The organism is Streptomyces griseiscabiei (assembly GCF_020010925.1).
Lineage (GTDB): Bacteria > Actinomycetota > Actinomycetes > Streptomycetales > Streptomycetaceae > Streptomyces > Streptomyces griseiscabiei.
Window position 1 is genome coordinate 2353313 of the sequence record NZ_JAGJBZ010000002.1, and the last position, 57671, is coordinate 2410983.

The 57671-nt window shown below is 69.1% G+C and carries 45 protein-coding genes and 7 pseudogenes (2 of these 52 running past the window's edge); 34 read left to right on the top strand and 18 right to left on the bottom strand.

Translation table 11 applies throughout. The annotated features are described in order from the left end of the window. The 3 genes from J8M51_RS27555 to J8M51_RS27565 form a co-directional block, all read left to right on the top strand. Positions 1-467, top strand: partial view of an SDR family oxidoreductase gene (locus J8M51_RS27555; RefSeq protein ID WP_086757747.1) — the 3' portion only. Its footprint begins 385 nt before the window's first position; 467 of the gene's 852 nt are visible here — the last part of the coding sequence; its start codon lies beyond the left edge, outside the window; it ends in the stop codon at positions 465-467. Between the two features lie 81 nt (positions 468-548). Then, a complete protein-coding gene (locus tag J8M51_RS27560; protein WP_086757748.1) occupies positions 549-2381 on the top strand; it encodes a flavin-containing monooxygenase in 1833 nt (610 codons plus the stop codon). A 26-nt stretch (positions 2382-2407) separates the two neighbouring features. Beyond that, entirely contained in the window at positions 2408-4099 is a 1692-nt protein-coding gene (locus J8M51_RS27565) for an SMP-30/gluconolactonase/LRE family protein (RefSeq protein WP_086757751.1), read from the top strand. Here the strand turns inward: J8M51_RS27565 and J8M51_RS27570 are convergent. Further along, positions 4084-4962 (bottom strand): LysR family transcriptional regulator, encoded by an 879-nt coding sequence (locus J8M51_RS27570; protein ID WP_086757750.1) that lies wholly within the window; start codon positions 4960-4962, stop codon positions 4084-4086. The genes J8M51_RS27565 and J8M51_RS27570 overlap by 16 nt on opposite strands. Before the next feature lie 68 nt (positions 4963-5030). On the opposite strand from J8M51_RS27570, the gene J8M51_RS27575 reads away from it, so the two are divergent. The 7 genes from J8M51_RS27575 to J8M51_RS27605 all read left to right on the top strand — a co-directional run bounded on the left by J8M51_RS27575 (position 5031) and on the right by J8M51_RS27605 (position 10857). Beyond that, positions 5031-5942: an EamA family transporter gene (locus J8M51_RS27575; protein ID WP_398856974.1), complete on the top strand. Its 912-nt coding sequence runs from the start codon at positions 5031-5033 to the stop codon at positions 5940-5942. A gap of 92 nt (positions 5943-6034) precedes the next feature. Further along, positions 6035-6700, top strand: coding sequence for a GntR family transcriptional regulator (locus tag J8M51_RS27580; protein WP_086753442.1), 666 nt, complete (start codon positions 6035-6037; stop codon positions 6698-6700). Between the two features lie 47 nt (positions 6701-6747). Next, a complete protein-coding gene (locus J8M51_RS27585) occupies positions 6748-7527 on the top strand; it encodes a PIG-L deacetylase family protein (RefSeq protein ID WP_086753444.1) in 780 nt (259 codons plus the stop codon). Next, on the top strand, positions 7527-8237 hold the full coding sequence (locus J8M51_RS27590; RefSeq protein WP_086753446.1) for a 4-carboxy-4-hydroxy-2-oxoadipate aldolase/oxaloacetate decarboxylase: 711 nt from the start codon (positions 7527-7529) through the stop codon (positions 8235-8237). Before J8M51_RS27585 ends, J8M51_RS27590 begins: the two co-directional genes overlap by 1 nt. Continuing rightward, positions 8234-9322 carry a 4-oxalomesaconate tautomerase gene (locus tag J8M51_RS27595; RefSeq protein ID WP_264761013.1) on the top strand — a complete coding sequence of 363 codons (1089 nt, stop codon included), beginning with the start codon at positions 8234-8236 and terminating at the stop codon, positions 9320-9322. The genes J8M51_RS27590 and J8M51_RS27595 overlap by 4 nt, the downstream gene beginning before the upstream one ends. Positions 9323-9350: 28 nt before the next feature. Further along, the gene (locus tag J8M51_RS27600; RefSeq protein ID WP_086753448.1) at positions 9351-10316 is read left to right on the top strand and encodes a catechol 2,3-dioxygenase; all 966 of its coding nucleotides are present in this window, start codon (positions 9351-9353) and stop codon (positions 10314-10316) included. Between the two features lie 40 nt (positions 10317-10356). After that, positions 10357-10857 carry a MarR family winged helix-turn-helix transcriptional regulator gene (locus tag J8M51_RS27605; RefSeq protein WP_179202929.1) on the top strand — a complete coding sequence of 167 codons (501 nt, stop codon included), beginning with the start codon at positions 10357-10359 and terminating at the stop codon, positions 10855-10857. A gap of 68 nt (positions 10858-10925) precedes the next feature. Here the strand turns inward: J8M51_RS27605 and J8M51_RS27610 are convergent, their stop codons facing one another. Next, positions 10926-12023: an NAD(P)/FAD-dependent oxidoreductase gene (locus J8M51_RS27610; protein ID WP_086753452.1), complete on the bottom strand. Its 1098-nt coding sequence runs from the start codon at positions 12021-12023 to the stop codon at positions 10926-10928. A 146-nt stretch (positions 12024-12169) separates the two neighbouring features. On the opposite strand from J8M51_RS27610, the gene J8M51_RS27615 reads away from it, so the two are divergent. Then, entirely contained in the window at positions 12170-12658 is a 489-nt protein-coding gene (locus J8M51_RS27615) for a phosphatase domain-containing protein (protein ID WP_267299549.1), read from the top strand. Positions 12659-12679: 21 nt separating this feature from the next. Here J8M51_RS27615 and J8M51_RS27620 read toward each other — a convergent pair whose 3' ends face one another. Beyond that, complete coding sequence (locus tag J8M51_RS27620; protein ID WP_216590089.1) at positions 12680-12898, bottom strand: dodecin; 219 nt, start codon at positions 12896-12898, stop codon at positions 12680-12682. A 233-nt stretch (positions 12899-13131) separates the two neighbouring features. Beyond that, positions 13132-13461: pseudogene (locus J8M51_RS27625) on the bottom strand (L-histidine N(alpha)-methyltransferase); the annotation flags it as partial. Positions 13462-15502: 2041 nt separating this feature from the next. Between J8M51_RS27625 and J8M51_RS27630 the strand changes: the two are divergent. The 5 genes and pseudogenes from J8M51_RS27630 to J8M51_RS27650 all read left to right on the top strand — a co-directional run. Beyond that, positions 15503-15772 carry a helix-turn-helix transcriptional regulator gene (locus J8M51_RS27630; protein ID WP_086755547.1) on the top strand — a complete coding sequence of 90 codons (270 nt, stop codon included), beginning with the start codon at positions 15503-15505 and terminating at the stop codon, positions 15770-15772. A gap of 152 nt (positions 15773-15924) precedes the next feature. Beyond that, positions 15925-16806 carry a DUF6083 domain-containing protein gene (locus tag J8M51_RS27635; RefSeq protein WP_086755555.1) on the top strand — a complete coding sequence of 294 codons (882 nt, stop codon included), beginning with the start codon at positions 15925-15927 and terminating at the stop codon, positions 16804-16806. 544 nt (positions 16807-17350) lie between these two features. Next, entirely contained in the window at positions 17351-18814 is a 1464-nt protein-coding gene (locus tag J8M51_RS27640) for a UvrD-helicase domain-containing protein (RefSeq protein WP_086755554.1), read from the top strand. 35 nt (positions 18815-18849) lie between these two features. Beyond that, positions 18850-19041, top strand: a pseudogene (locus J8M51_RS27645) (IS110 family transposase); the annotation flags it as partial. Positions 19042-19151: 110 nt separating this feature from the next. After that, positions 19152-19460: pseudogene (locus J8M51_RS27650) on the top strand (NAD(P)H-binding protein); the annotation flags it as partial. Here the strand turns inward: J8M51_RS27650 and J8M51_RS27655 are convergent. The 6 genes and pseudogenes from J8M51_RS27655 to J8M51_RS27680 all read right to left on the bottom strand — a co-directional run. Further along, positions 19433-19906: pseudogene (locus J8M51_RS27655) on the bottom strand (transposase); the annotation flags it as partial. The pseudogenes J8M51_RS27650 and J8M51_RS27655 overlap by 28 nt on opposite strands. 527 nt (positions 19907-20433) lie before the next feature. Then, positions 20434-20940, bottom strand: coding sequence for a hypothetical protein (locus J8M51_RS27660; protein ID WP_256964549.1), 507 nt, complete (start codon positions 20938-20940; stop codon positions 20434-20436). Between the two features lie 471 nt (positions 20941-21411). Beyond that, the gene (locus J8M51_RS27665; protein WP_086755544.1) at positions 21412-22443 is read right to left on the bottom strand and encodes a hypothetical protein; all 1032 of its coding nucleotides are present in this window, start codon (positions 22441-22443) and stop codon (positions 21412-21414) included. Between the two features lie 74 nt (positions 22444-22517). Beyond that, positions 22518-23996: a ThiF family adenylyltransferase gene (locus tag J8M51_RS27670; protein WP_179203077.1), complete on the bottom strand. Its 1479-nt coding sequence runs from the start codon at positions 23994-23996 to the stop codon at positions 22518-22520. Continuing rightward, positions 23993-24364: a hypothetical protein gene (locus tag J8M51_RS27675; protein WP_179203076.1), complete on the bottom strand. Its 372-nt coding sequence runs from the start codon at positions 24362-24364 to the stop codon at positions 23993-23995. Before J8M51_RS27675 ends, J8M51_RS27670 begins: the two co-directional genes overlap by 4 nt. After that, complete coding sequence (locus J8M51_RS27680) at positions 24361-24612, bottom strand: hypothetical protein (RefSeq protein ID WP_179203075.1); 252 nt, start codon at positions 24610-24612, stop codon at positions 24361-24363. The genes J8M51_RS27675 and J8M51_RS27680 overlap by 4 nt, the downstream gene beginning before the upstream one ends. Positions 24613-24795: 183 nt before the next feature. Between J8M51_RS27680 and J8M51_RS27685 the strand changes: the two genes are divergently transcribed. Both J8M51_RS27685 and J8M51_RS27690 read left to right on the top strand, forming a co-directional pair. Then, positions 24796-25191, top strand: coding sequence for a hypothetical protein (locus J8M51_RS27685; RefSeq protein ID WP_179203074.1), 396 nt, complete (start codon positions 24796-24798; stop codon positions 25189-25191). After that, a complete protein-coding gene (locus J8M51_RS27690; RefSeq protein ID WP_086755552.1) occupies positions 25191-26306 on the top strand; it encodes an ImmA/IrrE family metallo-endopeptidase in 1116 nt (371 codons plus the stop codon). Before J8M51_RS27685 ends, J8M51_RS27690 begins: the two co-directional genes overlap by 1 nt. Here J8M51_RS27690 and J8M51_RS27695 read toward each other — a convergent pair. Then, the gene (locus J8M51_RS27695) at positions 26255-26842 is read right to left on the bottom strand and encodes a hypothetical protein (RefSeq protein WP_143673165.1); all 588 of its coding nucleotides are present in this window, start codon (positions 26840-26842) and stop codon (positions 26255-26257) included. The genes J8M51_RS27690 and J8M51_RS27695 overlap by 52 nt on opposite strands. A gap of 878 nt (positions 26843-27720) precedes the next feature. On the opposite strand from J8M51_RS27695, the gene J8M51_RS27700 reads away from it, so the two are divergent. Together J8M51_RS27700 and J8M51_RS27705 are read left to right on the top strand one after the other, a co-directional pair. After that, complete coding sequence (locus J8M51_RS27700) at positions 27721-30948, top strand: S8 family serine peptidase (protein WP_256964545.1); 3228 nt, start codon at positions 27721-27723, stop codon at positions 30946-30948. A 608-nt stretch (positions 30949-31556) separates the two neighbouring features. Beyond that, positions 31557-31748: pseudogene (locus J8M51_RS27705) on the top strand (IS110 family transposase); the annotation flags it as partial. 330 nt (positions 31749-32078) lie between these two features. Here J8M51_RS27705 and J8M51_RS27710 read toward each other — a convergent pair. Further along, positions 32079-32690: a TetR/AcrR family transcriptional regulator gene (locus tag J8M51_RS27710; protein ID WP_086755541.1), complete on the bottom strand. Its 612-nt coding sequence runs from the start codon at positions 32688-32690 to the stop codon at positions 32079-32081. 69 nt (positions 32691-32759) lie between these two features. On the opposite strand from J8M51_RS27710, the gene J8M51_RS27715 reads away from it, so the two are divergent. The 4 genes and pseudogenes from J8M51_RS27715 (at position 32760) to J8M51_RS27730 (ending at position 35650) form a co-directional block, all read left to right on the top strand. Next, positions 32760-33590, top strand: coding sequence for an SDR family oxidoreductase (locus J8M51_RS27715; RefSeq protein WP_086755540.1), 831 nt, complete (start codon positions 32760-32762; stop codon positions 33588-33590). Between the two features lie 114 nt (positions 33591-33704). Beyond that, positions 33705-34673, top strand: coding sequence for an alpha/beta hydrolase (locus J8M51_RS27720; RefSeq protein ID WP_086755539.1), 969 nt, complete (start codon positions 33705-33707; stop codon positions 34671-34673). Positions 34674-34760: 87 nt separating this feature from the next. Continuing rightward, positions 34761-35110, top strand: a pseudogene (locus tag J8M51_RS27725) (aldo/keto reductase); the annotation flags it as partial. A gap of 165 nt (positions 35111-35275) precedes the next feature. Beyond that, a complete protein-coding gene (locus J8M51_RS27730) occupies positions 35276-35650 on the top strand; it encodes a PaaI family thioesterase (RefSeq protein ID WP_398857417.1) in 375 nt (124 codons plus the stop codon). Positions 35651-35693: 43 nt separating this feature from the next. Here J8M51_RS27730 and J8M51_RS27735 read toward each other — a convergent pair whose 3' ends face one another. Continuing rightward, positions 35694-36269: a DUF2398 family protein gene (locus J8M51_RS27735; protein WP_256964542.1), complete on the bottom strand. Its 576-nt coding sequence runs from the start codon at positions 36267-36269 to the stop codon at positions 35694-35696. Here J8M51_RS27735 and J8M51_RS27740 point away from each other — a divergent pair. Together J8M51_RS27740 and J8M51_RS27745 are read left to right on the top strand one after the other, a co-directional pair. Then, a complete protein-coding gene (locus J8M51_RS27740) occupies positions 36268-36543 on the top strand; it encodes a hypothetical protein (RefSeq protein ID WP_256964539.1) in 276 nt (91 codons plus the stop codon). The genes J8M51_RS27735 and J8M51_RS27740 overlap by 2 nt on opposite strands. 346 nt (positions 36544-36889) lie before the next feature. After that, positions 36890-37033: pseudogene (locus J8M51_RS27745) on the top strand (catechol 2,3-dioxygenase); the annotation flags it as partial. A 98-nt stretch (positions 37034-37131) separates the two neighbouring features. Here J8M51_RS27745 and J8M51_RS27750 read toward each other — a convergent pair. Continuing rightward, positions 37132-38079 carry an alpha/beta hydrolase fold domain-containing protein gene (locus J8M51_RS27750; protein ID WP_086755538.1) on the bottom strand — a complete coding sequence of 316 codons (948 nt, stop codon included), beginning with the start codon at positions 38077-38079 and terminating at the stop codon, positions 37132-37134. A 768-nt stretch (positions 38080-38847) separates the two neighbouring features. On the opposite strand from J8M51_RS27750, the gene J8M51_RS27755 reads away from it, so the two are divergent. Next, on the top strand, positions 38848-40176 hold the full coding sequence (locus J8M51_RS27755) for an MFS transporter (RefSeq protein ID WP_179203072.1): 1329 nt from the start codon (positions 38848-38850) through the stop codon (positions 40174-40176). Between the two features lie 43 nt (positions 40177-40219). Then, positions 40220-42742: a family 78 glycoside hydrolase catalytic domain gene (locus tag J8M51_RS27760; RefSeq protein ID WP_086755536.1), complete on the top strand. Its 2523-nt coding sequence runs from the start codon at positions 40220-40222 to the stop codon at positions 42740-42742. Positions 42743-42797: 55 nt separating this feature from the next. On the opposite strand, the gene J8M51_RS27765 is transcribed toward J8M51_RS27760, so the two are convergent. The 3 genes from J8M51_RS27765 to J8M51_RS27775 form a co-directional block, all read right to left on the bottom strand. Further along, a complete protein-coding gene (locus J8M51_RS27765) occupies positions 42798-43391 on the bottom strand; it encodes a TetR/AcrR family transcriptional regulator (RefSeq protein WP_086755535.1) in 594 nt (197 codons plus the stop codon). 174 nt (positions 43392-43565) lie between these two features. Next, positions 43566-43988 carry an HAD family hydrolase gene (locus J8M51_RS27770; RefSeq protein WP_143673164.1) on the bottom strand — a complete coding sequence of 141 codons (423 nt, stop codon included), beginning with the start codon at positions 43986-43988 and terminating at the stop codon, positions 43566-43568. Positions 43989-44363: 375 nt separating this feature from the next. Further along, entirely contained in the window at positions 44364-45737 is a 1374-nt protein-coding gene (locus tag J8M51_RS27775; protein WP_406707536.1) for a metallophosphoesterase, read from the bottom strand. A gap of 402 nt (positions 45738-46139) precedes the next feature. Between J8M51_RS27775 and J8M51_RS27780 the strand changes: the two genes are divergently transcribed. Then, a complete protein-coding gene (locus tag J8M51_RS27780) occupies positions 46140-47120 on the top strand; it encodes an aldo/keto reductase (RefSeq protein ID WP_086755549.1) in 981 nt (326 codons plus the stop codon). 1094 nt (positions 47121-48214) lie between these two features. On the opposite strand, the gene J8M51_RS27785 is transcribed toward J8M51_RS27780, so the two are convergent. Beyond that, complete coding sequence (locus tag J8M51_RS27785) at positions 48215-50860, bottom strand: carbohydrate-binding protein (protein WP_086755532.1); 2646 nt, start codon at positions 50858-50860, stop codon at positions 48215-48217. Between the two features lie 749 nt (positions 50861-51609). Here J8M51_RS27785 and J8M51_RS27790 point away from each other — a divergent pair. The 5 genes from J8M51_RS27790 to J8M51_RS27810 form a co-directional block, all read left to right on the top strand. After that, complete coding sequence (locus tag J8M51_RS27790) at positions 51610-52650, top strand: LacI family DNA-binding transcriptional regulator (RefSeq protein ID WP_086755531.1); 1041 nt, start codon at positions 51610-51612, stop codon at positions 52648-52650. 142 nt (positions 52651-52792) lie between these two features. Next, entirely contained in the window at positions 52793-54040 is a 1248-nt protein-coding gene (locus J8M51_RS27795) for a sugar ABC transporter substrate-binding protein (protein ID WP_086755530.1), read from the top strand. A 29-nt stretch (positions 54041-54069) separates the two neighbouring features. Continuing rightward, positions 54070-55053, top strand: coding sequence for a carbohydrate ABC transporter permease (locus J8M51_RS27800; protein WP_086755529.1), 984 nt, complete (start codon positions 54070-54072; stop codon positions 55051-55053). Then, the gene (locus tag J8M51_RS27805) at positions 55050-55892 is read left to right on the top strand and encodes a carbohydrate ABC transporter permease (protein ID WP_086755528.1); all 843 of its coding nucleotides are present in this window, start codon (positions 55050-55052) and stop codon (positions 55890-55892) included. The genes J8M51_RS27800 and J8M51_RS27805 overlap by 4 nt, the downstream gene beginning before the upstream one ends. Positions 55893-56000: 108 nt before the next feature. After that, positions 56001-57671: the 5' portion of an amylo-alpha-1,6-glucosidase gene (locus tag J8M51_RS27810; RefSeq protein ID WP_086755527.1), read on the top strand. The gene runs 90 nt beyond the window's last position; 1671 of the gene's 1761 nt are visible here — the first part of the coding sequence; the start codon lies at positions 56001-56003; the stop codon falls past the right edge of the window.

A 57671-nucleotide genomic window follows, 5' to 3' on the forward strand; every position in this document is an offset into this window, starting at 1 on the left:
CGGGAACCGCCCTGGTCTGCGTCTCCAGCATGGCCGGGCATGTCGCCTCGCTCGGCGGGGACGACGAGCGGGCCCTCGCCACGGCCCCGGCGGACGCACTGCTCGGCATCGGCGGTGTCGTCGCCGTCGGGGACAGCGCGACGAGCGCGTACATCGTCTCCAAGCGGGCCAACCAGCTGCGTGTGCAGGCCGCCGCGCTCGCCTGGAGCCGGCGCGGGGCCCGCGTCAACAGCGTCAGCCCGGGTGTCATCGCCACCGCCATGGCGAAGGCGGAGGCCGAGGGCCCGAGCGGCGCGCACATGCTGGCGATGCTGGAGGCCAGCGGCGCGGGCCGCACCGGCACCCCGGCCGAGATAGCCGACGCCGTGGCATTCCTCATCGGCCCCGAAGCGCGTTACATCACGGGCACGGACCTGCTCGTCGACGGCGGTCAGGCCGCCTGGCTCCGGCACCACCGGCCGTCCTGACGCCCTCGGGCGCACGCGGCGCACGCACCGCACAACTCCACAGCACCACACAGACGTCCAAGGACCGCAGAGAGGACCCCGATGTCCACCCCCCACACTCCGTCCGGCCCCACGTCCCCCGACCCGCGGGAACTGGGCTTCGACCCGGACGCCCTGCGCGAGCGGTACCGGGCCGAGCGCGAACGCCGGATCCGCCCGGACGGCGGCGCGCAGTACCAGCGGATCGCCGGTGAGTTCGGGCACTACGACGACGACCCCTACGCCGAAGGGGAGTCGGCCCGGGAGCCGCTGACCGACCGGGTCGAGGCGGTCGTCGTCGGCGGCGGCTTCGGCGGGCTGCTCGCCGGAGCCCGGCTGCGGCAGTCGGGCGTCGAGTCGATCCGGGTGATCGAGAAGGGCGGCGACTTCGGCGGCACCTGGTACTGGAACCGCTACCCCGGCATCCACTGCGACATCGAGTCGTACATCTACCTCCCGCTCCTCGAAGAACTGGGCTACGTTCCGAAGTGGAGGTACGCCCCGGGCGAGGAGATCCGGCAGCACACCCGGGCCATCGGCCGGCACTTCGACCTCTACCGCGACGCCTGCTTCCGGACCGTCGCCACCGAACTGCGCTGGGACGACACCGAGTTGGAGTGGATCGTCGCCACCGACCGCGGCGACCGGATCCGGGCCCGCTATGTCGTCGTCTCCAGCGGCACGCTCAGCCAGCCGAAGCTGCCCGGCATCCCCGGTATCGAGACCTTCAAGGGCCACACCTTCCACACCAGCCGCTGGGACTACGCCTACACGGGCGGCGACGCGAGCGGCGGCCTCACCGGGCTCGCCGACAAGCGGGTCGCCGTCATCGGCACCGGCGCCACCGCCATCCAGGTCGTCCCGCACCTCGGGGCCGACGCCGCCCACGTGTACGTCTTCCAGCGCACCCCCTCGACGGTCGACGTACGCGGCAACGGCCCCACCGACCAGGAGTGGGCCAAGACGCTCGCCCCCGGCTGGCAGGGCGAGCGCATGGACAACTTCCTGAGGACCGTCACCGGCGTCCGGGTCGAGAAGGACCTGATCGACGACGCCTGGACCAGCAGCGCCCGCCTCCAGGAGAAGCTGATCCCGACCGCCGCGTACGCGGACGTCCCGGCGGACGAGCGTGAACGCGCCTACGAGATCGCCGACTTCCAGAAGATGAACGAGCTGCGCGACCGCGTGGCGAGCATCGTCGAGGACCCGGAGACCGCCGAGAAGCTCAAGCCCTGGTACCGCTACATGTGCAAGCGGCCCACCTTCAGCGACCACTACCTCCAGACCTTCAACCGGCCCAACGTCACCCTCGTCGACACGGCCGACACCCACGGCGTCGAGCGCATCACCGACAAGGCCGTCGTGGTCGGCGGGGTCGAGTACGAGGTCGACTGCGTCATCTTCGCCACCGGCTTCGAGGTCGGCGTCTCCGGCCTGCTCTCCGGCCGCCTCCCCGCGTACGGCCGGGACGGCGTCGGCCTGCTGGAGACCTGGAGGACGGCCGGCCCGAAGACCCTGCACGGCTTCTACAGCCATGGCTTCCCCAACCTCTTCCAGCTCGGCCCCATGCAGAACGCCAGCGCCGTCAACTACGTCCACATCCTCGACCAGCAGTCCCGCCACGTCGGCGAGGTCGTCGCCGAGGCCCGCAGGCGCCGCGCCCGGTACGTCGAGCCGACCGCCGAGGCCCAGGACGCCTGGGTCGCCACCATCCGCGAGAAGGCCGCCGACCTGTACAGGTTCCACGCCGAGTGCACCCCCGGCTACTACAACAACGAGGGCCGGCCCCGGGCGCGCAGCGAGTCGTACGGCGACGGACCGGTCGCCTTCCACGAACTGCTGCGCCGCTGGCGCGCGGACGGCGGCATGGACGACGTCCTCGTGGGTGCCGAGTGAGGCCCGGGGAGACGACGGTGGACGGCATGGGCGAGCGACCCAACCGGTACGACGCGTCCGGCGATCTCCGTACCACCAGCGCCCGTTGGGAGGCGCGGCGGCTCAACCCGCCCAGTCCGCTGTGGGGTTCCAACGGGGTCGCGTTCGGCCCCGACGGGCGGCTGTACGTGGCGCAGTTCCTCGCCGGGCAGATCAGCGCCGTCGACCCGGCCACCGGGGACGTCGAGGTGGTCGTGCCGATGGACAGCCCGGTGCAGTCGCCGGACGACCTCGCCTTCGGCGCGGACGGCTCCATGTACATAGCCGACCTGGTGCCGGGCCGGGTGTGGCGGCGGAGCCCGGCGGGGGAGTACAGCCTCGTCACCGACGACATCACCAACCCCAACGGCATCACCTGTATCGGGGACCGGCTCTTCGTCAACGAGATGAAGTTCGACGGCCGGCTGCTGGAGCTGTTCCCCGACGGCGGCGACCCGGTGGTGCTCACCGAGGGCCTGGCCCTCGGCAACGCGATGCAGCGCGGCCCGGACGGGCACCTCTACTACCCGCACATGATCACCGGGCAGGTCTGGCGCATCCCACCGGACGGCGGAACGCCCGAGGTGGTCGCCGAGGACGTGCACGAGCCGGTCGCGGTCCGCTTCGACCGGGGTGGCGTCCTGCACGTCGTCTCACGCGGCGTCCAGGGCATCGTCACCCGGATCGACCTGCACGGAGGCGGCACCCGCACGCTCGTCACCAGCGGGCTGAAGGGCCTGGACAACGCGGCGTTCGACGCGGAGAACCGGATGTTCGTCTCCAGCTACGCCGCCGGCGGCGTCAGCGAGCTGCACCCCGACGGCCGTACCCGCGACCTCGTGCCCCGCGGCTTCGACGGGCCCTACGGCATCACGGTCGACCTCGGCGGGAGGGTGTACGCGGCCGACCACTACCGGCTGGCGACCCCGGCGCCCGACGAGGTGGACACACAGCTGCTGCTGCCCTTCGCGCACGGCATCACCGCCGACGGCGAACTGCTGCACTACACCTCGCAGTTCGGTGCCGTACTGACCTACGACCCCGGCTCCGGTGCCGTCCGGGAGCGGGCGCGCGGTCTCGACCGGCCCATCGGGATCGCGGTGGGGCCGGACGGTTCCCTGGTGGTGGCCGAGGCGGGCGCGGGCCGGGTCGTGGCGGTCACCACCCCCGCGTCGGACACCGCCGACGTTGTCGCGGACGCGGCCACGGTGACCGTCCTCGCCGAAGGGCTCGACCGGCCCACGGACGTGGCCTTCGACGCGGCGGGCCGCCTCTACGTCAGCGAGGAACGGCTCGGGACCGTCCTGCGGATCGAGACGGACGGCGGCGGGACCACCGTGGTCGCGGACGGTCTCGGCGCGCCGCAGGGGCTGGCGGTCCTGGGCGAGGAGCTGTTCGTGGTGGAGACCGGACCGCGCAGGCTGCACGCGGTCTGCCTGGTCACGGGGGAGCGGCGCACCGACGCCGAGGACCTTCCGGTCGGACCGCCTCCGGGTGTCGTCCCCCGGGAGGAACCGGCGCTGTTCGCCGGTGGCCTGCCCGGGATGGCCCGCCGCTTCGCCGGTCTCGCCGCGGACCTGGACGGGACCCTCCTGCTGTCGGCCAACGGCGAGGGCACGGTACTGCGGCTCACGCCGAAGGCGGGGTCGGGAGAAGGGGCCGGGGCAGGGGCGGAGGCGGGGGTTCAGCCGGAGCGGTAGAGGTCCGAGAGCAGTTCGATGGCGGCCGGGGTGGCGGGATGCGGGTCGTCCCGCCACCAGGCCAGCCGCACGGCGATCGGCTCGGCGTCGCGCACCGGCCGGTAGACGACACCGGGCCGCCGGTACTGGTTGGCCGTCGACTCCGGGGTCACCCCGACGGCCCGGCCCGTGGCGATGGTGGTGAGCCATTCGTCGACGTCGTGCGTCTTCTCGGTCGCGGGCCGGGAGCCGGGCGGCCACAGATCGGGGGTGGTCGTCCCGGTGCGGCGGTCCACCAGCAGGATGTGCCCGCTGAGATCGGCCAGCCGCACCGACCGGCGGCGGGCCAGCGGATCGTCGCTCGCCATCGCGCACATCCGCCGCTCCAGCCCGACGATCGCCGAGTCGAACCGCCGGTCGTCCACCGCCCGCCGGACCACGGCGAGATCGCAGGAACCCTCCGCCAGCCCGGCCGTGGGGGAGTTGGTCCGCACGAACTGCAGATCCGTCTCCGGGTGCGCGGCGCCCCAGCGGCGCTGGAACGTCAATGTGTGCCGGCCCAGCGCCGACCAGGCGTAGCCGATCCGCAGCCGCACCTGGCCCGAGGCCACCTCCCGCACGAGGTCGTCCACCTCGCCGAGCACCCGCCGCGCGTGCGACACCACCCTGAGCCCGGTCGGCGTGGGCGTCACCTCACGCGAGGTCCGGCGCAACAGCCGTACGCCCAGGGCCCGTTCGAGCGAGGCCAGGGTGCGGGACACGGCCGCCTGGGAGACGTCGAGCGCGATCGCCGCGTCGGTGAAGGTGCCCTCGTCGACGATCGCCATCAGACAGCGCAGCTGCCGCAGCTCCACATCCCTGACGGCCTGGCCCGTGTCATCCATGACTCCAGCGTATAGATCCTCCGGTGGATGCATTTTGCGCAACGATGGACCGGGCGCACCATCGGCGCATGGACACCGCCGCCGCTCCCGCCACCGCCCTCGCCCCGGCCGGTACGGGCCCCGTTCCGGCCGCCGCCCCCGCGCCGGGTGGCGCGCGGCCGGCCGCCGTCCTCACCATGCTCGGCTGCGGCGCGTCCAACCAGGTCGGGGCCGCGCTGGGTTCACTGGCCTTCCCCGTGCTGGGGCCCGCCGGGGTGGTCGCGATACGGCAGTACGTCGCCGCCCTCGTCCTGGTGGCCGTCGGCCGGCCGCGGTGGAGGTCCTTCACCGCGCGTCAGTGGTGGCCGGTGGTGCTGCTCGCGCTGGTGTTCGGGACGATGAACCTGTCGCTGTACACCGCCATCGACCGCATCGGCCTGGGGCTCGCGGTGACCCTGGAGTTCCTGGGCCCGCTCGCCATCGCCCTGGCGGGGTCGCGCCGCCGGGTGGACGCCTGCTGCGCGCTGATCGCCGGTCTGGGCGTGGTCACCCTGATGCGCCCCCAGCCCTCCGCCGACTACCTCGGCATGGGCCTCGGTCTCCTGGCCGCCGTCTGCTGGGCGTCGTACATCCTCCTCAACCGCACGGTCGGCCGCCGTATCCCGGGCGCGCAGGGCTCCGCGGCCGCCGCGGGCCTCTCCGCCCTGGCCTTCCTGCCGGTCGGTGCCGTCGTGGTCGTACGGAACCCGCCCACCGTCGGCGCCGTCGGGTACGCGATCGCCGCCGGGGTCCTCGCGTCGGCCGTGCCGTATCTCGCGGACGTGTTCACCCTGCGCCGCGTACCCGCCCAGGTGTTCGGGCTCTTCATGAGCGTCAACCCGGTCCTCGCCGCGCTCGCGGGCTGGATCATGCTCGGGCAGGATCTGGGCGGGGTCGAGTGGGCGGCGATCGGCGCGGTCGTCGCGGCGAACGCGCTCTGCATGCTGGTGCCGCGCCGCTGAGCCCCGGCCGTGCGACCCTGTGATGACAAAATTGTTGACAATTTTGTTGGCCTGGATTTACGTTCGACAGGCACTCGCTCAGGGAGGGCACGATGCGGGAGGAAGCCCGTCCGGGCACCGGGGAGCAGGCCAAGCGGCTCGCGCTGGCGAAGCTGCGGCAGGCGATCGCGCACGGCGAGATGGCACCGGCCCAACGGCTGGTCGAGAACGAACTCGCCGAGCAGTTCGGTGTGACACGGGCCAGCATCCGTGCGGCGCTGATCGATCTGGAGGCCGAAGGACTGGTCGAGCGGATCCGTAACCGGGGCTCACGGGTGCGGGTGGTGAGCGTGGAGGAAGCGGTCGCCATCAGCGAGTGCCGCATGGTCCTGGAAGGGCTCTGCGCGGCGAAGGCGGCGACCCTGGCCACCGAGGACCAGCTCGCCGAACTGGCCGACATCGGCACGGCGATGACCAAGGCCGTGGCCGACGGCGAACCGGTGACGTACTCCGAGCTGAACCAGCGGCTGCACACCCGCATCCGGGAGATCTCCGGCCAGCGGGTGGCCGTGGAACTGCTGGAGCGGCTCAACGCCCAGCTGGTGCGCCACCGCTTCCAGCTCGCGCTGCGGCCGGGGCGTCCCCAGCAATCCCTGGGTGAACACCTGGCCATGATCGAGGCGATCACGGCGAGGGACCCGCGGGCCGCCGAGGAGGCCGTCCGCGCCCACCTCATGAGCGTGATCACCGCGCTGCGCGAAGAGCCGCGTCGCGCCTGACGCTCCGGGGTGGGCGGAACTGCCTGTCCACCGAGGAGAGCTGACCCATGACCGACAGCACGGCGCCCGCCGCCGCCCCACCACGATCCACACCGCGGTCGACACCACGATCGACCCTCGTCGTCACCGCCCACGCGGGCGACTTCGTGTGGCGAGCCGGCGGCGCCCTGGCCCTGGCGGCCTCGCGCGGGGAGCGGGTCACCATCGCCTGCCTCACCTTCGGTGAGCGCGGCGAGTCCGCGAAGGCCTGGCGCGAGGGCCGGACGCTGGACGAGATCAAGGCGATGCGGCGGGAGGAGGCCGAGAGGGCCGCCGCCACGCTCGGCGCCGCGATCGTCTTCTTCGACGCCGGCGACTATCCCCTGATCCCCGCACCGGAGTTGACCGACCGCCTGGTGGCCGTCTACCGGCGGGCCCAGCCGGACGTCGTCCTCACCCACCCCCTGGAGGACCCCTACAACGGCGACCACCCGGCCGCCGCCCGCATGGCCCTCGACGCCCGGGTCCTCGCGCAGGCCATCGGCTACCCCGCCGAGGGCGAGATCATCGGCGCCCCGCCCGTCTTCTTCTTCGAGCCCCACCAGCCCGAGATGTGCGGCTTCCGGCCCGAGGTGCTCCTGGACATCACCGAGGTGTGGGAGACCAAGCGCGAGGCCATGGAGTGCCTGGGCGCCCAGCGGCACCTGTGGGACTACTACACCGACCTCGCCGTACGCCGGGGAGTCCAGCTCAAGCGCAACGCGGGCCCCAACCTGGGCCTCGCGCACCGGACCATGGCCGAGGCGTACATGCGTCCCTACCCGCAGGTCACGGGGGTGCTCGACTGATGGGCGGCGTGATCGTCACCGACCCGCCGAAGGCGGACGCGAAGGACGTCGAGGCGATCGGCCGGTACGGCGTCGCCACCGTCCACGAGGCGATGGGCCGCACCGGTCTGCTCGGCACCCGCCTCCGCCCCAACCAGCGGGACACCCGGATCGCCGGCACCGCCGTCACGGTCCTGTCCTGGCCCGGCGACAACCTCATGATCCACGCGGCTGTCGAGCAGTGCGGCGAGGGCGACATCCTCGTCGTCACCACCACCTCCCCGTCCACCGACGGCATGTTCGGCGAACTCTTCGCCACCGCCCTCCAGCGGCGGGGCGTACGCGGCCTGGTCATCGACGCGGGCATCCGCGACACCGCCGCACTGCGCGCGATGGGCTTCCCCGCCTGGGCCGCCGCCGTCAGCGCCCAGGGCACGGTCAAGGCCACCGGCGGCTCCGTCAACGTCCCCGTGGCCGTCGGCGGCCAGGTCGTCCACCCCGGCGACGTGATCCTCGCCGACGACGACGGCGTGGTCGTCGTCCCCCGCGCCCGGGCCCGCCGCACGGCCGAGGCCGCCGAGGCCCGCGAACGCAAGGAGGCCGCCTCCCGCGCCGCCTTCCTCGACGGCCAACTAGGCCTGGACCGCTACGGGTTGCGCGAGACCCTCGTAGGGCTCGGGGTGACGTACCGGTCGTACGACGAGTACGCGGGCGAGGAGCCCGCGCGGTGACCGGGTGGTCCGGGGGAGTCCGCTGCACGCTGATGCGCGGCGGCACCTCCAAGGGCGCCTACTTCCTCGCCGACGACCTGCCCACCGACCCGGCCGACCGCGACGACCTGCTGCTGCGGGTCATGGGCAGCCCCGACCCGCGCCAGATCGACGGCCTGGGCGGTGCCCACCCCCTGACCAGCAAGGTGGCCGTGGTGTCCGCGTCGGCCGGCCCCGGGGCCGACGTCGACTATCTGTTCCTCCAAGTAGGCGTGGACACACCGGAGGTGAGTGACCGTCAGAACTGCGGCAACCTCCTCGCCGGGGTGGGCCCGTTCGCCGTCGAGCGCGGACTGCTGAGCGCGGGCGAGCGCGAGACGTCCGTACGCATCCGCATGCTCAACTCCGGTGACCTCGCCGTCGCCACCTTCCCCACCCCCGGCGGCCGGATCGCGGTCACCGGGGACGCGGAGATCTCCGGAGTGCCGGGGACGGGCGCGCCGGTGGTGATCGGGTTCCCGCCCGGCGGCGGCCCTCTGCTGCCCACCGGGAACGCCCGGGACGTCGTCGCCGGCACCGAGGTGACCTGCGTGGACACCGGCATGCCGACCGTCCTGATCCCCGCGACCGCCCTCGGCGTCACCGGTCACGAGACCCCCGAGGAGCTGGAGAAGGATCTCGCGCTCGCCGCCCGGTTGCGCGAGATCAGGCTGACCGCCGGCCCGCTGATGGGCCTCGGCGACGTCGAGCACACCACCGTGCCCAAGCTCAGCCTCCTCGCCCCGCCCCGGGACGGCGGCGCGGTCGCCACCCGCACCTTCGTCCCGGTGCGCTGCCACACCTCCATCGGCGTCCTGGGCGCCGCGAGCGTGGCCGCCGGACTGCGCGTCACCGGGGGAGTGGGCGAAGGCATCGCCCGGCTCCCCGCCACCGGAGACCGTGTACGCCTCGAACACCCCACCGGCTTCCTCGACATCGAGACCCGGGTGACGTACGGCCCCGACGGGAGCCCCTCGGTGAGCCGCACCGCCGTCGTACGCACCGCCCGCAGGATCTTCGACGGCACGGTCTTCCCCCGGCCGCCCGTCCCCTCCCGCCGCCCCTGACCCGCTCCCCGTATCCAAGGAGTCCCCGATGACCCCGCCGCTCGGCGACATCGCCCACCTCGGCCATGTCGAACTGCTCACCCCCGACCTCGACCGCAGCCTCTGGTTCTTCACCGAGATCCTGGGCCTCACCGAGAACGGCCGCTCCGGCGGCTCGGTCTACCTGCGGACCTGGGACGACTACGAACACCACAGCCTCACCCTCACCGCCCACTCCACGTCCGGCGTCCGCCGCACCGCCCTGCGGGCCTCCGGCGAGGAGGCACTGCGACGCCGGGTGAAGGCCCTGGAGGACACCGGCCGCGCGGGCCGCTGGGTCGAGGACGAACCGGGGATCGGCCCGCTCTACGTGACCACCGCCCCCGACGGCCACGAGATCGCCCTGTACTGGGAGACCGAGTGGTACGAGGCGCCGGCCGACCTCAGGCCGGGCCTGAAGAACCAGCCCCAGGCCAAACCCGGCCACGGCGTCGGGGTCCGCCGCCTCGACCACGTCAACTTCCTCGCCGCCGACGTCGGCGCCGACGCCGCCTTCACCCGCGAGGCGCTCGGCGCCCGCCCCACCGAACAGATCGTCCTCGACACCGGCAGGGTCGCCGCCCAGTGGCTGACCTTCACCAACAAGTCGTACGACGTCGTCCACACGGAGGACTGGACCGGCTCGCACGGCCGGCTGCACCACATCGCGTTCGCCACCGACACCCGCGAGGACATCCTGCGGGCCGCCGATCTCTGCCTGGACCAGGGCGTGTTCATCGAGACCGGCCCGCACAAGCACGCCATCCAGCAGACGTTCTTCCTCTATGTCTACGAGCCGGGCGGCAACCGGATCGAGCTGTGCAACCCCCTCACCCGGCTCGTTCTCGCCCCCGACTGGCCGCTCGTCACCTGGACCCAGGCGGAGCGGGCCAAGGGCCAGGCGTGGGGCCTGAAGACCATCGAGTCCTTCCATACGCACGGCACTCCGCCGGCCGACCGACGGACTCCGCGATGAACTTACTTGAGTCAGGCAACAAGATGGTAAAGTGGAGCCCATGTCCCCATCACCGCCATCCTCCGACCCCGCCTCCCCGGAAGTGGTCGAGATCGAGCGAGCCCTCACCCGCATCACCTACCTCAGCACCCGGGCCCGGGCGCACGAGCGTCTGATGAGCCTGGCCGGTGTGCCGCTGGACCGTGCCGCCGTCGCCCTGCTGCGGCAGATCGCCGACTCCGAGCCGCTGCGGCCGGGGGAGCTGGCCAACCGCCTCGGCGTCGAGGCATCCCATGTCACCCGCCAGGTCCAGCAGCTCCAGAAGACCGGCTACGTCACCCGCGTCCCCGACCCGGACGACCGCCGCGCCCAGCGCATCGAACTGACCCCGGTCGGCCGGCAGGCGATAGGGCGTATCCGCGAGGCCGGCGTCCGCGGCATGCAGATGGCACTCTCCGAGTGGTCCCCCGAGGAACTCCAGCAGCTCGCGGGGCTCTTCCACCGCATGGTCGACGACTTCCTGACCCACGCGAACGACCTTGTCGAAGAGCACGGGGCGTAGCCCCGGCTCTTCAGGGGCGCGGGGAACTGCGCGACCAGCCCCACCGGCCCGCACTCCGCACACGACCGTCAGTACCCGAGCTGCCTGCGGACATACGGCGTCATCAGTGTCCGCGCCTTCGCGAGCGTGGACGTACGCGCCCCCAGCACCGCCGTCTCCCCACCCGGCACCGGCAGCAGCGTGATCCCGTCGGCCGGCCCCAGCGGCACGATCAGCGGCGTCCGCCGGACCGGCCGGTACGGACGAGGCTGCTTGCGGTGCCGCCCCGAACCCGTCAGGTGCGAACGGATGTTGTGGGCGGCGATGTCCGCCTGGGCGAAGGCGACGGGGGAGATCTTCAGCTCGCTGACATCGTTCACATCGCCTACCGCGAACACGTCCAGCTGCCCGTCGACCCGCAGCATGTCGTCGACCTTGACCTGCCCGGCCTCGTTCAGCCACGCCCCGTGCCCGGCCAGCCGCAGCCAGAGCGTGTTCGGCGTGGTGCCGTTGGCCCAGAAGGACAGGTCGGCCTCGACGAGGTTCCCCCGCCCGTCCCGATAGGTGCCGAAGTCGGGGCCCGGGGAGACGAACGAGTCGAGCCGTACGTCCACGTCGTGCGACTCCAGCCAGGCCAGGGCCCGCCGCCCGGCCCGCCTGCTGCCGGTGGAGTTGAGCAGTTCGGACCCGGCGTGCGCGAGGGTGACCCGCGCCTCCGGCCGGGCGAGCCGCACCTCGGCGGCGAGTTCCACCCCGCCCGGCCCGCCGCCGACGATCAGGACATGCCCGGCGGCGGCCACGCTCTCCTGGTGCGCGGCGAACGTCTTGCCCGCCTCCTCCACGGTGGTGCCCAGGAAACGGGCCGGCTCCGGATAGTCCGCACCCGTCGCGATCACCACCACGTCGTACGGCAGCCGCTCACCCGTGGCGAGCCGCACCTGCCGCTCGCCCGTGTCGATGTCGATCGCCTTGCCCACCACGACACGGCCGTTGCGCAGCAGTCGGTCGTAGGGGACGAAGGGCGTCCACGTCCATGCCTCGTGCACGCCCGCGCGCAGTGCGGCGATGCGGTGGAAGAAGACCTCCTTGCGGTCCACGAGGGTGACCCGTGCGACCTCGTCCAGCTGCTTGGCGAGGCGGATGCCCCCGTATCCGCCGCCGATCACGATTACTTCGCCGTCGAGCACGCCAGTTCTCCTGTGCGGTGTGGGGGGAGAGATGACGAGCGTAACGTTTGAAACTTAAAGCTGCGGGCGGGGCTCGTGTGTGTTGTGTGAAGCGACGACGGACGACACGAGTCATCGGCCGCCCGTGCTCTGCCTAGGCTGGGGCCGTGACCGACAACGACCGGCCTCTCGCCGTATTCGACCTGGACAACACCCTCGCCGACACCGCGCACCGGCAGCGGTTCCTGGAGGGCGCGCGGCGCGACTGGGCCGCGTTCTTCGCCGCCGCCCCGCAGGATCCGCCGCTGGCGGAGGGGGTCGCGCTGGCGCGCGAGAGCGCCGAGGAGTGCGAGGTCGTGTATCTGACCGGGCGGCCCGAGCGCTGCCGCCGCGACACCGTCGACTGGCTGGCCGCGCACGGACTGCCCGAGGGGCGGATCTGGATGCGCCGGAACAACGACCGCAGGCCCGCCCGCCGCACCAAACTGGAGATCCTCCGCGAACTGTCGCGGACCCGGGAGATCCGCGTCCTCGTGGACGACGACGAACTGGTCTGCGAGGACGCGGAGCGGGCGGGCTTCACGGTCGTCCGGGCGCGCTGGGCCGCCGCCTCCGCCGCGCTGAAGGCGGCGCAGGAGCGGGAGGGGCGGACCTGAGCGTCCGCCGCGGCGGTCCGGTCAGCCGGTCTCGTCGTCCAGGCGGAAGCCGACCTTGAGGCCGACCTGGTAGTGCGCGATCTGCCCGTTCTCGATGTGCCCCCTCACCTGCGTCACCTCGAACCAGTCCAGGTTGCGCAGGGTCTGGGCGGCGCGGGCGACGCCGTTGCGGATCGCCTGGTCCACGCTCTCGTCCGAACTGCCGACGATCTCGGTGACCCGGTACACGTGGTCGGTCATACGGGTTCTCCTTGTCGCGTGCTCCGTCGGTGGCCGGTGGGCCACATCCATCCACGGTGCCTCAGGCTCCGCCGGTTCGCGAGGGGGCCGGGGTGGGTGGGGGTGCGTCGTCGGGTGCGGGTCCGGTGGGGGCTGGTCGGGCAGCCCCTGCTTTTCAGGGGCGCGGGGAACTGCGCGAGAAGCCCCACCGGGCCGCACCCGACGACGTACCCCTCAGCCCAGCCCCGACCTCCCTACCCGGCCCGGCTCAAGGACAGCGCGAAACGACCGCCCTCGTCCGTCCACCAGTGGGTCAACCCCAGCCCGGCGGAGGCGAGTTCGGCCCGCACCCCCTCCCTCCTGAACTTCGCGGACACCTCGGTCCGCACCTCCTCCCCGGCCTCGAACTCGACCGCGAGGCCCAGCGCGGGGATCTTCACGGTCTGCGCCACGAGGGACCGCAACCGCATCTCGATCCACTCGCACTCCACGTTCCAGAGGGCGACATGCTCGAACGCGTCGGGGTCGAAGTCCGCCCCCAGCTCCCGGTCGACCACGTTCAGCACGTTCTTGTTGAACTCGGCTTATGCGGGCGCGGACATGTCCGGATGCCAGCCGTAGAACCTGGGAGGCGCATCGGGACGTTTCGTCGGAGGTAGCCCTCACTCGCGTCTTCCTCGCCTCGTTCCTCGTCAGGCATGCGATCTTTGATCATCTCCATGATGTGGCTGCTCGGTAGCCAGTCGGGCGGTCGGTTCTCGGCAATGCGCCGGTTCTCCTCCAATCGGCAAGCCCGTTCTAGGTGACACGCGGCCAGCGGTGGACGGAGAAGAAGGCTCTGCATAACCGCGCCCTTGAGCTCCGCTGTGAGATTGCTGCCGGACCGCACGTCGGGCTCGACCTCCTGCGGCTGACGGGTGTGTACGGCCTCCCAGCGTATGTGTCTCGTGACCTCGTCGATAGTGGATGTCCGACCGAGTCATTGGACTGTTTCACTTCGCGACGCCATGGATGTGACATCCGCTCCTGGAGCGCGAATTCGTGGGCATCCTGTTCGCTAATGATGAGCGCCGCGACCTCGGTCCGGAGGTGGTGCTCAAGGAGAAGCAGGACACGGCTCTCTCTGGGAATTACTCATTCCCATGACGGCGGCGATCGGCGCGGCCGTCGAGCAGGACCGATGAACAGGTGGCGGAATATCTCGACGTCAGCTCACAATTCTCGGCCTGGCGCATGAACGCTTCAAGCGCTCAGGAAATCGCCCAACGGACGCTTCAGGAGCGGTCGATGGGGATACAACGTTAGTCCGTCAGGTCCCTGGTTCACCGCTGACAGCGAGGATGATGCCCCGACGCCTTTCTCGCGATATCAGCGTTGAGCCTCGTGAGTCGTCAATGCCTGTCGGTCACCGGCGGGCCGCGCCTCCGAACCCATGCTTGCTGTGTTCTGCCAGTGTCCAGTGCAGATCTCCCGACACCGAGTGGACACTCCACGAGCTGATTTGTCCTGCGACCGCCAATCGGTCAAGCGCATTCACGAACTCCGTTGTGGCCAGCCCACACTCCCGTGCCATCCGATCCACTTCCATTATTCCGTGGATGCTCTCCGGGGTGGTATGAGCCGTGAGGCACATGGTGATCAGACGAGGAAGCGGGGCGCAGTCCCTACGGACGCGGCAGGCGGCGCGCAGCGCCCAGTCCGCGGCGACGAGCCGGTCAGGGCGGGCCGGGCATTGGGCGAAGAGCCCTACGTCGAGGAGTTGGACAACCACAGCGCCTGCTTTGGCGCGCGACGCAGGCGGAGGTGCATACAGCCAGCGGGCCTGGTGTAGCTCCCGCCAAGAATCCCTCGCAGGTTCCAGACGAAGGCTGCGCAATACTCCGAGTGGCAAGCGGACTTGAGCTGAGTCGTTCATGCGCAGGGCGCATTGCAGGGCGATCAGACGGGCGGCGGCTCCGGTCTCGGCCGGCAGGGCAGAGGAGAGGTAGCTGAGCATCTCCCGGACCCGGGTTTGGGCATCCGGGCCTCTGGGGCTGCGGCGTTTTCGACGGACGCCCACATGCGCTGATGGTGCTGCCGGTGCGTTGATCAATGTGTCCGGAACGACGGCCGCTTGAGACGTGGCGGCGGCACAGGCTGTGCACATGTCAGCCAGGCGCCAGAGTCGTCCGCCTCGCTCGCGCGCTACCACAAGCCGGATGGGTCCACCACAGCCTCGATGGCGTGGGTGCCAACTGCAGCCGCGTTCGTGGCACTGGCAAGTCCGAAGGTGCGCGGGGAGGAGATCGCGGCGAGCGTGTCCTGCCAGGTGGGCCAGAAGCTCCGACCGAGCGGAAGTGCTGCCGAGGAGTCGCCCACTGTGGGAGCACTGCTGGCATACGAGGATCGGTCCGCCGGGCTCCGGGCGCAGTTCCACGGTCCAGGCGCGCCCGACGCCGGGTCGTGCCGTGCAAAGCCTCATGGGGGGCGTGTTCCTCCCGTCATATCTGCGCCGGACCCGCAGAGGAGTGGGGTGGCTCGCACACGGTAGTGCAGACCTCTGCCCTCCCTCCGGTGTCACTATCAGCGGAAATAGGGCAGAGGTCTGCACTGACAGGGCAGTAGTCTGCACCGTCGGATTGTCGGGTGACGATCTTCCCGCCCGACCCCGATTTCGAGGCGCTGCGTCTGGAGCTTGCGCGGCTGCGGGCGGCGCAGGGCTGGAGCTATGACGAGCTCGCTGCTCGAAGCGGCCTGGCCAGAAGGACCCTCATTGAGATTGAGCAGGGACGAACCCTCGGCACTCTCAAGACCTGGCACGCACTCGCCCATGCGCTGAACACTCCGCTGGACGAACTCTTCGGAACGCTGTGTAAGGGGCACGAGCCTCCAGGGTCGACCGACGTTGGCCTCTGACTGGCAGGCCCTGCGCCAATCACCCGGACCGGTGACGCGACGCGAACCTCTGATCGGTATCTCGCATGTGTGTTTCATGAGATGGGGCTGTTCGAGGTACCTTCCGGCCCCGACGCCACCGATGCGGCGTGTTGCCTGGCACCTTCACGCTCATGCGTTGTTCATCCACACCGTGGCACTGGGACGGCAGCCCCGCTGTCTCCCACTCCCGACGCTCACTGCGTGTCCAGCACGACAGCCCCAGTCGACTCCTGCGCTGTGCTCAGCGAGATCGGTGCCGACAGTGCGGCAACCTGGTCGAGTGGTACGAGCGCAGCTTTGCGCGGCCCGTTTGCCTGCACCCTCGGGAGGTGCCCGCGGTGAAGGTGCCCGCAGCCCACCGCTGGCACGTCAGCTCCGGTGTTGCGCATCCGGCTGGCGACGGCAGTGCGTGGTGCCGCCTGGCGCATGGCCATGTCTGCCCCGCTCGTGAAGCTGTGCCCGAAACATCCGCGTTGGATGGGCTGCGGCGCGTGCTGGCTCTGAACACGCGCCGTCGGATCGACAGCGGCGCGTTCACCCCCGGCGCTCCTCCGAGCCGACCAACGGCACAACCAGACGTCTGTCGACCCGCCAGGCCCGTCGTGCAGCTCCTGTACGTCCGCTACCTTGCTGCGCACCCCGTGGACGAAATCCAGTGCGTGGCACAGACACGGCGCCGCGACCGTTGTACGCAGAGGCTCCTCCGCCCGGGGGAAACCCAGGTGGGCGTCTGGACGCTGGTACCAGCCACGGCCGCAAGGGGACAACTTGCTCTGCCCTGCGAGGTCATGGCGCTATATGACCTCACGGCCCTGCCCTACGCCGAGCAGCTGCGCTGGCGCATGCAGCGCTGTTCCGCTCACGCCGCAATCCCGTCAGCAGCGGACCTCGCGTTGGCTGACTGGGAACCCTTCGACCCCATGCTCCATCACGCGCACGTCCGCAACCGCCTGCCGGATCACGTCCGTCGTCCACGCCAGACCCATCACGAGCACGGAACGGGCACGCCGTGACGTCGCACCACGCCATTGAAATCCTGCTGACCAGGCCAGCCACAGACGGTGAGCTCGATCGAGTGCGTCGTACGGTGCCGCTTGCAGCGAGCAGGGACCGCACCCGGCTGATGGCCGTCCACCCGGCCAAGACGCCCAGCCGCGCGCTGCAATCACTGCGCAGACGACTGCAACACCTTCTGCCCATCGACGTGCTGACCACCCACTACCCCGACCAGCACGGGCAGGTCCTCCTCAACCTTGAACTCAGCCGTACCGCGCGAGCGGCGATTCACCGGGCCGCGACTGCCAGTGGACAGCGGCCCGGAGACTTCGTCGGCCGGAGTGTGACCGCAGCCCTCGATCGGAACGAGAGGGAACGCTCTCGGCAACTGACGGCGCAACTCGAAGACCTACTGGCTCGCCATTCCTCCGAGGACCTACTGGCCTGCACAGCCCGAATCCTGCTCCGCCGTCGTAGCTCGGCCGCATCTGACTCATACGCAGCCGACCGCGATCGGCGAGGCCACACGAACCCCTAGTCCTTTCCTCCGTGGAGGCCACGTTGTACACGCCCACCGACGAACAGGCTCATGCCGTCAAAGCCTTCCAAGATGGCCATCACCTCGTGCTACAGGCCGGCGCCGGCACTGGAAAGACCAGCACGCTGAGCCTGCTCGCCTCCAGCACCAAGCGCCGAGGGCGCTACCTCGCCTTCAACAAGGACATCGCACGCGACGCCTCAGGACGCTTCCCGCGATCCGTGATGTGTAAAACCGCCCATGCCACTGCTTACGCCGCGCTCGGCCATCGTTTTGCCCGCCGCCTCAACAGTCCGCGGCAGCCCGCATGGAAAACCGGCCAGGCCCTCGGCATCAACCGCTCCGTCCGCATCGGGGATCACAACATCACCCAGCGGACGCTTTCACACGCCGTCGTGCGTACCGTGACGCGCTTTTGCTACTCCGCCGACCGCGCCCCGGCCTGTCATCATGTACCACGCTTGCGCGGCCTGGACGCGCCCGGTGAGCACGCCCAAGTGGTAGATGTGGTCGTGCCGTTCGCCGTGAAAGCCTGGGCAGATCTACAGAACCACGAGCAGGGCGTGGTCCGCTTCGAACACGACCATTACCTGAAGATGTGGGCCCTGACCGCACCGAAGATCGAAGCAGACTTCCTCTTCCTCGACGAGGCCCAGGACACGAACCCCGTCCTGGAACAGGTCTTCGCCGCCCAGCGTGACCACGCCCAGTTGGTCATGGTCGGCGACTCCGCCCAAGCCATCTATGGCTGGCGCGGCGCCTGCGACGTGATGAGCCGCTTCGACGCGGCGCAGCTGACCCTGACACGCTCCTTCCGCTTCGGCCCCGGGATCGCCGACCAGGCCAACCGGTGGCTCGCCCTTGCCGACGCTCCCATCCGGCTGACCGGCACGGACACCATCCCCGCCGAAATCGGCGACGTCCGCAGCCCGGACGCGGTGTTGTGCCGCACCAACATCGGCGCCATGGCGGAAGTCATGCGCCTGCTCGCTGACGGTAGGCGCGTCGCCCTCACCCGGGGAGGGCAACAGTTGGCTGCGCTGGCCATCGCAGCCCGCGATCTGAAGGACGGCCGCCGTACGAACCACCCGGAGCTGGTGCTGTTCGCCTCCTGGGGCGAACTGCAGGACTACGCCGCATACGACCCGGCCGGCCGTGACCTCCAGCCCTTCGTCGATCTCGTCGACACCCACGGGCCTGACGCGATCCTCGCCGCTGTTGAGGAACTCACAGACGAGACGACCGCCGACGTCACCGTCTCGACTGCTCACAAGGCGAAGGGACGCGAATGGCACGCCGTGAAGATTGCAGAAGACTTCCCGGAGCCGAAGGACACGGACCAGCATGACAACGAAGGCCGCCCGATTCCGGAACCTGTGAACGCCACCGACGCCCGCCTCGCCTACGTCGCGGTCACCCGCGCCCGCAGCCGACTCGACCTCGGCGGACTGGCATGGATCGAAAACCGCTCATCCGTTTCGGAGTGAGGGACTGTAAAACTGGCTGGACAGACCCGTGGCGCGTGGGCGTGCTCCCCGGCCTGGATGTCGGCAAGGGCGCTCACCACGGCCACGTCCTGGTGAGCGTGGACCAGCCCGCCTCATCGGAGCCCCCTGACCGTCGCCCGGGATGCGGGCTGCAAGGTCGCCCACCTGCCCGGCCTGGCGATGCGCCGAATCGCCACCTCTATCCGGGCGAGGCCAAGACCGACGCACACCCACTGCACTTACATAGATGTAGGTACCTTACTCAAAGGTGGGTACTTTCCTGGAGTTAGCGCTTGCCGTCGGTTGGCGACATCGCACCCCACAAGGAGTTCTGATCATGAGCATCGTCGTCACCGGGGCCACCGGCCACCTGGGCCGCCACGTCGTTGAGCAGCTGCTGGAGAAGGTTCCGGCCGACAAGATCACCGCGGTCGCCCGCACCGTGGAGAAGGCTGCCGACTTCGCCGCCCGCGGCGTGAAGATCGCGCTCGCCGACTACAACGCTCCCGACTCGTTCGACGGCCTGTTCGCCGCCGGCGACAAGGTGCTGCTCATCTCCGGCAACGAGTTCGCCAAGGGCCGGGTCCAGCCGCACAAGGTCGTCATCGAGGCCGCCAAGGCTGCTGGCGTAGCGCTGCTCGCGTACAGGCCCAACACGTCCACGGCCAGGCACCTCTTCCTGCCCGGCACCTTTTTCGAAGCGTCCTTGCCCGTCGTGTCCGCCGGGACGCCGACGGCCGCGTGGATGCTCTGGGTGTCCAGGACCACCAGGCTCGGGTCGGCTAATCGCTTCCGGCTCTCGCGTAGCTGCCAGCGCAGGAGGTCGTGAACGGTCTGGTCGGTGCCGTCGTCACGCCAGGCGGCGAAGTAGTAGTACGTCGCGCTCTTCGGCGGCAGATCGTGCGGCAGGTACTCCCACCGACGGCCGGTGCGGTTCTGGTAGAGGATCGTGTTGACGATCTCCCGCATCGCGTACTTCCCCTGATGGCCGGTGGCCGAGGGGTGCTCGGCCTTCCAGGCGCTGATCACGGGCTCGATCAACTGCCACTGCTCGTCCGTGAGATCACTCGGGTACGGATTGCGACCACTCATCCCGCCACCCAAGCGAACCCCGAACGCCTGACCGGCAGAGACGTCCCAACCTCACCCATCGAGCGACACCAAACCCGGTATTACGGCGCGAACCACACTCTCACCTCATACCGAACATCACAGTACGAAGGTGCACGCACACACGATGCAGCATGATCGGATGACAAACAGGGCTATCGACGAGAGATGACCTGAAGGTGTATTCGGCGTGAAACCCGGGGCCGACCACTAGACACATCCCCGTAAGCGCCCGCCACCTGCCCTGCGACCTGGCCCTTCACTCCACGCAAAACGCCTTGAAGGCTCGCCCCGACCCCAGTCGGATACGACCGAAACGGAACTGTTTGCAGGCTTCGTGAGGGCCGACGCTGGAAATGAGAGTTGACAAGGCCTCTGACCTGCGCACTATCACTTTCACGGTCATCGAAGTAGCTTGGGTTTGTGGACTTGTAAATGAGAGTGGGTCTGACCAGGCCTTATCGAGTAGAGGCGACCTCCAAAGGTTACCGCCGTGATCGTCCCTGTTTTCAGAGCTGGCGGCGCATCACGTCGATACAGGTGGCCCGGGCTGCGGTCGATCGATCGCGTGGGTATGGAGCGCCCAGGTTCATTCCACTGTCGGTGGTGATCGGTGGCTGCTGCCAGGCGAGAGTCATCTGTGCGCCGGACTCGGCTCGTGCCGTTGCCACGAGGGTCGCGTAGGGGGCCGCGACGGCCGATGCCTCGATCTGAAGCCATGCCTGATGGAAAGCCATGCGAGCGAGTAGGCCGCTGACCTCGTCGGTCAGTTGTTGTCGTACGGCGGAGGAGGACTCGGGGCGGCGGCGTATGCGGTACGGTATCTCCAGGTACTCCTCGACAACCGTCAGCGCTTCGGCGAAGGTCTTCGCCCGGCGCTCCTTTCGTACGGCCCGCTGGTTGAGCACGTACGAAAGGAAGGCGCCGAAGAGGGCCATGAACGGGACGATCAGTGCGGTCGTCTCGGCCCAGGTCCAGCCACTGTTCGTCGTTTGTGCCGCCGCGATGACCGCCACACACCACTCTCCGGCATGCCGTGAGGAGCGTCCTCTATCAGCCACTGGCCGCCGGACTCACCGCCGGTGAGCCGCCAGTAGTGTTCGAGGAACAAGTGTGTGCGGACAATCTCGATGAGGTCCAGAAGCCCTCTGGAACTCGTCCATCGACGCTCGTCCGGATCGAGCGGAAACCAGAGGCAGAGGGCATCGTCGAATGAGTGCCGGTGCTTCGATCGGGCCCCGGGCTTGGCGTGGACGCGCGGGAAATCCTCGGGCCGTTGGCCGTACATCAGGTAGGGAGGGTCCGTGTAGAAGCGGATCCGGACGTCGACGGGGTCAGGCTCGCCTATGACTTCGAGCCCGGTGAGCTCGTACGTCAGTGAGTCGCGGTGGTACGTGTGGTGGAGAGCGTCGCCGAAATGCCGCCGGGCGTCCCGTTCGAGTGGGGCCCACCAGGCTGGCTGGGCCCCGTACCAGGTCGGCACGGCGTCACTCGCCCCACGCCCGGGGCCAGGTCGGAGTGGTCAGCCCGGTGGCGAGCCCCAGCCCGGAGAGGGCCGTGCCGCCCGAGCGAACGGTCCCCGCCAGGCGGTCTGCTTCCTCCTCCGTGGCATCCACGTCCGGAACGAGTTCCGGGAGCACCTGGTGCAGCGCGTTCTGGGCGCTGAGTGGCCGCCCGGCCTTCTCGTGCTCGATCGCCAGATCGATGTACTTCCGCGCGGTGCAGAGCCGCTTATGTACCTCGCTTCGCGGCATGTTGAGCGGGATCGGGCCGGCCACCTTGGCCGGGTCGGGCGTCGGGCCCTTGTCGATCTCGATCGCCGCGTAGGTGAAGAAGACCTGCAGCGCGTTGATCAGCGGCATGGGCCCGTCGAGACAGCCGAGAGACAGGGCCTTGATGTTCCAGGAGCACATGGGCTTGCTGTGGGTGCCGTTCCAGTGCTTCAGCAGCCGGACTGTGCGTGCGAAGACGACCTTCGTGTCGTCGATGGCTTTGAGGACCATCCGCGTGTGGGTGATTGGGTCCGCGCGGTCCCACTGATCGGCGATCTTGGTGTTCGGGATGTACAGCCCGTGGCCGGAGGGGTGCGGGAGCGCGGTCATGACGTCCGCCGTGAAGTCGGCTTGCCCTGGGGTGACCGGGTCGCCGAAGCGTACGAGGACGGTGCGGCGGCGGCCTTCGACTTCGACGGTGAGGTTGGGGAATTCGTCCTTGAGGTCCTCGCGGATCGCGTCGCGGGCGATTTCCATCAAGGGCCGGGCACTCTTCTTGCCGGGGCCGTACGGCTGGGCGTCCTTCTTCGTGAGGACGACGCCGAGGTCGACGTCGGTCAGGGGTGTGTTGGCGTCGCCGTGCGCGACGCTCCCGTTGAAGTAGGTGGTGGAGCCGGGGAAGGCCCGGCGTACGGACGTGGCCAGAAGCTGGCGGCGGCGCTTGGCCTCGGCGAGTTCCTTGTCGGTTACCTGGATCTTGCGGCGCCCTTCGTCGAGGAGCTGCGCAAGAGACTCTTTGCGGACCATCGGTACCTCTCCATCTGCCAGGGGGCAATCGGTAGACGCTGCATGGGCGTTGGCCGGCCGAGACGGCCCAGGTGTCACGACCTGGGCTCGCGCCATCGATGCGTGAGCCTGGTGAAGCGGGAGCGAAAGGTGTTGCGTCCGGCGCGGGCGTGCTCCGCCACGATGTGTCGTCCGGTGACGGCGGGTGCGGCGTCGCCCAGGGCAAGCAGGGTGGTGTCGTATGGGCATCCGGGGGCGCACCCTTCGGTACGGCGGTCGAGGGTGCCGGTGGCCAGGTGGTACAGGTGGGCCCCGTTGTCGCTGATTCCGGCAGGTGCGGCCACCATGGTGATGAACTGGGCCAGTTCGGCGGCCGCCGCCGCGGTGGAGAAGATGAAGACGTTCTCCTTGCGGCGCAGTGGATGGTCGGCTGGCAGGCCCGTGATGTAGGAGGGGTCTTCCAGCAAGCCGTCGCGTTCCATGGGGACGTACGCGGAGTCGTACTGGCCGAGGCATTCGAGGCAGGCGCGGCTGGGGGCGGCGATGTGGGCGCGCCATTCGGCACCTTGGAGACTGCCGCCGCGGGCGTCGACGCTGACCCCGCCGTCGACGACGGGGATGAGGTGCGCGTACGCCAGCTGGTTGAGGACGTGGCGCGGCCAAGGGCGGTCGACGCAGGAGAAGAGCACATCGCAGTCGGCGGCCGCCGCGAAGCCGTCCGGTTCGGTGATACTCGCTTCCAGCGCGGTGACCTGGAAGGCCGGGGCGGTGGCGGCTCGACGAGCTTCTCGTGCGGCGAGGCGGACCTTGGGCCGCTTCACACGGGCGTCGCGTGATGTGGCGTGCAGGAGGCGGTCGAGGTTGACGGTCTCCACGGTGTCGAAATCGAAGAGGGTGAGGCGGCCGATGCCGGTGCGCGCGAGCGCCTCGACGACCAGCATGCCGACCGAGCCGGTTCCGACCACACCGACATGGAGACGGGCCAGGGTGTCCTGGGTCTGTTGCCCCCATGCGGAGAGACTGCGTTGCTGCGCGCTCGTGACGGTCGGTGCGTGGACCAGAAGGCTGTTGAAGGTGACGGTGAATCCTTCGCCGACGACGCGGACGCTTTCGGCGTGAAGCGGCCGGTAACGCCGGGCTCCGTGTGCCTGCCAGATCCGGGCACTGTGCCCGCCGTCCCCTCCGGCGCAGGTCATCCCGAGCAGGGGGTGGCCGGTGAGCGCGAGGGCCTGCGCTGCGAAGGAGGCTTCGGCGTCATGGTCAACCTGGTTCAGACGCTGCCAGCCGCGTCCCTGGGGGTGGGAGTGGATCAGGCCGACACCGCAGCCTCGTTCTGCGGCCAGGGCTGCCGAACGCAGGAAGTAGGCACTGGTGAAATCGACGGTGCCGTGCACGATGCGCTCGCCCTCCAGGGGCAGCACGACATCGGCCAGCACCGCGGTGGTACGGCGGGCGCCGGTGGCCGGGCGCCACAGGACGAAACAGCAGTCCTCCTGCCCGTCGGTACGGCGAAGATGCTCGCCGAGCCGTCCGGCGAGGGCCGAGGGCACGGCCGCGCTGAACCGGGTGATCATGCCGCTGCTCGCTCGTCGAGCTGCGCGAACAGGGTGCGCAGGTGGCGTAGGTAGCCCTGGACGCTGCGGTCGGCGGCCCAGTTGGCGGCCGGACGGCTCCAGTACTCCCACTCCGTTCCCAGTCCGGAGGGGTGGACGGCCCCATGAGGGTGTCCGAGGCGCGGACTCACGTGCGGGCCGCTGGGCGGAGTCGTGGGAAAGTCCGCAGCGGTCGGCAGTCCGATCTTGACGGTCTGCCCGGCGTACGGGCCGGCCTCGACCGTGTAGTCGAAGACGATGAAGCCGTTCTGCTCCCGCGGTGCGTAACCGACTGCCTGGAGGCCTGCCTGCAGTGCGGCAGGCCCCCAGAGCGGCTCGGTCGTGGTCATGAGGTGGGCGTCGGCCCCGTGGACAGCGACACGAACTTCTCGTGCTCGTGCACGGTGATCGGCTCCTCGCCCCGTCCCTCGAAGGACTCCTGGTGACGGCCAGTGATCTTGACGAGGTAGTGGCTGGCGGGGTCGATTCCGGCCAGCCGCAGGATCTCGTTCGGCGTGGTGTGGCGGGGTACCCCGGAGACCGGCTCGCGGTCCACGGTGATGGTGACGGTCTTGGGGGCGGCGTCTGCCATAGCCATGGCGAGACCTCCTCTTCTCCCGGCGATGCCGGGTCAAGCGGGACACGGCCCGCGCGAGACCTGGGTCCCGTGAGCAGGCGCAATGACCAAGCGCACAATTTGCATGCACCAAGTTGGTGCATGCAAATCATCGATCTTGGGGCTGATGTTAGCATGCACCAAGCTTGTAAACGCAAATGATTCGTGAGGCGGCTGGTGGAGCTCTCCTACCTCGACGTAGAGCTGGCCCGGTCCTGCAACGACGACGCCCTTCGTGAACGCCGCTACGGCGCGGCTCTGGCCGCGGTACTGCGGCGGCGGCTGGCAGAGATCGACGCCGCGGCCCATCTGGCCGCCCTGGCATGCCTGCCGGCGGCCAGGCTGCGCCCTTGTCCGCGCGGGCCTGGTCTGCTGCTCGTCTCTCTGGGGCCGCATGCGGATCTGCATCTGCGTCCGCGCGCCGATCCCCTTCCTCGGCTCGCCGACGGAAGACTCGACTACGCGGGCGTCCGAGCCGTGATCGTCACGGATGTCCAGCCCGAACCCGCCGAGTTCGACTCCCGCCCCGCACCCCTCCATGCCCGAAGAGAGGCACCGTGATGACCCCCGGCGCTGACCCGACCGCGTACGCGCCCCAGACCGTCCCTTCGCCCGGGGAGACCCTGAAGGAGACCCTGGAGGTTCTGGGGATCCCGCAAGCCGACCTTGCTCGCCGAACCGGACTGTCCACCAAGCACATCAACCAGGTCATTCAGGGCACCGCTGCGCTGAGCCCCGACACCGCCCTGCTGCTGGAGCGCGCCACTGGCGTGCCCGCTGGACTGTGGAACGCGCGGGAGGCCGCCTGGCGCACCCAGCTCGCCCGTGAAGAGGAAGAGAGAGCACTGTCTGAACATCTCGGCTGGCTCGACCACTTCCCCCTGCGCGAGTTGGCCAGCCGAGACATCCTGCCCGACGGGTCCAAAAACGTGAGGAACCTGCGGTGTCTGCTCGATTTCTTCGGTGTGGCCACCCCCGAAGTCGCCCACAATGTGTGGCGCGGCTACCAGGCCGCGTTCCGTCGCTCCTCCGTGCTCAGCCCGAACGAATATGCGACAGCGGCCTGGCTGCGACTGGCTGAGCGCGAAGCACGCAAACCACACTGCGAGCCGTACGACCGGGCGGCGCTCACCGCCCTCCTGCCCCGCCTTCGCGAACTGACGCTGCAGGAGCAGGACATCTGGTCGGAGGAACTGCCGCGGCTCTGCGCCCAGGTGGGGGTGGCGCTGGTGTTCGTCCCGGCACTTGCCAAAACCAACATCTCCGGCGCGACGCGCTGGCTTACGTCCGACAAGGTCATGGTGGCCCTGAGCGACCGGTTCAAGACGGACGACCAGTTCTGGTTCAGTCTCTTCCACGAGCTCGCGCACGTCCTGCTGCACGGAAAGCGGCTGACCTTCATGGACGATCGCCACAACCTCTCGCCCGACAAGCGTCACGAAGACACCAGTGAAGACGAGGCGAACGCGTTCGCAGCCAGCGTCCTCGTGCCGCCCGAGTACGCCGCGGCATATCGACGACTGGCTGCCACCCGCTACCTCTCGCTAGCAGCCATCGAAGCCTTCGCCCGTAGCGCAGGCATCGCACCGGGGATCGTCGTTGGGCGCCTCCAACATGACCGGGTTTACGACTGGAGCAAAGGCAACAGTCTCAAGCGCAAGGTCACGCTCGGCTGACAGCGGCCAATGAGTCGTCCTCCCTGCGGGATCTCGGGAGGTCCTTGAATCCAGGAGGTGACCTCGCGGACAGATGGCGGCTTGGGGCCGGAGACGGGTGCATGTCCGCGCCCGGTTCGATAGCGCCGCAGATGACGCTGGACGGCCAACTCGCCACCGGGATAGCCCAGTTGCTGGATCTCGCGGTAGAGCTGGGCGGCGTTTCTGACACCTTCGTCCCAGCGCCGGTGCAAGTGGCCGACGTACGGATCGACGATATGCGCCCGTTGCAGGCTCTTGGTGACGACTTCGTCCGCGGAGCGGGCGTTGACCAGCTTGCGGACGGTGGCCTGGTGCAGCCCGAGTCTCCGGCCGATCGCCGCCTTGGACATGCCCTTCTCCCACAGTTCGTGGGCGGAGGCATGCTGCTCACGCAATCGAGTCACAATCTTCAGCTCCGCCGATGGCTGGACCTCCTCGGGCTCCGCCTCCAGGGCATCGGCATTACCGTCAGTTCCGGGAACTGGTTCGGTCAGGCGGGAACGATGGGCGTTCACCGACTTCTCGACCGCCTCTCCGAGGTTGGCCCAGAGGCGATAGCGACCTGCTCGGCCTGCGGTGCCCCGACCCGTGCACCTTCCGCGTAGCCGCCGGAACGGTCACGACAGATGACCTTTACCTCAGGGTGACCACGGAGCCAGGCAGCCAGGTCCTCTCCCTCACGTCCGCCGGAGAGGTGCAGTGGACCGTGGGTGGCCATGTCGATGAGCCACAGTGCCGTAGTGGCTGCCTTTACGGACGGCGAAGTCGTCGACACCGAGTATCTCCACCTCGCCGATCTCCGGTCGGGCAGAGCTCTGACCAGCCGCAGCAGCGTGTCCTTGTCCACGGTGATACCGGCCGCGGCCGCGAGTCGGACTCCTGTCCTGCCGGCCAGCGCCAGCCCGACCCGCGTTAACACCGCACGCAGCAGCGGGCTATAGCAACTGTGCGGGGTGGTCAGCCCCGCGATCTGTTCGGCGACGCTGTCGCGGATCGAATCCCTTACCCGGTGACTGACGGCGCTGAAGTCACCTACGCCGCACCGAGCGTGTCCGGTCGCTGCAGCGACTCTCGCTCGAACACGGCTTCAGGGCAGGTTGGCTGGCGGAGCGCCAAAGCGTGAGACAAGACACGGGCGCGGGACCGCAGTTGAGGATATTTGCCTCTATCCCGTCGACCGACGTGGCGAGAATCCTTGGTCGGGCCGCCTGATCATGACAGCCGGACGGCCTGGTGGAGTACGGCGACAGAACCGCGACGGTCGGCCGAACTCCCCTGCCGGTCACCGTCACCCCGTGGCGGACGAACCGCCCCGAGGGAAAGGAATCGCGTGCCCCCCACCACCCCCCACGTCTACCCGATACCGGCTGCGAGACGCTTAACCCGCATAGCCGTGGCCGCCGGACTGACGGCCGTACTCACCACGACCGGGCTGATACCCCTGGCTTTCGCCGCCGAGGGCCACTCCGCTGCCGAGAGATCCAAGTCCGCGCATGACAAGCTCGGTTCGGCGGACGCCGAGCTGCTCGCCGAGGCGGAGGCCACCGGCGAGAAGAACGTCACGATGATGATCGCCACCGCTCCGGGGAAGACCGAGCAGGTCGCCAAGGAGCTGGACGCGGTCAAGGGCGGCTCCGTCGGCCGCACTTACGACAAGCTCGGCTACGTCAGGGCCACCGTACCGACCGGCAGGGCGGACGCGGCCATAGACGCCGCCGTCAAGCTGTCCTCGGTGCACGCCATCGACCTGCGCGACGAGATACAGCTGGAAGATCCGTTGCCTGCTGCCCACAGGGTCAATGGCGCTGCCGTGAAGGCGACTTCGGACACCTATCCCGGTCCCGGCAAGGACACCCCGGCGGCGAACCCGTACAACCCGTCCTTCGAGACGGGCGCCGTCGACTTCGTGAGGAAGCACCCGAAGACGGACGGCCGCGGTGTCACCATCGGTGTCCTCGACACCGGAGTGGACCTCGCGAGCCCGGCGCTGCAGAAGACCACCACCGGCGAGCGGAAGATCGTCGACTGGGTGACAGCCACTGACCCGATCGTCGACGGTGACGGCACCTGGCGCGCGATGACGACCGACGTGTCCGGGCCGGCCTTCACCTACGGCGGCCAGAGCTGGAAGGCCCCTTCGGGCTCGTACCGCGTCAACGTCTTCCGTGAGTCCGTCACCAGGGGCGGCAGGGTCGAGGACGGCCTGACCGACGGCGACGCGAACCGCGACGGTGACACCACGGACAGCTGGGGCGTGCTGTACCGTCCGGCGGCCGGTACGGTCACCGTCGACCTGAACAATAACCACGACTTCACCGACGACGAGCCGATGAAGCCGTACAAGGACGCTCATCAGATCGGCTGGTTCGGCACTGACGACCCCGAGACTGACATCGCCGAGCGGCAGCCGTTCGTCGTGGAGATCCGCCAGGACGTACCCATGGACCCGCTCGGCGGCGACTGGGTCGGCAAGAAGTCCGACTTCGTCAACATCGGCGTCGTCAGCAAATATCACGGCACCCATGTCGCCGGTATCGCCGCGGCCAACGGCCTGTTCGGTGGCAAAATGAACGGCGCCGCGCCGGGGGCGAAGATCGTGTCGTCCCGCGCCTGCATCTTCGGGGCCGGCTGCACCAACGTCGCGTTGGTCGAGGGCATGATCGACCTGGTCGTCAACCGCGGCGTCGACATCGTCAACATGTCCATCGGCGGCCTGCCCGCGCTCAACGATGGCAACAATGCACGCGCCGAGTTGTACACGCGCCTCATCGACACTTACGGCGTCCAACTCGTGATCGCCGCCGGTAACTCCGGCCCCGGCGCCAACACGATCGATGACCCGGGCCTGGCCGACAAGGTGATCTCGGTCGGCGCCGGCGTCTCCAAGGGGACCTGGGCCGCCAACTATGGTTCCGAAGTGGAGAAGAAGTATGGCCTGTTCACCTTCTCCGCCCGCGGCCCCCGCGAGGACGGCGGGTTCGCACCGACCCTGGTAGCGCCCGGCTCGGCGGTCTCCTCCCGCCCGTCCTGGATGCCCGGCAGCCAGCTCTTCAAGCAGTACACGGGCTGGAGCCTGCCTGCCGGCTACACCATGTACCAGGGCACGTCCATGGCGTCCCCGCAGACGGCGGGCGCGAGCGCGTTGCTGCTGTCCGCTGCCGAGCAGCAGGGCACCGACCTCACCCCTGTGGAACTGCGCACGGCGCTCACCTCGACCGCCCGCCACGTCAAAGGACTTCAGGCGTACGAGGAGGGCGCGGGCCTGATCGACATCCAGGCTGCCTGGAAGGAGATCCAGGAGGGAGCGAACGCCCACGAGTACACCGTGCAGGCCCCGGTCGACACCGCACTCGACCAGGCACTGAAGACGCCCGGCTTCGGTACCGGGATCTACGACCGCGAGGGCGGTCTCAAGGTCGGCCAGAAGAAGACGTACGACGTCACCCTGACGCGTACCTCCGGCCCCGAAGGCCCGGTCCCGCACACACTGCGGCTGAAGAACAACAAGTCCCGCACCTTCTCTCTCCTCGGCTCGCAGACGGTGGCACTGCCGCTGAACCATCCGGTGACCGTGAAGGTCCAGGCCGCGCCGACATCCGAGGGCATCAAGAGCGCCCGTCTGGAGATCGATGACCCGACGACAGTGGGCGTCGACAAGCAGGTTCTGACGACCGTAGTGGTCTCCACACCGGCCGAGTACACCTACTCCGCCTCGGGATCGGTGCAGCGCAACAGCACGAAAACCTACTTCGTGACCGTCCCCGAAGGCGCCAACAGCCTGGAGATCAGGCTCGGCGGCCTGAAGGGCGGTAGCCGGACGGTGGCGAGCGCGATCCAGCCGTACGGCCTGCCCGTCAAGGACGACGACCCCGCCACGCCCGAGGTGGCCGCGTACCCGGACCCGCAGGCCGGTGTTTGGGAGATAGCGGTCCAGTCGTCCTACGCCTCGAAGCTGCTCGACAATCCGTACGACCTGGACGTCACCGTGTACCGCACCTCCTTCGACCCGGAGCCCGCGACCGTGCCGGAGGCCAAGGCGGGCACTCCGGCCGCCGTTTCCTGGACGGCCGAGAACAAGTACGCACCGGTGAACGGCACCGTCAAGGGCGGCCCGCTCGGCTCGTCGCGGACCACACGTCCCACCATCGCCACCGGCGACACACAGACCACCACGGTCGAGGTGCCCGAGGGCACCACGTCACTGGACGTCGCCATCGGCAACCCCTCGGACAAGGCCACCGACCTGGACCTGAGGGTGTACAACGCCGACGGTGACCTCGTCGGCATGGACGCTGACAGCGACGCCGAGGAGTCGGTCTCCGTGTCTCGTCCGCCCGTCGGCACCTACACGATCGAGGTGGTGGGCTTCGACATCGAATCCGGTTCCACCGCCTACGACTACCGCGACCTGTTCTTCTCCACCGCCCTTGGCTCGCTTACCCCGGACGATGCCGGGCCGGTGCTGCTCGGCACGGGCGCCTCGGCGACCGTTTCCGCACACGTCACGGCCGCGGCCGCGGCACCGGAGCGCCGCAGGCTCTTCGGCGAGGTGCACCTGCTCAACGACCGCGGGACCTTCGTGGGCAAGGGCACTGTCGAGATCGGGAAGGTGACGCCGTAGACGCGGGTGACGCCACCGCCTCACGCCTGCCCGGCTGAGGCACCAGCCACCTCCACGTCAGTGCCCGGGACGGCTCCGACCGCCCTGGGCACTGACGTTCGAGCTCGGCGCCCAGGCCGCCCACTGTGACTCGCGGCTGCTGTCGGCCGTCCGTGATCCTTTGCACGGTGCCAGGCGGGCGGTATGTCGGCGGTGGCCTGTCCATCCATCCTGACTCAATGTCAGCCGACCAGCCATGGCGTTGACGGCTGCGGCGGTGGCAGTGGCCCGGAGGTCATCAGATGGGACGCCTACCTGATGAACGTGGCGTCCCCGCACCCTTCCACAGGGTACGCGCGGTGCTGTCTACGCTCAGGCGACTGTCACTGCCCTCATCGACGATCGCGCCGACGCACAGGTCGGACTCCTCCAGGCCTCGTCACCGCTCGCCAACCAGCTCTCCACACCTTCGGCATTCGGGGGCACCCCCATGCCCAGGCCGGTGATATCCGCGCCTCTGCCTGGCACATTGAACTGCGCGACGCCGTCACCTCCTGGGCCCACGCACGCGGCATCCCGGTCGTGTAAATGTGTGATTCTTGGATGGCGTTTGGCCCCGGGCCAGGTTCAAGGACGCCTTCGTCATCGCCGACCAGGCTCGTATGCGCACCGACCTCGGTGTCCTGCGGCCCGGCGACGATATATCGGTCGACCTGCGCACGTTGGTTACCCGCCGCACCGATCTGATCTGCGACCGGACTCGCCAGATTAACCGCCTGCGCGCCCAACTCTTTGAAATCTTCCCTGGGTTGGAACGCTCGTTGGACGGTGATGGCCCTCGATGAGGAGAAGCGTCCGCCGGGCCGCGGCTGCTCGGGGCGGGGGACCCCAGAACATCCTCAGCCGGAGGGTGACCGCAGTCGTTGCCCGGCTTGAACGAGAAGGTGTACAGCGTGTGGTGGCACGGCTGGGCGGACCGTCCGCCGCCTGCTCCGCGCGGGAGGTGCTGGTCTGCGCGGCGCGCGCGGTTCGCCGTAGCGTACTTCCCAGTCGGCAGGACCGCTGCGGCACTCACCCGGAAGATGTGAACGCGGCTGCCACCCCGGCGCCGGGGTCTGCCCTGCCCCACGATGACGGTATTCACGCTGCGGTCAGTGATCAGTGGCGCGCAGTCCGGCCAGCAGAATGACGAGTAGGTGTTCGGTTCGTTGGAGTGAGGCGTCGGTTGTGTGGGTGAGGAGCTGGTAGAGGACGGAGCCGATGAGGGCGTCGGCGACCGCTTCCACGTCGACGTCGGCGCGGAAATCGCCGCTCGTCACTCCCTCGCGCAGGCAGCTCACGACGGCCTCGTGCTGTGCGCGGGTGTGATGCCGGTACAGGCTTTCGGCGTCGTGCGGGCTCTCGGCGGCGGCAGCGGTCAACGCCAGGATCATGGCCGCGTGGCGCGGGTCGCCGACCGATGTGGCGTAGGCGCGGAACCAGGAGGTCAGCTGCTGGGCGGCGCCTTCGGTGATGTGCCGGCCGGGCAGGCGGATGCCCGGTGCGGCAGTGAGGAAGCTGTGCAGGACGGCGTCGCCGACGAGGGCTGCTTTGGAGGACCACCGGCGGTAGAGCGTGGGTTTGCCGACCCCGGCCGCGGCGGCGACCTTCTCCATCGACAGACCGGCGTAACCGTCGCGCAGGAGGGCCTCCCGCGCCGCGTCGAGGATGGCCTCGTCCCTGCCCGCGTCTCGGGGCCGCCCGGGCCGTCGTACCTCATCCATAGCGGCCCATCCTACGAGAGGTGTACTGTCCCGTTACGAAACGTATCGTAACGTTATTGGGAGGTGCTTGTGGGCATGAACGTGGTCGTCGTCATCGGTGTGGGCGGAATGGGAGAGGCCATCGCCCGGCGCCAGGGCGCGGGCAACAAGGTGCTGCTCGCCGACTTCAACGAGGAGACACTCGCCTCCGTTGCGAATCTGCTGCGCGGGCAGGGGCACGACATCGTCACGCAGTCGGTGGACGTCTCCTCACGTACTTCGGTCGCCGCTCTCGCGGACACCGCGGCTGGGCTCGGCCCCGTCGTCCAGGTCGTGCACACTGCGGGGCTCTCTCCCGTCCAGGCCCCCGCCGCCGCTGTCCTCAAGGTGGACCTGCTCGGCACGGCGTTGGTCCTGGAGGAGTTCGGGCGGGTCGTCGCGCCCGGCGGAGCCGGCCTGGTGATCTCCAGCATCGCCGGACACATGCTGCCCGTCCCCCTGAGTACGGAGCAGGAACAGGCTCTCGCCCACACGCCCGCCGACGATCTGCTGGACTTGCCCTTCACCGATCCGCAGGTCGTGGGACAGGGTGCCTATGGACTGGCCAAGTACGGCAACCAGCTACGGGTCCAGGCCGCCAGCACCACCTGGGGCGCGCGGGGAGCCCGGATCAACTCCATCAGCCCCGGCGTGATCGCGACCCCCATGGGACAGCAGGAGCTCGACGGGGACAACGGCCGGATCATGCGCGCCATGATCTCCGCGTCCGGAACCGGCCGCCTGGGCACTCCCGACGACATCGCCGAGGCTGCCTCCTTCCTGCTCGGCCCCGGCGCCACCTTCATCACCGGCAACGACCTGCTCGTGGACGGCGGTGTCGTCGCGGCCATCCGCGGCGGCCGTCTCACTCTGGGTTCCTGACTCGGAAGACCTGGGCACAGCGCCCTTCCTGTGCCCCGGCCCTCGTCCGCCGTCTCCCCGACGACCATCAACTATCGGCCGGTCCGCAAGTGCCCGTATGTATGAGGAGAAACCATGAGCCTGGTGCCGCCCCCGTTCGACCCCGAACTCGCCGCCGTTCTGGAGGTTGTCGCCGAGACGCTTCCTTCGACTTTCACGATCGACATGGTGGCCGCGGTACGCCAGGGCATAGCGGCGGCCAGGCCAGGTCCGGAGGCACTGAACCAGGACGGGTTCTTCGAGGTGGAAGACCGGATCGTGCCGGGCCCCGAGGGTGCGCCCGACATCTCGCTGCTGATCGGCCGCCCGGCCGCGTCCGCCGGTGTTCGCCCGGTCTTCTACCACGTCCACGGCGGTGGAATGGTCCTCGGCGACAACCGGACCGGGGTCGACATGGTGCTCGGCTGGGCGCGGGAGCTGGACGCGGTGGTGGTGTCCGTGGAGTACCGCCTGGCGCCCGAGAACCCGTACCCGGCTGCGATCGAGGACGTCTACGCCGGTCTGGTGTGGACGGCGGAGCACGCGAAGGAGATCGGCGGAGACCCAGAGCGGATCGTCATCGTGGGTGCCAGTGCGGGCGGCGGCCTGACCGCGGCGCTGGCCCTGCTGGCCCGGGACCGCAAGGGTCCGCGGCCGATCGGCCAGCTGTTGATGTGCCCGATGCTGGACGACCGCAATGACACGGTGTCCAGCCGCCAGATGGCGGGCCTGGGTGTATGGGATCGCGCCTCCAACGAGATGGGCTGGTCCGCGCTGCTCGGCGACCGGTGCGGCGGCCCGAACGTGCCCGCTTACGCCGCCCCGGCCCGGGCCGAAGACCTGTCCGGGCTGCCTCCGGCCTTCCTGGACATCGGCTCCGCGGAGACCTTCCGGGATGAGACCGTTGCGTACGCCTCGCGGATCTGGCAGGCGGGTGGGGTCGCCGAACTCCACGTGTGGCCCGGCGGTTTCCACGGCTACGACATGATGGCACCGCACGCCGAGGTGTCCCGGGCGACCCAGGCGGCACGACTGCGATGGCTGGGCCGACTACTCGGGGAATGAGGAAACACGCGGTACAGCGCACCGTGAACGGACGAGAGAGCTTGCCGGCGCCTGACCGCGCCGACTCCGGACGCCGGTGCCACGCCGGGGGCCGGCGCCCTCACCGGCCGGATCCGCTCGATGGACGACTTCGCGGACAACGACTGGCGCAAGACCAACCCGCGTTTCATGGGCGAGGACTTCCAGCGCAACCTGCGCGTCGCCGACGAGGTCACGGCCGTCGCGTCGCCGATGAGGCCGGCGCTACCCCGGCCCAGGTTGCCCTGGCGTGGCTGCTGGCTCAGGGCGACGACATTGCCCCTATCCCCGGCACCAAGCGCGTCGAGGAGAACACCGCCACCGACGGCGTCGAACTGAGCCCCGAGCAGCTCGACAACCTCACCTCGGGAGCAGGCGGCAGGCGCAACGAGGCGGGTAAGCGGTTCCTGGAACGTTAATCTCACCCATCCCATGACCCGCGCCGAGTCTGGCTGGCTGGTGATCCCAGCCGCGTAGCGACACCACGAAGGAGAATGATGCGAGAGCACCCCGTGCAGGAACAGCAAGAAGCGAGCCCTCAGATCCAGGCGCGCGTCCGGGACAGCTTCGCCCGCCAGGGCCTAATGCGCCACCTCGGTGCTGTGATCACCGAAATTGCCCCGGGCCGTGTCCGTATCGTCTTGCCGAGCCGACCCGAAGTGACCCAGCAGCATGGCTATATCCACGCCGGCGCCACCAGCGCCATTGCGGACAGTGCCGGCGGCTATGCCGCACTCACCCTGTTCCCCGAGAACAGCGAAGGCCTCACGGTCGAGTACAAGCTCAACCTCCTATCGCCCGCCCTTGGCGATCAGATCGAAGCAGTGGGCACGGTCTTGAAGTCAGGACGCACGCTCACCGTGTGCCGACTGGAAGTGTTCGGAATACGCGACGGGCAGGCCAAGCTCGTCGCGACCGGTCAACAGACCATGATCCGCGTGGACACCCCCGCACTGTAGGCGAGCGGCGGATACAGTAAGGCAGATTGCCCTCCGTCGTGCTTCACTGCGCCTCCTTTTGCCTGCGAGGCTCGCGACGTTCTCCACCCCCGCACCGGCCAGACACCACCGGCCGGCCCACCGGGCAGGGATGCTCAACCGGTTCATCGCACCTCTGTTCCTGCGCTATCGAGAGGGACAGCCACCACAAGTCCTCATAACCCGTGGCCACGCGCAGCAGATCGGCCCGTTCGAGCAGCGTCCGGATCTGACCGGCCAGTCGCTCAAGCCGCTGCCAGCACTCTCTTGCGGACGCGGCGGCGCCGCACCAGCCCTCGCCGGGAGCCGTCGGTCTGCCCCGCTCGCCTTCGCCGCTCAGGTAGTCGATGAGAAGTAAGACAGCGTGCCGGACGGTGCCCGAACCGCTTTGCTCCCGGTGGGGAAAGTGGAATGAGCCCAGCACCCGGGCGTCGCTGATGCCTTCGGGCACCACCAGGCTGGCGTCTTTCAGCTGGTGCTCCAGGTGCAGCCCCAACGTCTCGGCCACGTGGGCCCCTTCGCGGGCGAGACGGGTGCTGAACCACTGCCGCTCCGCCTCGTCCAGGTCGCAGACGTGGACCACAGCCCGGTCGGCGAGCATGCCGACCACCCGCACCGCCTCGTCGCCGGGCCGGTGCAGTGAGCGCAGCCAGCCCTCGGGATCCTGCCCCGGACCACGCCCATTGCCACTCTTCTTCCAGCGGCACACTGCGCGGCAACAGCTGCAGCAGGCGGGCATGGTGGATCTTCAGCAGTATCGGCAGATCGTGCGCACCGTCTTTCAGATCATCGACGCGGCCCTCGAGTTCACTCGGCACTCCGCGCTCGCACAGCGTCCTCAACCCGGCGACCAGCGCACGCAGCTCAGGCTGTGACTGGGTCACCGGGATCTCGGCCTCCGCGGCGGCCGAGCGCACCGCGCCAACCACCTGCCCCAGCCGCGCCCCGGGAGGAAGACCCGGGCACGTGCACCAGATTCGGCTCGACCGTCAGCATGCAGCCCAGCGCCTATCCAGCACCACACGCACCGCCGCGGCATGTCGGTGCAACGCTTCGACGAGCTCATTGTCCCGCCCGCCGACCAGCCAGGTCTGCCCCCGAAGCCGTCGTCCGTTTCGGGAGCACGTGTCACATTCGCCGACGAAAACGGCTCCGCCAGCATTCACCCCGCCCAGGCGAAGCAGTCACTGTAGGGCAGGTGAGGGGGGAGGGAAGCATGAGGGCAAGCGCGTCGAGCTGTGCAATCCGCTCACCCGGTTCGTCCTCGCAGCCGACTGGCCGCTCGTCACCTGGACCCAGGCGGAGCGCGCGAAGGGCTGGGCGTGGGGTCTGAAGATCATCGGGTCGTTCCACACCACGCGCACGGCACAACGCCGGTCGGCTGAGGGGTCATGCTGCGGACCGGACGCGGCTCAATTGTCGCCAAGATCGATGACCCTCCTGAACGGCTACCCAGCGTCTGCCTACGAGGTCTCCTCCCCGAACGCCCGCCGCACCTGCTCCGCGATCAGCGGGTACACCTCGCGGGCCCTGGCCTCGTCCTGGGTGTCGTAACCGTGGTCGGCGCCCGCTACGTCGTGATGGCCGATCAGAGATCCGGCCGTGCGGAGGCGGTCGGCGTAGGCCACGCCCTCGGCCCTGAGGAGGTCGTGCTCGGCGGTGATGACGAAGGCCGGCGCGATGCCCTTCAAGTCGGCGGTGTCCGAGGGATGCGCGGGCGAGATAAGACGGTCGCTCCGCTGCTTCGGGTCCGGGACGTACGCGCTGTCGAAGACGTCCGCCATCCACGGGCGCAGTGCCGGCTTGGCGATCACGGCCCGCTTGTCGCGGCCGGCGGTGGCGAGGTCGAGCGGCGGATAGTGCAGGACCTGGAGGGCGATTGACGGACCGCCCTCCTCCAGCGCCTGGCGGGCCACCGCCGCCGCGAGAGCGCCGCCCGCGCTCTGGCCGCCCACGGAGAGCCGCCCGCTGTCCCAGCCGTGCTCGCCCCCGTGCCCTGCGACCCACCGGACGACCTCGAACGCCTGCCGGGGCGGCGCCGGGAACGGGTGCTGCGGAGCGACCACATAGTCCACGTTGAGCACGGCCACACCCGCCTCGACGACTATGCACCGGCACAGCGCGTCGTCCAGCTCGATCTGCGGCAGGACGTACCCGCCGCCGTGGAAGTTGACGTGGACCGGCGGGGAAGGGGCGCCCTCGGCCCCAGCGGGCAGGTACAGCACGGCGCGAGCGGGCCCGACCTCGGTCGGGATGGTCAGCTCACGCTTGGTGCACGTGTACTCGGGCAGACGGGCGAACCACGAGGCCTGTGAACCCCGCCCGCTTGCACGGCTGTTCGCCAACACTGCGACACGTTGCATGGCCTTGGCCACAAAGGCGGCTACCGCCGGACGGGCGAGAAGGGGCACGGGAGTCTCCGTTCGATCCGAGGGCGCTCGATCACCACCGGAAGCGCACCTTGATTGAGGAGAACAATAATCAGGAATCCTGTCAATCGATGGCCGACGTTACCGAGTCTCTGTCGTTTCGGCCACCGCGAGTCCGATGAATTTACTTGAGTCAGGCAACAAGATGCTGAGGGGATCCCGCGCCCCCTCGCCGCTCCCTTCCGGCCCCGCTTCCCCGGAAGTGGTCGCGATCGAGCGAGTCATGACTCGCGTCACCTGCCTCGGCACCCAGGCCCGTGCCGACCGGAGGTGGCCGCACCCGCTCGGTCGGGCTCGTCCGGGTCGTCGCGCCGACCTGGTTGTGTACCGGCCGGCGCGGCGGCGAGGCGGCCCGCCTCCGTGCCGGCCGCTCTTCCGTCGGTGGCATGACGGTCCGCCCCGCCCGGGGTGCCTCCGAAGTGGTTTTCGCGCGTCGCCGCCCGGCCTCCTCGGCGCTCCCACCCGCAGGGCCGGCAGCTCATTCGCCAGGCATGTCGGCCCGCCAGGAGGCCGCAGATTCTCATGTAAATGCCGAATTCAACCTCTGATTAATCGGCATGGATGCGATCTTGCCTTGATCGTCCAGCGCCCACGCGGGTGAGTCGGTGCTGATGGTGGTCGCGAAATCACTTCACTCCGATACCTACCAACTAGTTGGGAGCTTGTGTTCTACTATGCCCACCCGATGGCGGAAACATGTCGTTCACCGCCCGGTATCCCCGTAGCAAAGGTGCTTCGAGAGGTGTTCCCATGCCGCACCAGCCGCTGATTCCAGCCACACCCGCCAGAGCGGACCGCTCCCCAGGCCCGTACAAGATCGCCGTACTCGGCGGTCTCGCTTCCTATCTGGACGCTGCCACGATCGTCTCGACGGCGGTTTCCCTCGTCCTGTTCCAGTTCGCGTTCGGGCTCACTCCGCTGACGATCGGCATCCTCTCCGGACTGCTGACCGTGACCATCGCGATCGGTGCCGCGATCGGCGGCCGGCTCGGCGACCTCGTCGGTCGCAAGCGGGTCTACACGCTCGATCTGCTGGTGTTCACCGCCGGCGTCGCGGTGCTTTTCAGCGCGGTCAACACGCCCATGCTGTACGTCGGAGTCATCGTCGCAGGCCTCGCCATGGGCGCCGACCTGCCGACATCACTCGCGCTGATCGCCGAGAACTCGCCCGACGGACTCAAGGGCCGCATGGTGAGTGTCACCTCGCTGCTGTGGCTGGGCGGCGTCGTGGTGGTCTCCCTGCTGGCCGGAGTCGTGGCGCCGTACGGAGTGACCGGCGCCCGGATCCTCTACGCACACGTCCTCGTGGTGGCGATCGTCACCTGGTTCCTGCGCCGTTCGCTGCACGAGTCCACCGAGTGGCAGGCGGCACGCACCCCCGGAAAGGCGGGGGCGCTCGGTGACGAGCGTTCGATGCGTGCCCTGCTGCACCCGAGGCTGCTGGTGCCGCTGCTGGTCACCGCCCTGTACTGCGCCTTCTGGAGCTTCACTGCGAACACCGTCGGTGCCTTTCTGGGCTTCCTCTACGTCAACGTCGCGCATGTCTCCCTCAGCCAGGCGTCGCTGCTGGGGCTGGTGTCCGTGCCCTTCACCCTCGTGAGCGCGTTCGTCTTCCTCAAGGTCGCGGACTCCCGGGCCCGCCGGGCGCTCTTCGTCTTCGGCTCGGTGGTCCAGATCGTCGCCTGTGCGGCACCACTGGTCATGGGGTTCACCTCGGTGTCGTTGTTCCTGCTGGGCACCGGCTTCGGCATCGGCGGCGCGTTCGCCGGCGAGGGGATCTACCGGGTGTGGTCGCAGGAGTTCTTTCCGACCCTGTTGCGCGGGACGGCCCAGGGAATCACCTCCGGCATCAGCCGGGGCCTGTGCGCCGGCTTCGCCGTCATCACCCCGACGATCGCCGTCAGCAACCCACGACTCCTCATCGGTCTGCTCGTCGTCTTCCTCGTGGTCAGCGGCCTGATCGGCGCTCTCGCCGTCCCCGCTCTCGAACGTTCCCGGCGCACCGCGCCGTGGGACCGGGAACCCGCCGGGAACGACACGATCGTCGCCGACCCGGTCGGTGTGCCCGGCACCGCCTGACCGTATCCCGTTCCTGCAACGCACCCAACGGAGCAATTCTCTCGTGATCGACAACCTGGCGGCCCAGCCCCCCGGAACCGACCATCGATCGTCGGCCCACATCCCCGGAGCCCTGCGGGACACGGCCTGGCGCGCACACTGGATCGGCCCCCACACCCCGGACCACGGGCCGGGACCCGAGGGGTTCGGGCCGCCAGACACGCGCGGCCCCTTCGGTCGCTACCTGTTCCGTACGACGTTCACCCTCGACGCGGTGCCGCAGGCCATCCCGGCCAGAATCACCGCCGACTCCCGCTACGTCGTCCACCTCAACGGCAGGGAAGCGGGCCGAGGCCCAGTGCGATCACAGCCCCGGCGCCTGGCATACGACACTCTCGACCTCGCACCGCTCGCCCACGCCGGCGAGAACACCCTGGTCGTCCTCGTCACCTACTACGGCAAGGCCAACTCCTTCTGGCAACCCGCCGCCGCCAACGGCGCACTCGGCAGGGACGCCGTCCTGGTCCTAGAGGCCGACCTCGGCGACCGACTGCTGGTGACGGACGACACCTGGCGGGTACTGGCCTCCGATGCCTGGCACAGCCCGGAGGCAGAAGGGATGGACGGCATCCCCGTCGAGTGCCTGGACGCCCGCCTGCTGCCCTCGGACTGGAAGTCGGGGGTGCCTGACGCCGACTGGCAGAAGGCGCGCATCGTGCCCGCACTCCATCTCGGCTCACTGGCCCGCTCGACACCGCCTGCCGATCCCTACGGGCCGCTGCGGCCCCGCCCGATCGGCCCGCTGGGCGGCGATACCGTCACCCCGGTGCGCATCGCTGTGTCGCCGCCCGCCGCCGTACCCGACGACCCTCATCCGGTCGGACATGTGCGGACGTATCTGTCCGCGCCGGAGCTGCCGGACCCCGTGGTCGCCTCCCTTCCCCTCACGCTCGCTCCCGGCACCGGTCGTGCCCAGCACGTGGTCGTCGACATGGGCCGGATCGTCTGCGGCTTCGTGCGCCTCGACCTGACCGCTCCCTGCGGGACACAGGTCGACCTCATGTACCGCGAGACGCCCCACGTGCCCGGTGCGAACGACCCCTTCTCGGCCCCCAACACCGGTGCCCGCTATATCGCCCGCGGCCACGACGACAGCTTCGAGGCGTGCGAGGTGAACGGCTTCCGCTATCTGCACGCCCTCGTCACCTCGGACGGACCGGCCCGCATCGACGCGGTCGGCGTCCGCGAACACCTCTACCCGCGCGCCGGAGCGGCGTACTTCCGCAGCAGCGACCCCGAACTCGACGCCCTGTACACCGCCGGAGTGCGCACCGTTGCCCTCACCTCGCACGACGCCTTCGTCGACTGCCCCACCCGGGAGCAGCGCGCCTGGGTGGGCGATGCCGTGGTCCACCAGATGGTGCAGCTCGCCACCTCCACCGACTGGCGCCCGGCCTGGCACTACCTCGACCTGGCCAACTCGCCCCGCCCGGACGGCATCCTGCCGATGAGCGTCGTCGGGGAGATCGAACAGGGGGGCGGCACCACCATCCCCGACTGGTCGCTGCACTGGCTGCACGGCGTACACAACCTCTACCGCCACGGCGGTCAGCACGAACGCGACCGCCTCGCCGAACTCGCCCCCACCGCCCGGCGGATCCTCGCCTGGTACCTGCCGTTCCGCACGGACGACGGGGTACTGAGCGATCTGCCGGAATGGAACCTCGTGGACTGGTCCAGCGTGTTCACCACCGGAGCGAGCTCCATCGTCACCGCACTGTGGGCGCGCGGCCTGCGCGAGTACGCCGAGATCAGCACCCTGCTGCGCAACGACGGCGAGGCCTCCTGGGCCCAGCGGCACTGGGAAAGGGCGTGCAAAGGGTACGAAATGTTCTGGGACGAGCGTCGCGGCACCTACGTCGATCACCTGCTGAGTGGCGTCCAGCAGCCCCCGGCCTCCCAGATCGCCGGCGCCGCAGCCATCGCGTCCGGGCTGGCCCCCGCGACGCGTCACCACCGGATCATCGACCGGATCATGGACCCTGGCCGACTGGTCACCCGCTCCTGGATCGGTGGAGAGGGCGGCTACGACGCGGAGAAGATCAACGACGAGATGCACGGCGTGCGGCGCATCGACTGGGACCCCGAGGAACAGGTCGTCCGGGCCCAGCCCTTCCTCAGCTACCTGGTCCACGACGCCGCGGCCCTCACCGGGCGGGTCCCCGAACTGGTCGGCGCCCTGCGACGCTGGAGCCGCTTTCTCCATGACGGATACGACACCTTCGGCGAGTGCTGGGGGTGGGGCACCCCCGCCCACGGCTGGAGTTCCACTCCGGCACGCGACCTCATGACGTACGTCCTGGGCGTCACCCCGGCCGAACCCGGTTTCGGACGAGCCCGTGTCGCCCCCGCCTACGGCGTCGTGGAACGCGCCGAGGGCGCGGTACCGACGCGCGACGGACTGCTGCACGTGGCCTTCGACTCGTCGGGCGTCGAGATCGACAGCCCCGTGCCGCTCACCCTCCGGCTCCCCGGGGGGCAGGAACGCTCATACGGAACAGGGCACACGCGCGTGCCTTTCATCTGACGCGAGGAACTCAGGAAGATCGTCCGCCCCGGCGGCGCGTCGGGCGGACGATCCGTCAGGGCCTGGCCGCGTCGCACAGCAGCCACAACTGCCGTATCACGGTGGCCGGATCCACCGCGTCCGGGCTCACCAGCCACTGGTTCTCCGCCCCCTCGGCCACAGCCAGGACGAGCGCCGCGAACGCCTCCGGGTCCACGTCGGAACGCAGTTCACCGGCGTCGACAGAGCGCCGCACGGCATCCGCCAGCGCGCCACGCAGCGTCGCATAGCGCCGGGCGACCCACGTCCTGGCCGGATGCTCCTCACCCGAGGCTTCCGCGGTGAGGATGTGCGCGAGCTGGACCATGGCCCGGTTTCCGACGGCCTGAGTGGTGAACGCGTCCATGTTCTCCAGGATCTCCAGGAGAGTCATTCCCAGCTCAGGTTGCGCGACGTGCAGCTCGGTGTCCCGATGCTCCAGAAGCGCCAGCAGTACGGCCTGCTTGCTCGGGTAGTAGTGGAGCAGCCCGGCCCGCGTCAGCCCTGCCGCCTCCGCGATGTCATTGAGGCTTCCCGCACGGAAGCCCCGTGCGGAGAACACCTCCAGTGCCGCCACGAGAATGCGCTCACGCCCGTCGCCTGAGCCGCGGATGCGGCCGTTGCTGCCCATCCGTCCATAGTAGTGAGGCTGATCACTTCCCCCATGACCGGGGCTCACGTCATATCGGCGGAACGCCGGCCCCCGGGCTCGGCCGCTGAAGCCCGTCGCCCTCGGGCCGCAGGCAAGTGGAGGCGGTTGATGCGGAGGCTGGTGTCCGGAACTACAGCGTGATGGAGAAGTTCCTCACCGCGGCCCAGGCCAACCAGGGCCGGGGCTGCTTGGAGCGACTCCTGCTGCTGATCGCGAACGGCAAGCTCGACGGGAGGTCACCACTGCCCATCGGTCGTGCGGCAGGCTCTCGAGGAAGTCGAGGGCGCCGGGGAGTGCTGTGGTGGTGGCCGCGGCCTCGGCTTCCAGGTGGTCGATCGCGGCGAGTGCGGCCGGTCGCTCCTTCGGGTCGGCCGCCAGTAGTGCGACGACGTCGGCCGAACTGCGGCCGTGCACCATGGCAGTCACCTGTTCGGGCGGCAGGTCGCGATCGCGGGCCCATCGGCTCCAGGCCTGGTCGACACCGTGGTCGGAGCCGACCAGGACACCGTCGTTGTCGAAGAGCAGGCCCGCGCAGGGGACGTCGAGCGCGGTGGGCTGGTGGGGCTGTGCAGTCATGCGTGGTCCTCTTCAGGTAGTGGGGCGGTTGAGGTAACGGCCGACCAGTTCGCGAGCGGCGGTCTGCATACGGGCGGGTGACAGCTCCTGGGCAAGGAGTGCCAGGTCGTCGAGGACCGTGACCCGGTTCAGCCGGTCGGCAGGGCACCTCGACCGCCTGTCCGACCGGCACCAGCGCCTTCCAGAGGTTGCCGCAACAGAACTGCGTGAGATGGCCATCCAACCGTCGGCCTCGGCGCCGCCCCCACCACCCGCGGCTGACGACCCGCCGACAACAGGGCCTCACACCTCTTCCGCCGAAGCGCCATCCGTCCTGCCGCTGTCAGGACAGTGGCAGGACGGGATCGTCCGAACGGGATATGGGATCCTCCCAAGTCAGGCCTCTGCCGAGGCGAGTTCGACAACGGTGATGTCGGAGGGCGCGCCTACGCGGACGGGTGGGCCCCAGGTTCCGGCGCCGCGGCTGACGTAGAGCTGGGTGTCGCCGTAGCGTTCCAGGCCTGCGACCGTCGGGTTCGCCAGTTCGGCGATGAGGCTGCCGGGCCACAGTTGGCCGCCATGGGTATGACCGGACAGCTGTAGATCGACGCCGTGACGGACGGCGTCGTGGATGACGACGGGTTGATGGGCGAGGAGGACGGCGGCGCGGGAGCGGTCGCGGTCGCCGAGGGCCCGGGTGAAGTCGGGGCCCTGGCCCTCATCGGTGCCGGCCAGGTCGTTGACACCCGCCAGGTCGAAGCCGGGCATTTCTGTGCGGGTGTTCTCCAGCGGGCGCAGCCCCAGATCCCGCACTTTCTCGACCCATGGCCTGGCGCCGGAGAAGTACTCGTGGTTGCCGGTGACGAAGAACGATCCGTGGCGCGCTCGTAGCTGTGCGAGGGGTTCGGCGGCCGGGCCGAGGTCCTCGACGCTGCCGTCGACCAGGTCGCCGACGACTGCGATGAGGTCGGGCTGGGTGGCGTTGATCGTGTCGACGACCCGCTGGGCGAAACCGCGGCCCAGAATCGGGCCGAGATGGATGTCGCTGACCACCGCGATCCTGAACCCGTGCGCGCTGCGGGGGAGCTTGGCCAGCGGAACGGTGATGCGCTTCACCTTGGGTCCGCGGAGCACGCCGTACGCACCGTGGCCGACGGTGGCGACGGCGACGGCTGCGGCGGTACCGCCTACGACGCGGGAGACGAACAGGCGACGTGAGGGGCCCTCCGTTCCGGGGCGCGGCAGGGAGTTGGCCTCAGCTGTGCGCGGATGCTCCGCCACGGCTTCGGCTGCCGCGATGCCCGGGACGGTGGTATTGGACCCGCCGTGCGCGCCCCTCACCGGCCGGGGATCCACAGAGGCGACGAGTTCCTGGTTCCGGTCCGCCCTGGGCTCGCCACGCTGGGCAGCAACAGTTCCCACCGCCGTTGGGGCGGCGTCCTCGTGCGTGCCGGTGGCGCGTGGCACGAGGAGGCGCCGCAGCACAGGCCGGACGGCCTCGCCCGCGAGCAGCGCGAGCACGAGGTACAGGAACAGGGCCATCCACAGGTATCCGGGCCAGGCAAGGATCCGTTCGAGGAGGAACGGGGCTCTCGTCTCGGCTGCCAGGGCGCTGATGGTCAGAAAAGGCCCGGCCAGGAAGACGACGCTTCCGGCTTGCCGCAGGAACGAGCCCGGGACTGTCGTGTCGCGTACGAGACGGCGCCAGGCGTACCAGTGAAGTGCTCCGAACACCGCCAGCAGTGCGATCCAGACGAGGGGGATGACGATGACCACGGCTGGGCGCAGTCCTTCCTTGAGACGTTCATGGGGTGGACGGCTCCCACGACGACGTGCGATCGACTACGCCTGACGACTGTCCGGCGGTGTCCGTCGCAACCTGCGGAGCGACAAGCCGTCGATGGCCCCCGCCAGGTCAAGCGGCGTGATGCGCAGGAAGTCATAAATCTCGGTGCTGCGGTCTATGCACCCACCGTACGGCGGACTTCTGCCCCTCTTCCCCCGTGAAAGGGGTACTGGCAGACCCCCGGAAGAACAGGCCCCCGTACGGGCGCACGTACGAAGCCCGCGGGTGGTTGTCTGGATGGCGGGCCCACTACAACGCACTGATCATGACAATCGCAGGTCATGATCATCAACCGGCCTGAGGATCGCTACCGCAAGGAATACCTGATGAAGCACGTATCACTGGGCGGGCTTGATGTCTCGCGCATCGGTCTGGGAGCCATGACGATGGCCGGGACCTACACCACGGGCGGGGGCCTCGACGACGCCGAGTCGATCCGCACCATCCACCGGGCCCTGGACCTCGGGGTCACGCACATCGACACCGCCGAGATCTACGGCCCCTTCCACAGTGAGGAGATTGTCGGCAAGGCCATCAAGGGTCGGCGTGGCGATGTCGTCGTGGCGACGAAGTTCGGGCTCGTCTCCCACGCCGGCGGTGGCCCCCGCGTGGTCGACAGCAGCGCCGGCAACGTGAAGGCCGCCGTCGAAGGCTCACTCAAGCGACTCGGTACCGACCACATCGACCTGTACTACCAGCACCGCGTCGACCGGAACACTCCTATCGAGGAGACCGTCGGCGCGCTGGCCGAGCTGGTCGCCGAAGGCAAGGTCCGCCACATCGGCCTCTCGGAGGCCGGTCCCGAGACGATCCGCCGGGCGCACGCCGTGCATCCGGTGGCCGCGCTGCAGACCGAGTACTCGCTGTGGACCCGCGACGTCGAGGCCGAAATCCTCCCCCTGCTGCGCGAACTCGGCATCGGATTCGTCCCCTATTCCCCCCTCGGCCACGGCCTGCTCACCGGACAGATCCGCACCGTCGACGACTTCACCGACGACGACTGGCGCAAGACCAACCCGCGCTTCACCGGCGAGAACTTCCAGCGCAACCTGCGCATCGTCGACGAAGTACAGGCCATCGGCGCCGAGATCGGCGCCACCCCCGCCCAGACCGCCCTGGCCTGGCTGCTGACCCGCGGCGACGACATCGCCCCCATCCCCGGCACCCGCCGCGTCACCCGCGTCGAAGAGAACACCGCGGCCGACACCATCGAGCTCAGCGCCGCCCAGCTCGACCGCCTGAACAACCTCACCCCCGCCTCAGGCGCGCGCCACGACGAGGCCAACATGGCCGGCATCGAAGGCTGACCGCCGTGCGCCGCAGACTCCGAAACGACTGAGGAGGCTGCTCGCGCCGGGCCCGGGCACACTGCGCTCGCGAGGCCGGTGCTGCGAGGAAAGTAGTTATGTGATGCCCGATGCTGCCTACGTCCGTTCCACTTCTCGCCCCCCACGTAGGCGCTGCTGCGGTCCCACAGCAGCATCACCGACACCGGTAAATGGTCATTGACTGGCAAAGCTGAAACGCCGTCGATTGCGCCGAGGTGCAACTGAGTCTGACATGGCCATTTACCCCGCCGAACATGGCTGAAAATCCTAGAAGTCGCATTGCGGCGAGGTCTTGAGACGTGTTACAACAATTGACGTTGATCGTTGAATATCTAAAGGAGCAACCGTGAAGCCCCGTAAGGCAGCCGTGATAGTCGCCGCAGTGTGCGGCATCCTCGGAGTCGTGCTCTTCTCGCAGGCGCCGGCCTATGCGGGCCCGGTGTACGGCTAGACGACCGGCTCCGCAGGCACGGTCTTCAACGGAACGGACTGCTTTCCTCGGTGACCGAAGGCGAGGCCTCCGGGTGGCTGGGCTTCGACCTCCGCTCGCCGGGAGGCCTCGCTGTCACGGACGATGAGCGGTTGACTGGGCGGAGTGCCTCTATCCGCCGTGGCCATGTCTGGCCGGCTTCAAGGGGGCTGGTCACGGGCCAGATTTGCAGTCGCATTCAGACTGCCATGTGACGCCCATTTGATCATCGATCGGTGGGCTCGGCGGCGCAATGGGCACGGCTCACAGGACTACGAATTTCTCGACCCTCGCGATGCGGCCGGAAAGTATTTTCTTCATCGGCCGTGTACAGCAATAGCGGCAGCGAGAACCCGCGATGAAAAATCGACCTTGAAAAGCGATCGATTCCCGGTCGTAGTTCTTACTCAACTGCGGTCCATTAACGGCAAACGGATCGAAATGACCGATGGTTGACTTCCTTGAGCCGTGCGTGAGGTCGGGCCTGCTCGCCTGCGAGGTGGATGCGACAAGGACGACCCACTTCGGAGTCATGGAATCCGTGGATACCCAGGTGCCGACCGGGGTCCGGTTGGCACCTGGGCGTTCCGGCGAGGCCGGGTTGCTACTGCTCTGTCAGCGGTGTGACGGCGACCTGGTCGATCACGGGCGCGTAGGGGGAGCGCTGGTCGTACTGGTTGTAGGTGTCGCCGTTGAAGTCGGGCAGTTCCTCGGCGGTGAACGTGAGCCGGTTCGTGCCCTTCTTCAGGCTGACCGGGACGGTCAGGTCGCGGAAGCTGTTGAAGTGGAAGGTGGTCGGGAACAGGATCTGGCGTGCCGGTTCGCCGTTGACCGAGAGGTCGGCGTGGCGGGCGATCGGGTCGGGGTTGTAGTGGGTGGCGGGCGCCTGCTCGGCGTTGGAGTAGCGGATGGTCACCGCGTGCCGCCCGGCACGCTTGGCGACGATGTCGAGGGTGAGGGCGTTGGCCTTTCCGTCGCCGATGTCGGTGACCGCCTTGCCGCCGGTGGCGAAGGTGTACGCCTCGGTGGCCTTGGCGGCGCCGCTCAGGGTGCCGGCCTCCGCCTGGTACACCTTGGTCGCCAGGTTGCCGCTTGATGCCGCGACCCGCAGCCGGTCGAGGACCAGTTCCTTCTTGGTGCCGGTGACTGTGATCTTGTTGATGCCCGCGGACAGGAAGACCCGTACGACGTCCGTGCCCTTCTTGCCGGCGCCCACCTTGGGGATGTCGAGCGTGTCACCGTTGAGGGACACTTTCGCCTTGCCGCCGCCGAGGTGGTCGAGGGAGACCGTGGCCTCACCGTCGGTGCGGGAGTGGACCCAGAAGGTCGCGGAGGCGCCCTTGGGCAGCGGTACCGCGCCCGGTCCCGAGGCCTCGGGGTGTGTGTAGGCGGGCCGGGTTCCGGTGAGGGTGGCGTATTCGGCCTCGTAGATCGCCGGCCGGGTCACGTTCTCGTCGCGCAGGGCCAGGTCGATCTTGTCGATGATCGCGTCGCCCTTGGTGACGCCCAGGTCCGTGTCCTTCGCGGAGAGCGTGATCTTGTGCTTTCCGGCGGTCAGTTTCACGGTGGTGTCGGTGTGGCCCCAGACCACCCACTTGTAGCCGAGGGTCAGGCGCAGCTCCTGCGGTTCCTTGCCGTCGACGCGCAGGAAGACGTTGGTCGGGCCTTGTTCCTTCACCCGGCCGTCCAGGTTGTAGGAGTTGGCGAAGACGCTCAGGTCGTACGTCCCGGTCGTGGGGACGTCGACGTCGAAGGAGAGCACGCCGTCGGATCCGGTGCGCAGGCCGCCGACGTTGTAGTTGCCGCTCGTCGCGAACTTGCCGACGTTGGAGGGTGTGCCCTCGGGTCCGTTCTTGGAGTAGCCGCTGCCGGTGTAGGTGGCGTTCTCCGCCTCGTAGGACTTGCGCCAGCCGACGGAGGGCTCGGCCGGCTCCCCACCGTTCCCGCCGGGGGAGAGGATGACCTGGTAGGCGGACATCTCGTTCATGCCGGTCATCGGCAGGGTCACCGTGCCGTCCTCGCCGACGGTGACCTCCTGGTCCGCGAGCCGCTGGGGCTGCGCGGAGTCACCGACCTGCCCGGTCCACGGGATCTCCTGCACGGTGGCGTGCACCGTCGTCCCGAACAGCTTCGGGTCGATGTTGTCGAAGACGATGTCCGCGTCGCCGCTCTTGCCTCCGAAGATGGCGCGGGACTGCTTCTTGTCGGCGTCGAGCGTGGCCACGCCCTGGAGGGTGTACTGCTGGTTCGGGTGGGGAGCGGTCACCTGGACGGTGTGGCCGGTCATCTGGCCGTAGGCGTTGAACAGCCACCACTGGCCGTTGCCCTTGTTGGCGTCGACGGCCGAGTCGTTGAGGTTGCCGTCGATGTTCCAGTACGCCAGGTCGGCGTCGATCTTGGACTCCTCGATGGCGGAGACCCACTGGACGACCTGGCCGGGCACGGAGAGGTGGTAGTTGTGGCCGTACTCGTTGACGTTGATCGGCAGCGGGCCGATACCGATCTCCTTCTCCCACTGCCGGTACTTGGCGACGCTGGTGCGGACCGCGGCGGGCGACGACAGCTCGTGCCAGGTCATCACGTCCGGGACGACGTCGTTGGCCTTGGCGTACTGGAGGAAGCCCTTGACCTGGTCGAAGAGGAGGGAGGTGTTCGGGCCCGCGATCCGCGCGTCCGGGTCCAGGCTCTTGATGAGGTGGTAGGTCTCCTTCCAGGCCGCGAAGAAGTACTGCGGGTTGTTCAGCCAGGAGACGTTGTTGTAGCTCCACGCGCCCGAGCCGAACATGTTCCCTTCGGGTTCGTTGAAGGGGACGTAGACGACGTGGTCCTTGTAGTCGCCCGTCGTCCTGACCTGGGCGACCTGCTTCTTGATCTTCTCCTGGAAGTCCGCGAGCCGCTCGGGGCCGTTGGCGCCCGGCCACTGGTACGGGAACCCGCGGTAGATGTCGGTCATGTAGATGTAGACGTCCTTGCCGCCCGAGTCCACGAACGGCGGCAGGATCTCCAGCGCGTCCGCCCCCGGGTGCTGCGGGCCGTCCTGCGCCTTGGTGGACACCGTGCGCAGATGCATGCCCTCGATGAGGTTGCGGCTGGGCGCGCCGTCACCGTAGATCCCGTACAACGAGCCGCTCGCCCCGCCGTGGAAGGCGCCCGTGTCGGTGGCGAGATCGATGACGAGTTGTTCCGGATCGGCTGCCTGGGCCGTGCTCGCGAAGGGGACGGCGAGCATGGTGGCGAGGACTGCGGCCATGATGACGCCGGCTCCCGTCGTTCTTTGTCGTTGTCTCACTGAAGTCTCCGTGGATTCCGTGGCATCTCGGACGCTGGATCCGATGCGTTTCGTACGGGACGAGGCCGGTCCGGGCGCCGACCTGCCATGTCCCGCCAGGGGGCGAGTCGGTTCGACGTTGGGCCGCGCGACAGGAGTCGCCCCGGTTCACTGCCGCCCAGGTTCCGGGTTACGGACGCACTGGGCCGGCTTGCGGGAGGCGAACCGAGTCAGCGGGGCACCGCCGCCAGGTCTGAGCGCGACGGTCACTCGGTGGCATCCGCCGCCTGGAGGGGGAGCTCCGGGCGGCGGATGTATCAGGGGTTACCGCTCCGATGTGTGAGTGACGCCTCGACAGCAGTCGCGAGCCCTCGATGGCTCGTCGAACCGGTTCGGGGAAGCTAGCATCGAGAAAACCAGCCAGCAATACCCCTGACATAGATCTCTTCGGCCTGGCATGGCCGGCCACCCCTGGTGAGACCGGCGCCCCGTCCCGCCGAATTTGACGCCCGGTCTGCTCGTGAGGGTGTGTGAACCCAGTTCGACCAGGCATCACGCCTCCGTACGTCGAGGTTTCCGGGCCGTTACGAGAAATGCGGCGCGAGGCGTTGACACTCGTCCGAGTTGCTCCTACCTTCACTTCACGCGAACCGGTTCGACGATCGGCGCCTGGCCGATTTCATTCCCTGAAGTAATCGAACCGGTTCGAACCATCTCGGCAAGGGAGTCCCGTGAACATCGGTGAGATCGCCAAGCGGGCCGGTGTCTCGCGGAGCACCGTGTCGTATGCCCTGAGCGGGAAGCGACCGGTGTCCGGCGACACCCGTCTGAAGATCCAGCGGGTCATCGACGAGCTGGGCTACCAGCCCAACGCGAGTGCGCGGGCCCTGGCCAACGGGCGGACCAACACCATCGGTCTGGTCTTCCCGCCGGCCGGGAACCACTACACCGGCATGCAGTTGGACTTCATCGGCAGTGTCACCGAGGCCGCCGCCACCTACGACTACGACGTGCTGCTCTCCCCCAGCGGGGTGGACAGTGACCGTTCGTTCCAGCGGCTGCTGGGCGAGCGGCGGGTGGACGGTGCGATCCTGATGGAGATCCGGCTGCGGGACGACCGGCTCGACCATCTCGCCGCCCTGGACTTCCCCTCGGTCGCCATCGGCCGCAGCGCCCACCCGGAGGGCAGCTGGTGGGTGGGCCTGGACCATACGGCACTGGCGGCGGCCTGTGTGCACCACCTGGCCGACCTCGGCCACCGCAGGGTCGCTTTCGTCAACCGGCCCGAGCAGCTCCTGCGGGCTGGGTACGAGTCCGCCCACCGGGGCCTGGACGGCTTCACCAAGGCGGCGGCGGAACGCGGGCTGACCGTCCGCACGTACACCTGCGGGGACGACGCCGCCTCCGGTCTGACCTGTCTGGAGCGGATCCTGCACGACGACCCCGCCACCACGGCGCTGGTCACACTGAACGAGGCCGCGCTCGGCGGCCTGTACCGGGGGCTGGCCCAGGCCGGCCGCCATGTACCGCGCGACTTCTCCGTCACCGGAGTGGTGGCCGGCAGGTGGGCGGAGACGGTGACCCCGCAGCTCACCGCGGCGGACGTGCCCGCGGAGCAGATGGGCCGCCTCGCCGTCGACCTTCTCGTGGAACGGCTGGACAACCCGGACACGCCGGCCCGCAACCACCTGCTGGCGCCGCCCATCTCGTTGCGGGCGAGCACCGCGCCCTTCGGGCCCACTCCCGGCTCCGGTGCCGCCGTGACGTACTGACCCGCCCCACCACACCCTCCGACCCCCGACCGCGCACTTCACGCGCGCGTTCGGCGAGCCTCGCAACCCTCTGTTCCCCCTCTCAGGGCACACCTGTGCCGCTCCCAGGGCACACCTGTGCCAAAACCCATGAGGAACCACCATGAACACATCTGCCAGACGGCGTCTCACCGCCGCCGCCCTGACCGTCGCCGCCGTCACCGTCAGCGCCACCGCGTGCTCCTCCGGATCGGACAGCGGCAGCACTGAGAACGCGGCCGGTGGCGGCACGTACACGATCTGGGACCCGTACCCGCAGTTCGACAAGTCCTCGGCCTGGGCGAAGCTGCTGGACGGCTGTGGCACCGAGGCCGGGGTGAAGATCAAGCGGACCGCGTTCGACACCAGCGACCTGACGAACAAGGCCCTGCTGGCGGCGCAGCAGGACAACTCCGCGGACGTCCTCATCGTCGACAACCCCGTCGTCTCCACGCTGGCGGAGGCGGGCGTGCTGACCACGACCGACGACAACAAGATCGACACCTCGGCTGTCGACGCCAACCTGCTCGGGGCCGGCCAGTCGGGCGGGAAGACCTACGGCACACCGATCGGCGCGAACACCCTCGCCCTCTACTACAACAAGGCGGTGCTCAAGGAGGCCGGCGTCGACATCGCCTCGGTCAAGGACTGGGCCTCGCTGACGGCGGCGCTGGCGAAGGTCGAGAAGGCCGGGAAGAAGGGCATCACCTTCTCCGCGATCGGCACGGAGGAGGGCAGCTTCCAGTTCCTGCCCTGGTTCTGGGGCTCGGGCGCGCAGCTCACCGACGTCGCCTCGTCCGAGGCGGTGTCCGCGCTGTCGCTGTGGAAGAACTGGCTCGACAAGGGCTACGCCCCCAACTCGGTGATCAACAACACCCAGACGACCAGTTGGGCGGAGTTCGCGAGCGGCGACTACGCGTTCGCGGAGAACGGCACCTGGCAGCTCGCCAACGCGCAGAAGGCCGGCTTCGAGTACGGCGTGATCCCCGTCCCCGCCTCCACCGGGGGCAACGCGGCGGCCCCGACGGGCGGTGAGTTCGTCACCGTCCCAGTCCAGGGCGAGACCGGCCGCTACGTCACCTCGCAGAAGCTCGTGACCTGCCTGACCAGCACCGACAACCTCCTCGCCACCGACACGACCCTGTCCTACGTCGCCCCCACCACCGTGGTGCAGGACAAGCAGGTCGCCGCGAACGCCGAGCTCAAGCCGTGGGTCGACGCGGTCAAGGCGGCCAAGGGGCGCACCAGTGACGACCTGGGCACCAAGTACCCGAAGATCTCGGAACAGTTGTGGAAGGCGGTCCAGTCCGCGCTGAGCGGGTCCCAGTCGCCGAAGGACGCGCTCACGGCCGCCCAGTCCGCAGTCAAGTAACCCAAGTCGCCGATGTCAGAGGCCCGTTGATGAACCGCACGACACAAGCGCCGGATGCGCTGTCGGCACGCGGCCGGAACGGGGCGGCGACCGCCGCCCCGCCCCCGGCCCGCACCACGCCCCGGCGGCGTCCAGCCTCCCCGCAGTGGGCTGCCTGGGCCTTTCTCGCCCCGGTCACCCTCTACCTCGCTCTTTTCTACGCCTATCCCCTGTACCGCAACATCGACCTGAGCCTGCGCAACTACACGGTCCGCTCCTTTGTGCAGGGGGACGCGCCGTTCACGGGCCTGAAGAACTATCTGACCGTTTTCGACGACCCGACGTTCGCCCCCGCCCTGCTGCACACCGTCGTGTTCACCGCCGTGTGCCTGGTCTTCCAGTACGCGATCGGCCTGGCCCTCGCCGTCTTCTTCAACCAGCACTTCCGGCTCTCGGCCACCCTGCGCGCCCTGTTCCTGGTTCCCTGGCTGCTGCCGCTGATCGTGTCGGCGTCGACCTGGTCGTGGATGCTCAACAGCGACTCCGGCATCGTCAACGCCACCCTGCACGCCGTCGGCATCGAGCCGGTGAACTGGCTGACCTCGCCGTCCTGGGCACTGGCCTCGGTGATCATCGCGAACATCTGGATCGGCGTCCCCTTCAACCTGGTCGTGCTCTACAGCGGCCTCCAGTCCATCCCCACCAGCCTGTACGAGGCGGCGGCCCTCGACGGCGCGAACGCCTGGCAGCGCTTCTGGCGCATCACCTTCCCGCTCCTGCGCCCGGTGTCCGCCATCACCCTGCTCCTCGGGCTGGTCTACACCCTCAAGGTCTTCGACATCATCTGGATCATGACCAAGGGCGGCCCTGCCGACTCCTCCACCACCTTCGCCACCTGGTCCTACCAACTCGGCTTCGGCAACCTGCTGCCCGCCTTCGGCCCCGGAGCGGCCGTCGGCAACCTGCTCGTCGTCGCCGCCCTGGTCTTCGGCCTGATCTACCTGCGGGTCCAGCGAAAGCAGGCGCTGTCATGACGAGTACACAGCCGGTCCTCAACCGCAGCCCCCGTACCTGGGCAAAGACTGCCATCGGCCTCGTCCTGACCGCCGTCATGCTCTTCCCGGTCTACTGGATGCTGAACGTGTCCTTCACCCGCGACCAGGACATGCGCAAGAGCCCGCCGGACCTGTTCCCCGCCCGGCCCACTCTGGAGGGCTACCGGGCCGTCGTCGACCAGCAGTTGCCCTACCTCGGCACCAGCCTCGTCATCGGCCTCGGCACCGTGGCCCTGACCGTGGCACTGGCCGCCCCGGCCGGCTACGCGCTCGCCAAACTGCGTCCACGCGGCGGTGGAATCCTCAACTTCGTCCTGCTGGCCGCCCAGATGATCCCCGGCATCATCATGGCGATGGGGTTCTACGCCATCTACCTCCAGCTCGGCCTGCTCCAGTCCGTGCCCGGCCTGATCGTCGCCGACTCCACCCTCGCCGTCCCGTTCGCGGTGCTCATCTTCACCGCGTTCATGTCCGGCATCCCCGGCGAACTCCTCCAGGCCGCGACCATGGACGGTGCCGGGCCGCTGCGCACTTTCTGGTCGATCGTCCTGCCGATGAGCCGCAACTCGGTCGTCACGGTGTCCCTGTTCGCGTTCCTGTGGTCCTGGTCCGACTTCGTCTTCGCCAGCACTCTCGTCAACGGCGGCGCCCACGAGCCGATCACCCTGGGCATCTACCACTACATCGGCAACAACAACCAGCAGTGGAACGCCATCATGGCCACCGCCGTCGTCGCCTCACTGCCCGCCGCGGTCATCCTCGTCCTCGCCCAGCGCTACGTCGCCGCCGGCGTGACCGCCGGCGCCGTCAAGGACTGACGCGGCAACGCCCGCACGCAGCCGCGCTCTTCACGAGCGGCCGTGCGAGCGCCGTCGCCCCACCCGGCGGAACACCGCCCCCTCCGCTCAAGAAACGAGTGCCGCTTCATGACCGCCGCCCCGACCGGCCCGCCCTTCTCCGTCCACGACATACCCTTCAGCGCGCACGGCTCCTGGTTCGGCATCTCTCCCGTGCTGGCGGAGAAGACACGCGCCGAGGACCTCCACCTCGTCTCGCACCAGAACGGCATGCACGCCGTCCTGCGCCTCGTCCCCCTCGACGCGGCGACGGGGGAGCGGGCAGAGACCCGTGTTGAGGCGACACCGGGCCTGCTCAGCTGGACCGGTGCGGACGGGCGCATCGACCTCGCCTACGAGTCGCCGGACACCGTACGCGTACACGGCACCGGTCTCGGGTTCGGCATCAGCGCGGCGGCTCACGCCCTGACCCCGTTCAGCGGGACCTACTTCTACCGCGACCCGGTGGACGGCGCGTATGTGTTCACCTCCTACGAGACCGGGCGCCGCTACCGCGTCACCGTGCTGTCCGGCACGGTCGCCGACGTGACCGGTTCCCAGGCCCTGGGCGCCGGGGAGCGCGGCCTCACGGTCACCGCCGGGGCCGACGGCTCGTGGGAGGTCGCGATCGAGGAACTCGACAGCGCGCGAGCGCCCTTCCGCTCGCGGGCCGCGTTCGGCGAGGTCGTGGAGGCAGCACGGCAGTCGTTCGCCGAGTTCGTCGACACACTCGCCCCGTGGCGTTCGGCCACCACCCCGGCCGCCGAACTCGCCGCCTATGTGGTCTGGTCGGCGACCGTGCGCCCGGCGGGTCTCGTCACCCGTCCCGCCGTACTGATGTCCAAGCACTGGATGGACAAGGTGTGGAGCTGGGACCACTGCTTCAACGCCCTTGCCCTGGCGCCCGGTTGCCCGGACCTGGCCTGGGACCAGTTCTCCCTCCCCTTCGACCACCAGGACGAGAGCGGCGCGCTGCCCGACTCCGTCACCCACTCCGAGGTCCTCCACAACTTCGTCAAACCCCCTATCCACGGCTGGACCTTCGGGCACCTCCGCAGACGGCTGCCCGAGCCGCTCACCCGTGCGCAACTGACCGAGGCGTACGACAGACTGACCCGCTGGACGGACTTCTGGCTCACCGCGCGACGCGCACCCGGCGCGGCCCTGCCCCACTACCAGCACGGCAACGACAGCGGCTGGGACAACGCCACCACCTTCGACCCCGAACGCGTGGTCGTCACCGCCGACCTGGCCGCCTTCCTCATCCTCCAACTGCGTGAACTTGCCGACCTGGCCACCGACCTGGACCGGCACGACGACGCCCGCACCTGGACGCGTACGGCTGACGCGACCCAGGCCGCGCTGCTCGAACAGCTCTGGACCGGCGAGCGGTTCGTTGCCCGGGGCCTGGACAGCCAGGACACCTGGAGCAGCGCCAGCCTGCTCGACCTGATGCCCATCGCGCTGGGCGAGCACCTGCCCGAAAGCGTCAGCAGCGTCCTGGCCGACCGCATCGAGGCTCACCTCACCTCGCACGGCCTGGCCACCGAACTTCCCACCTCGCCGCACTACCTCTCCGACGGCTACTGGCGCGGCCCGATCTGGGCCCCCGCCACCGTCCTCGTCGAGGACGGCCTGCGCCGGGCCGGGCACATACGCCTCGCGGACGAGATCAGCGCCCGCTTCCGCGCCCTGTGCGAAACCTCCGGATTCGCCGAGAACTTCGATGCACTGACCGGCGAGGGACTGCGCGACCGCGCC

What these genes read in the sequence shown, in the direction of transcription:
- J8M51_RS27585 (WP_086753444.1), top strand. Translation starts at nt 6,748, where the DNA reads ATGACCGACAGCACGGCGCCCGCCGCCGCCCCACCACGATCCACACCG.
- J8M51_RS27590 (WP_086753446.1), top strand. Translation starts at nt 7,527, where the DNA reads ATGGGCGGCGTGATCGTCACCGACCCGCCGAAGGCGGACGCGAAGGAC.
- J8M51_RS27780 (WP_086755549.1), top strand. Translation starts at nt 46,140, where the DNA reads ATGAAGCACGTATCACTGGGCGGGCTTGATGTCTCGCGCATCGGTCTG.
- J8M51_RS27575 (WP_398856974.1), top strand. Translation starts at nt 5,031, where the DNA reads ATGGACACCGCCGCCGCTCCCGCCACCGCCCTCGCCCCGGCCGGTACG.
- J8M51_RS27605 (WP_179202929.1), top strand. Translation starts at nt 10,357, where the DNA reads ATGTCCCCATCACCGCCATCCTCCGACCCCGCCTCCCCGGAAGTGGTC.
- J8M51_RS27680 (WP_179203075.1), bottom strand. Translation starts at nt 24,612, where the DNA reads ATGGCTATGGCAGACGCCGCCCCCAAGACCGTCACCATCACCGTGGAC.
- J8M51_RS27560 (WP_086757748.1), top strand. Translation starts at nt 549, where the DNA reads ATGTCCACCCCCCACACTCCGTCCGGCCCCACGTCCCCCGACCCGCGG.
- J8M51_RS27770 (WP_143673164.1), bottom strand. Translation starts at nt 43,988, where the DNA reads ATGACTGCACAGCCCCACCAGCCCACCGCGCTCGACGTCCCCTGCGCG.
- J8M51_RS27600 (WP_086753448.1), top strand. Translation starts at nt 9,351, where the DNA reads ATGACCCCGCCGCTCGGCGACATCGCCCACCTCGGCCATGTCGAACTG.
- J8M51_RS27635 (WP_086755555.1), top strand. Translation starts at nt 15,925, where the DNA reads ATGCGTTGTTCATCCACACCGTGGCACTGGGACGGCAGCCCCGCTGTC.
- J8M51_RS27755 (WP_179203072.1), top strand. Translation starts at nt 38,848, where the DNA reads ATGCCGCACCAGCCGCTGATTCCAGCCACACCCGCCAGAGCGGACCGC.
- J8M51_RS27740 (WP_256964539.1), top strand. Translation starts at nt 36,268, where the DNA reads ATGCCGACCACCCGCACCGCCTCGTCGCCGGGCCGGTGCAGTGAGCGC.
- J8M51_RS27800 (WP_086755529.1), top strand. Translation starts at nt 54,070, where the DNA reads ATGAACCGCACGACACAAGCGCCGGATGCGCTGTCGGCACGCGGCCGG.
- J8M51_RS27620 (WP_216590089.1), bottom strand. Translation starts at nt 12,898, where the DNA reads ATGACCGACCACGTGTACCGGGTCACCGAGATCGTCGGCAGTTCGGAC.
- J8M51_RS27785 (WP_086755532.1), bottom strand. Translation starts at nt 50,860, where the DNA reads ATGGCCGCAGTCCTCGCCACCATGCTCGCCGTCCCCTTCGCGAGCACG.
- J8M51_RS27665 (WP_086755544.1), bottom strand. Translation starts at nt 22,443, where the DNA reads ATGGTCCGCAAAGAGTCTCTTGCGCAGCTCCTCGACGAAGGGCGCCGC.
- J8M51_RS27720 (WP_086755539.1), top strand. Translation starts at nt 33,705, where the DNA reads ATGAGCCTGGTGCCGCCCCCGTTCGACCCCGAACTCGCCGCCGTTCTG.
- J8M51_RS27565 (WP_086757751.1), top strand. Translation starts at nt 2,408, where the DNA reads ATGGGCGAGCGACCCAACCGGTACGACGCGTCCGGCGATCTCCGTACC.
- J8M51_RS27710 (WP_086755541.1), bottom strand. Translation starts at nt 32,690, where the DNA reads ATGGATGAGGTACGACGGCCCGGGCGGCCCCGAGACGCGGGCAGGGAC.
- J8M51_RS27580 (WP_086753442.1), top strand. Translation starts at nt 6,035, where the DNA reads ATGCGGGAGGAAGCCCGTCCGGGCACCGGGGAGCAGGCCAAGCGGCTC.
- J8M51_RS27730 (WP_398857417.1), top strand. Translation starts at nt 35,276, where the DNA reads ATGCGCCACCTCGGTGCTGTGATCACCGAAATTGCCCCGGGCCGTGTC.
- J8M51_RS27570 (WP_086757750.1), bottom strand. Translation starts at nt 4,962, where the DNA reads ATGGATGACACGGGCCAGGCCGTCAGGGATGTGGAGCTGCGGCAGCTG.
- J8M51_RS27690 (WP_086755552.1), top strand. Translation starts at nt 25,191, where the DNA reads ATGACCCCCGGCGCTGACCCGACCGCGTACGCGCCCCAGACCGTCCCT.
- J8M51_RS27675 (WP_179203076.1), bottom strand. Translation starts at nt 24,364, where the DNA reads ATGACCACGACCGAGCCGCTCTGGGGGCCTGCCGCACTGCAGGCAGGC.
- J8M51_RS27805 (WP_086755528.1), top strand. Translation starts at nt 55,050, where the DNA reads ATGACGAGTACACAGCCGGTCCTCAACCGCAGCCCCCGTACCTGGGCA.
- J8M51_RS27670 (WP_179203077.1), bottom strand. Translation starts at nt 23,996, where the DNA reads ATGATCACCCGGTTCAGCGCGGCCGTGCCCTCGGCCCTCGCCGGACGG.
- J8M51_RS27735 (WP_256964542.1), bottom strand. Translation starts at nt 36,269, where the DNA reads ATGCTCGCCGACCGGGCTGTGGTCCACGTCTGCGACCTGGACGAGGCG.
- J8M51_RS27765 (WP_086755535.1), bottom strand. Translation starts at nt 43,391, where the DNA reads ATGGGCAGCAACGGCCGCATCCGCGGCTCAGGCGACGGGCGTGAGCGC.
- J8M51_RS27795 (WP_086755530.1), top strand. Translation starts at nt 52,793, where the DNA reads ATGAACACATCTGCCAGACGGCGTCTCACCGCCGCCGCCCTGACCGTC.